At 50.6% G+C, this 57,671-nt stretch carries 55 protein-coding genes (1 of these 55 running past the window's edge); 24 read left to right on the top strand and 31 right to left on the bottom strand.

The window, feature by feature from the left end:
* The 10 genes from PYL13_RS16480 to PYL13_RS16525 form a co-directional block, all read left to right on the top strand.
* Positions 1-544: HD-GYP domain-containing protein (locus PYL13_RS16480; RefSeq protein ID WP_303299117.1), on the top strand; the 544-nt coding region annotated here is incomplete at its 5' end.
* On the top strand, positions 534-857 hold the full coding sequence (locus PYL13_RS16485; protein ID WP_250985203.1) for a hypothetical protein: 324 nt from the start codon (positions 534-536) through the stop codon (positions 855-857). The genes PYL13_RS16480 and PYL13_RS16485, both read left to right, overlap by 11 nt.
* Positions 857-1,225: a response regulator gene (locus PYL13_RS16490; RefSeq protein WP_250985202.1), complete on the top strand. Its 369-nt coding sequence runs from the start codon at positions 857-859 to the stop codon at positions 1,223-1,225. Before PYL13_RS16485 ends, PYL13_RS16490 begins: the two co-directional genes overlap by 1 nt.
* Positions 1,222-3,216, top strand: coding sequence for a chemotaxis protein CheA (locus PYL13_RS16495; RefSeq protein WP_275642357.1), 1,995 nt, complete (start codon positions 1,222-1,224; stop codon positions 3,214-3,216). Before PYL13_RS16490 ends, PYL13_RS16495 begins: the two co-directional genes overlap by 4 nt.
* On the top strand, positions 3,213-3,728 hold the full coding sequence (locus PYL13_RS16500; protein WP_192489260.1) for a chemotaxis protein CheW: 516 nt from the start codon (positions 3,213-3,215) through the stop codon (positions 3,726-3,728). Before PYL13_RS16495 ends, PYL13_RS16500 begins: the two co-directional genes overlap by 4 nt.
* A 25-nt stretch (positions 3,729-3,753) precedes the next feature.
* Positions 3,754-5,448: a methyl-accepting chemotaxis protein gene (locus PYL13_RS16505; RefSeq protein ID WP_192489261.1), complete on the top strand. Its 1,695-nt coding sequence runs from the start codon at positions 3,754-3,756 to the stop codon at positions 5,446-5,448.
* Positions 5,449-5,624: 176 nt separating this feature from the next.
* Positions 5,625-7,439 carry a methyl-accepting chemotaxis protein gene (locus tag PYL13_RS16510; protein ID WP_259146785.1) on the top strand — a complete coding sequence of 605 codons (1,815 nt, stop codon included), beginning with the start codon at positions 5,625-5,627 and terminating at the stop codon, positions 7,437-7,439.
* Between the two features lie 3 nt (positions 7,440-7,442).
* Positions 7,443-7,937 carry a chemotaxis protein CheW gene (locus PYL13_RS16515; RefSeq protein WP_192489263.1) on the top strand — a complete coding sequence of 165 codons (495 nt, stop codon included), beginning with the start codon at positions 7,443-7,445 and terminating at the stop codon, positions 7,935-7,937.
* Positions 7,938-7,950: 13 nt separating this feature from the next.
* On the top strand, positions 7,951-8,799 hold the full coding sequence (locus tag PYL13_RS16520; RefSeq protein ID WP_259146782.1) for a CheR family methyltransferase: 849 nt from the start codon (positions 7,951-7,953) through the stop codon (positions 8,797-8,799).
* Between the two features lie 8 nt (positions 8,800-8,807).
* Positions 8,808-9,899, top strand: a complete 1,092-nt coding sequence (locus tag PYL13_RS16525; protein ID WP_275642358.1) for a protein-glutamate methylesterase/protein-glutamine glutaminase — start codon at positions 8,808-8,810, stop codon at positions 9,897-9,899.
* 408 nt (positions 9,900-10,307) lie between these two features.
* Here the strand turns inward: PYL13_RS16525 and PYL13_RS16530 are convergent, their stop codons facing one another.
* On the bottom strand, positions 10,308-11,408 hold the full coding sequence (locus PYL13_RS16530; RefSeq protein ID WP_275642359.1) for an acyltransferase family protein: 1,101 nt from the start codon (positions 11,406-11,408) through the stop codon (positions 10,308-10,310).
* A gap of 353 nt (positions 11,409-11,761) precedes the next feature.
* Between PYL13_RS16530 and PYL13_RS16535 the strand changes: the two genes are divergently transcribed.
* Positions 11,762-12,193 (top strand): hypothetical protein, encoded by a 432-nt coding sequence (locus PYL13_RS16535; protein WP_275642360.1) that lies wholly within the window; start codon positions 11,762-11,764, stop codon positions 12,191-12,193.
* A 261-nt stretch (positions 12,194-12,454) separates the two neighbouring features.
* Complete coding sequence (locus PYL13_RS16540) at positions 12,455-13,156, top strand: ParA family protein (protein WP_275642361.1); 702 nt, start codon at positions 12,455-12,457, stop codon at positions 13,154-13,156.
* 25 nt (positions 13,157-13,181) lie between these two features.
* Here PYL13_RS16540 and PYL13_RS16545 read toward each other — a convergent pair whose 3' ends face one another.
* The 28 genes from PYL13_RS16545 to PYL13_RS16680 all read right to left on the bottom strand — a co-directional run bounded on the left by PYL13_RS16545 (position 13,182) and on the right by PYL13_RS16680 (position 42,476).
* Positions 13,182-14,921, bottom strand: coding sequence for a chemotaxis protein (locus PYL13_RS16545; RefSeq protein WP_275642362.1), 1,740 nt, complete (start codon positions 14,919-14,921; stop codon positions 13,182-13,184).
* Positions 14,922-15,137: 216 nt separating this feature from the next.
* A complete protein-coding gene (locus PYL13_RS16550) occupies positions 15,138-15,743 on the bottom strand; it encodes a TetR/AcrR family transcriptional regulator (protein WP_275642363.1) in 606 nt (201 codons plus the stop codon).
* 93 nt (positions 15,744-15,836) lie between these two features.
* The gene (locus tag PYL13_RS16555) at positions 15,837-16,397 is read right to left on the bottom strand and encodes a sugar transferase (protein ID WP_275642364.1); all 561 of its coding nucleotides are present in this window, start codon (positions 16,395-16,397) and stop codon (positions 15,837-15,839) included.
* Positions 16,398-16,572: 175 nt separating this feature from the next.
* A complete protein-coding gene (locus PYL13_RS16560) occupies positions 16,573-17,517 on the bottom strand; it encodes a glycosyltransferase family 2 protein (RefSeq protein WP_368077690.1) in 945 nt (314 codons plus the stop codon).
* Entirely contained in the window at positions 17,486-17,899 is a 414-nt protein-coding gene (locus PYL13_RS16565; RefSeq protein WP_275642366.1) for a GtrA family protein, read from the bottom strand. The genes PYL13_RS16560 and PYL13_RS16565 overlap by 32 nt, the downstream gene beginning before the upstream one ends.
* Before the next feature lie 11 nt (positions 17,900-17,910).
* Positions 17,911-18,822, bottom strand: coding sequence for a transketolase family protein (locus tag PYL13_RS16570; protein ID WP_275642367.1), 912 nt, complete (start codon positions 18,820-18,822; stop codon positions 17,911-17,913).
* Positions 18,822-19,634 carry a transketolase gene (locus PYL13_RS16575; protein ID WP_275642368.1) on the bottom strand — a complete coding sequence of 271 codons (813 nt, stop codon included), beginning with the start codon at positions 19,632-19,634 and terminating at the stop codon, positions 18,822-18,824. Before PYL13_RS16575 ends, PYL13_RS16570 begins: the two co-directional genes overlap by 1 nt.
* The gene (locus tag PYL13_RS16580) at positions 19,631-20,677 is read right to left on the bottom strand and encodes an NAD-dependent epimerase/dehydratase family protein (RefSeq protein ID WP_275642564.1); all 1,047 of its coding nucleotides are present in this window, start codon (positions 20,675-20,677) and stop codon (positions 19,631-19,633) included. Before PYL13_RS16580 ends, PYL13_RS16575 begins: the two co-directional genes overlap by 4 nt.
* Before the next feature lies 1 nt (position 20,678).
* A complete protein-coding gene (locus tag PYL13_RS16585) occupies positions 20,679-21,530 on the bottom strand; it encodes a phosphotransferase family protein (RefSeq protein WP_275642369.1) in 852 nt (283 codons plus the stop codon).
* Positions 21,523-22,473: a sulfotransferase family protein gene (locus PYL13_RS16590; RefSeq protein ID WP_275642370.1), complete on the bottom strand. Its 951-nt coding sequence runs from the start codon at positions 22,471-22,473 to the stop codon at positions 21,523-21,525. The genes PYL13_RS16585 and PYL13_RS16590 overlap by 8 nt, the downstream gene beginning before the upstream one ends.
* The gene (locus tag PYL13_RS16595) at positions 22,470-23,549 is read right to left on the bottom strand and encodes an acyltransferase family protein (protein WP_275642371.1); all 1,080 of its coding nucleotides are present in this window, start codon (positions 23,547-23,549) and stop codon (positions 22,470-22,472) included. Before PYL13_RS16595 ends, PYL13_RS16590 begins: the two co-directional genes overlap by 4 nt.
* 2 nt (positions 23,550-23,551) lie before the next feature.
* The gene (gene rfbG, locus PYL13_RS16600) at positions 23,552-24,628 is read right to left on the bottom strand and encodes a CDP-glucose 4,6-dehydratase (protein WP_275642372.1); all 1,077 of its coding nucleotides are present in this window, start codon (positions 24,626-24,628) and stop codon (positions 23,552-23,554) included.
* A 1-nt stretch (position 24,629) separates the two neighbouring features.
* A complete protein-coding gene (rfbF, locus tag PYL13_RS16605; protein ID WP_275642373.1) occupies positions 24,630-25,403 on the bottom strand; it encodes a glucose-1-phosphate cytidylyltransferase in 774 nt (257 codons plus the stop codon).
* Positions 25,404-25,415: 12 nt separating this feature from the next.
* Complete coding sequence (locus PYL13_RS16610) at positions 25,416-27,311, bottom strand: hypothetical protein (RefSeq protein ID WP_275642374.1); 1,896 nt, start codon at positions 27,309-27,311, stop codon at positions 25,416-25,418.
* Positions 27,312-27,685: 374 nt separating this feature from the next.
* Positions 27,686-28,603 carry an NAD-dependent epimerase/dehydratase family protein gene (locus PYL13_RS16615; RefSeq protein WP_275642375.1) on the bottom strand — a complete coding sequence of 306 codons (918 nt, stop codon included), beginning with the start codon at positions 28,601-28,603 and terminating at the stop codon, positions 27,686-27,688.
* Position 28,604: 1 nt separating this feature from the next.
* The gene (locus PYL13_RS16620) at positions 28,605-29,855 is read right to left on the bottom strand and encodes a glycosyltransferase family 4 protein (protein ID WP_275642376.1); all 1,251 of its coding nucleotides are present in this window, start codon (positions 29,853-29,855) and stop codon (positions 28,605-28,607) included.
* On the bottom strand, positions 29,836-30,975 hold the full coding sequence (locus PYL13_RS16625; protein ID WP_275642377.1) for a glycosyltransferase: 1,140 nt from the start codon (positions 30,973-30,975) through the stop codon (positions 29,836-29,838). Before PYL13_RS16625 ends, PYL13_RS16620 begins: the two co-directional genes overlap by 20 nt.
* Before the next feature lie 4 nt (positions 30,976-30,979).
* Entirely contained in the window at positions 30,980-32,119 is a 1,140-nt protein-coding gene (locus tag PYL13_RS16630; protein WP_275642378.1) for an N-acetyl sugar amidotransferase, read from the bottom strand.
* Complete coding sequence (locus tag PYL13_RS16635) at positions 32,116-33,348, bottom strand: hypothetical protein (protein ID WP_275642379.1); 1,233 nt, start codon at positions 33,346-33,348, stop codon at positions 32,116-32,118. Before PYL13_RS16635 ends, PYL13_RS16630 begins: the two co-directional genes overlap by 4 nt.
* On the bottom strand, positions 33,345-34,469 hold the full coding sequence (locus PYL13_RS16640) for an N-acetyl sugar amidotransferase (protein ID WP_275642380.1): 1,125 nt from the start codon (positions 34,467-34,469) through the stop codon (positions 33,345-33,347). Before PYL13_RS16640 ends, PYL13_RS16635 begins: the two co-directional genes overlap by 4 nt.
* Entirely contained in the window at positions 34,466-35,239 is a 774-nt protein-coding gene (locus PYL13_RS16645; protein WP_275642381.1) for an AglZ/HisF2 family acetamidino modification protein, read from the bottom strand. The genes PYL13_RS16640 and PYL13_RS16645 overlap by 4 nt, the downstream gene beginning before the upstream one ends.
* Positions 35,233-35,859: an imidazole glycerol phosphate synthase subunit HisH gene (gene hisH, locus PYL13_RS16650; protein WP_275642382.1), complete on the bottom strand. Its 627-nt coding sequence runs from the start codon at positions 35,857-35,859 to the stop codon at positions 35,233-35,235. The genes PYL13_RS16645 and hisH overlap by 7 nt, the downstream gene beginning before the upstream one ends.
* The gene (locus tag PYL13_RS16655) at positions 35,856-37,292 is read right to left on the bottom strand and encodes an oligosaccharide flippase family protein (protein ID WP_275642383.1); all 1,437 of its coding nucleotides are present in this window, start codon (positions 37,290-37,292) and stop codon (positions 35,856-35,858) included. Before PYL13_RS16655 ends, hisH begins: the two co-directional genes overlap by 4 nt.
* Positions 37,289-38,371, bottom strand: coding sequence for a non-hydrolyzing UDP-N-acetylglucosamine 2-epimerase (wecB, locus tag PYL13_RS16660; RefSeq protein ID WP_275642384.1), 1,083 nt, complete (start codon positions 38,369-38,371; stop codon positions 37,289-37,291). The genes PYL13_RS16655 and wecB overlap by 4 nt, the downstream gene beginning before the upstream one ends.
* A gap of 63 nt (positions 38,372-38,434) precedes the next feature.
* Complete coding sequence (locus PYL13_RS16665) at positions 38,435-39,535, bottom strand: DegT/DnrJ/EryC1/StrS family aminotransferase (RefSeq protein WP_275642385.1); 1,101 nt, start codon at positions 39,533-39,535, stop codon at positions 38,435-38,437.
* The gene (locus PYL13_RS16670; protein ID WP_275642386.1) at positions 39,532-40,089 is read right to left on the bottom strand and encodes an acyltransferase; all 558 of its coding nucleotides are present in this window, start codon (positions 40,087-40,089) and stop codon (positions 39,532-39,534) included. The genes PYL13_RS16665 and PYL13_RS16670 overlap by 4 nt, the downstream gene beginning before the upstream one ends.
* Positions 40,089-41,150, bottom strand: a complete 1,062-nt coding sequence (locus tag PYL13_RS16675) for a Gfo/Idh/MocA family protein (protein ID WP_275642387.1) — start codon at positions 41,148-41,150, stop codon at positions 40,089-40,091. The genes PYL13_RS16670 and PYL13_RS16675 overlap by 1 nt, the downstream gene beginning before the upstream one ends.
* A gap of 3 nt (positions 41,151-41,153) precedes the next feature.
* Positions 41,154-42,476: a nucleotide sugar dehydrogenase gene (locus tag PYL13_RS16680; protein ID WP_275642388.1), complete on the bottom strand. Its 1,323-nt coding sequence runs from the start codon at positions 42,474-42,476 to the stop codon at positions 41,154-41,156.
* A gap of 490 nt (positions 42,477-42,966) precedes the next feature.
* Here PYL13_RS16680 and PYL13_RS16685 point away from each other — a divergent pair, with 490 nt between their 5' ends.
* The 11 genes from PYL13_RS16685 (at position 42,967) to PYL13_RS16735 (ending at position 54,968) form a co-directional block, all read left to right on the top strand.
* A complete protein-coding gene (locus PYL13_RS16685; RefSeq protein ID WP_275642389.1) occupies positions 42,967-44,892 on the top strand; it encodes a polysaccharide biosynthesis protein in 1,926 nt (641 codons plus the stop codon).
* A gap of 462 nt (positions 44,893-45,354) precedes the next feature.
* Positions 45,355-45,744, top strand: coding sequence for a hypothetical protein (locus PYL13_RS16690; protein ID WP_275642390.1), 390 nt, complete (start codon positions 45,355-45,357; stop codon positions 45,742-45,744).
* A 77-nt stretch (positions 45,745-45,821) separates the two neighbouring features.
* Positions 45,822-46,862 (top strand): ABC transporter substrate-binding protein, encoded by a 1,041-nt coding sequence (locus tag PYL13_RS16695; RefSeq protein WP_275642565.1) that lies wholly within the window; start codon positions 45,822-45,824, stop codon positions 46,860-46,862.
* A 9-nt stretch (positions 46,863-46,871) separates the two neighbouring features.
* Positions 46,872-47,756 (top strand): ABC transporter permease, encoded by an 885-nt coding sequence (locus PYL13_RS16700; RefSeq protein ID WP_275642391.1) that lies wholly within the window; start codon positions 46,872-46,874, stop codon positions 47,754-47,756.
* 9 nt (positions 47,757-47,765) lie between these two features.
* Positions 47,766-48,569, top strand: coding sequence for an ABC transporter permease (locus PYL13_RS16705; protein WP_275642392.1), 804 nt, complete (start codon positions 47,766-47,768; stop codon positions 48,567-48,569).
* Positions 48,566-49,645 carry an ABC transporter ATP-binding protein gene (locus PYL13_RS16710; RefSeq protein WP_275642393.1) on the top strand — a complete coding sequence of 360 codons (1,080 nt, stop codon included), beginning with the start codon at positions 48,566-48,568 and terminating at the stop codon, positions 49,643-49,645. Before PYL13_RS16705 ends, PYL13_RS16710 begins: the two co-directional genes overlap by 4 nt.
* A 111-nt stretch (positions 49,646-49,756) precedes the next feature.
* Positions 49,757-50,623 carry a TauD/TfdA dioxygenase family protein gene (locus tag PYL13_RS16715; protein WP_275642394.1) on the top strand — a complete coding sequence of 289 codons (867 nt, stop codon included), beginning with the start codon at positions 49,757-49,759 and terminating at the stop codon, positions 50,621-50,623.
* Positions 50,624-50,655: 32 nt separating this feature from the next.
* The gene (locus PYL13_RS16720) at positions 50,656-51,306 is read left to right on the top strand and encodes an RraA family protein (RefSeq protein ID WP_275642395.1); all 651 of its coding nucleotides are present in this window, start codon (positions 50,656-50,658) and stop codon (positions 51,304-51,306) included.
* The gene (locus PYL13_RS16725; protein ID WP_275642396.1) at positions 51,303-52,259 is read left to right on the top strand and encodes a carbon-nitrogen hydrolase family protein; all 957 of its coding nucleotides are present in this window, start codon (positions 51,303-51,305) and stop codon (positions 52,257-52,259) included. Before PYL13_RS16720 ends, PYL13_RS16725 begins: the two co-directional genes overlap by 4 nt.
* A gap of 253 nt (positions 52,260-52,512) precedes the next feature.
* Entirely contained in the window at positions 52,513-53,598 is a 1,086-nt protein-coding gene (locus PYL13_RS16730) for an ornithine cyclodeaminase (protein WP_275642397.1), read from the top strand.
* A gap of 23 nt (positions 53,599-53,621) precedes the next feature.
* On the top strand, positions 53,622-54,968 hold the full coding sequence (locus PYL13_RS16735) for an MmgE/PrpD family protein (RefSeq protein WP_275642398.1): 1,347 nt from the start codon (positions 53,622-53,624) through the stop codon (positions 54,966-54,968).
* A gap of 2 nt (positions 54,969-54,970) precedes the next feature.
* On the opposite strand, the gene PYL13_RS16740 is transcribed toward PYL13_RS16735, so the two are convergent.
* A complete protein-coding gene (locus PYL13_RS16740; RefSeq protein ID WP_275642399.1) occupies positions 54,971-56,368 on the bottom strand; it encodes an amidohydrolase family protein in 1,398 nt (465 codons plus the stop codon).
* Positions 56,358-57,134 (bottom strand): winged helix-turn-helix transcriptional regulator, encoded by a 777-nt coding sequence (locus PYL13_RS16745; RefSeq protein ID WP_275642400.1) that lies wholly within the window; start codon positions 57,132-57,134, stop codon positions 56,358-56,360. The genes PYL13_RS16740 and PYL13_RS16745 overlap by 11 nt, the downstream gene beginning before the upstream one ends.
* Positions 57,135-57,350: 216 nt before the next feature.
* On the opposite strand from PYL13_RS16745, the gene PYL13_RS16750 reads away from it, so the two are divergent.
* Positions 57,351-57,671 carry the 5' portion of a hypothetical protein gene (locus PYL13_RS16750; RefSeq protein WP_275642401.1) on the top strand. It continues 234 nt past the right edge of the window, so only the first 321 of its 555 coding nucleotides appear in the window; its start codon is at positions 57,351-57,353; its stop codon lies beyond the right edge, outside the window.

Genomic DNA, 57,671 nt, shown 5'->3' on the forward strand with positions numbered 1-57,671 from the left:
TGCCCCCTTGCACGACGTTGGCAAAATCGGAATCTCCGATAGCGTGTTGCTCAAACCCGGCCGCTTGACGCCGGAGGAAATTACAGAGATGCGCAGACACGTCGAAATTGGCGTGCAGATACTGGAAAAAGGAACCTCCGATCTGGTTAGGATTGCCGAGGCGGTTGCCGGTGGCCATCATGAAAAATGGGACGGCACCGGCTATCCAAAGGGCATTACCGGCGAAAACATTCCGATCGAAGCCCGCATCGTCGCAATCGCAGATGTTTTTGAAGCCCTGTGTTCAGAACGGCCTTACAAACGCGCTTGGCCCATTGAAGAGGCCCGCGACCACATCATCGCGCAAAGCGGCCTCCATTTCGACCCAGCCTGTGTGACGGCCTTTGAAAACCAATGGTCACGCATCGCCAGCCTCATGGCGCAGGATCTGCCAAAAACGATCGTTGATGTTCCCAGCTTGGAAACACCCGACGAACCGGCTGGCCCGAACCAAACCGTCTCTGAAAAACCCGCACCAATACGAGAAACATCCAATGTCAAGTAACGCAACCGCTGAAACGCTGGTGTTCCCTCCCTCGCTTTCCATCAGGCAGATATCCGGCGCACACGAACTGCTTTTAAAGCAGCTCGAGAAAGAAGACGCCCTGCTTCTGGACATTGCAGACGACGCCGACACTGACCTCAGCTTCATTCAACTGATCGAGGCCTCCCGCCTCTACGCCAAAAAACACGGAAAAACAGTCAGCCTGAAACACCCTGCCAGTGAAAACCTCCAGCAGACACTCCGCAGAAGCGGCTTCCTGTCACGTATGGACAAAGAGTCACGTCAGTTTTGGCTGCATGGAAAGGACATCTAATGAGCGCCAATATTCTTACAGTCGACGACTCTGCCAGCATCCGCATGACCACAAAGATCGCGTTGACCAACGCCGGTTATCAGGTCACCGAAGCGGTTGATGGCCAAGACGGCCTTGCCAAGGCAAAGGGTGCGACGTTCGACCTGATCATCACAGATCTGAACATGCCCAACATGAACGGTCTGGAAATGATCGAGGCATTGCGGCAGTCGCCAGCACATACCGGTATTCCGATCATCTTCCTCACCACTGAGTCCGATGCCGACATGAAGGCACGTGCGAAAGCGGCCGGCGCAACTGGCTGGCTGACAAAACCCTTCGACGCTGAAAACCTCGTCAAGATTGCCAAAAAGGTACTCGGAAAATGACCACGCTTGACCCGATTCAGGTTTTCAGGACGGAAGCGGCTGAGCTGTTCGAGCAGATCGAAAGCGGCCTGCTTGATCTGCTTCACGACCTTTCCGATCAAGATCAGATCGACGCCGTGTTTCGCGGCCTGCATACCCTGAAAGGGTCCGGCGCAATGTTCGGGTTTGAGGCACTTGCCGCCTTTACCCATCATTGCGAAACGGCATTTGACCGGGTGCGCAAGGGCGAAGTGCCCGCCACAAGCGAACTCATCGCAGCTGTTCTGGCCGCGCAGGACCACATGCGCGCCCTCGTAGAGAACCCACTCGGTGTTCCAGGCGATATCGGCGACAAATTGCTGGCCAAACTGCATGACGCCGTTGGCGAGGGTAACCGCGGATCGGTAACCCACGTACCAGCCGCAGTCAAAGCGGCACAACCGGCACCAAAGCCGAAAGCGACGACATGGAACGTCAGCTTCCGCCTTCCAATCAACGCCATGGCAAACGGAACCAATCCGCTTGGGCTTTTGGATGAGCTGGATGAACTGGGTGAATGCGAAATCGTCGCGGACCTTTCAAAGGTCCCATCGCTCGATGTTCTCAATCCGAGCGATCTGCATGTCGGTTGGTCGGTAACGCTTACGACGGAACAACCAAAGTCCGCCATCGAAGATGTTTTCATTTTCGTTATGGATGACATGGAAATCAACATTCGCCAGCTTGAAGACACTGCCGAAATCGAAGAGACCCCTGTTGTAGAAGAGGTCCTTCAGACGCCAGCGAAAGTCGCGCCAGCAGCAGCCCCGGTACAGAACGACGCCAAGAACGCCAAGGCCAACGAGAACGTCCGCGTTCCCGCAGAGCGGCTTGATGAGCTGATGGACCGCGTCGGTGAATTGGTTATTGCCCAGTCGCGCCTGTCGCAGTTGGCCGGTGGTAGCGCTGATATTCTGCTTCGCTCGGTTTCCGAGGATGTCGAACGCCTTTCCGGTGAGTTGCGCGATACCATGATGGTTTTGCGCATGGTGCCGATTGCCCAGCTTTTTGGCCGATTCCGCCGTTTGATCCATGACCTTGCCCGGGAAACCGGCAAACACATCGAACTGGTCACTGAAGGCGAAAGCACCGAGGTCGACAAGGGTGTTATTGAGCGTCTAGCAGATCCACTGGTACATCTTGTGCGCAATTCCTGTGACCATGGATTGGAAACGCCGGAAGAACGAATTGCTGCAGGCAAGCCTGCAATTGGTACGATTACTCTGGTTGCGCGCCAATCCGGTGGCGATGTCACGATCAGCATTCGCGACGATGGTCGGGGCATTAACCGCGACCGTGTACGCGCCAAGGCTGAGTCTTCAGGGATTATCGCAGCGAACGCGGTTCTTGCCGATCAGGAACTCCTGCAACTGATCTTCCAACCCGGTTTTTCGACAGCCGCCCAGGTCACCAACCTGTCGGGCAGAGGTGTCGGAATGGATGTGGTCAAGCGCAGCGTCGAAGCGCTTCGCGGCACGATCAACGTCACCAGCACCACTGGCGTAGGATCCGAGATATCTCTGGCAATCCCGCTCACCCTCGCCATCATCGATGGACTGCTCGTACGGGTCGGCACAGGATGCTACGTCATTCCATTGTCCGCTGTTGAAGAATGCCTTGAGCTTTCTCCCGAAGAAGACCTGCGTTCTCGCGGTCGGTCGTTCATCTCGCTGCGCGAAAGTCTCGTGCCATTCATCCGGTTGCGTGACCTCTTCAGGACAGGAACACCTCCGGACCAATTCCAAAAAGTCGTCGTCGTATCGACGGGCTCGGAACGTGTGGGCTTGGTTGTTGACCAGATTATCGGCGATCACCAGACCGTCATCAAGGCGATGTCGAAACTGCATCATGACGTATCCACCTTCTCAGGGGCGACAATTCTCGGCGACGGCAGCGTCGCTCTGATCCTCGACGTCGGCCACCTCGTGGCAGCGGGACAACACCAGGAGGCGCAGTTGCGCGCAGCAGGATGAACCAGCACATTACAATCAATGCCGGTACCATTTGGAGCAAGGACGACGACGTAGAGGTTCTTACCTTCAGTCTCGCCGGAGAAACCTTCGCGATTGAAGCAGTCAAGGTCCAGGAAATCCTTGATCTTCTGCCCGAAACCTCGGTTCCAGGAAGCTTGCCTTTCGTTGGGAGTGTCATCAATTTTCGTGGCAAAGTCATTCCGCTGGCGGACATCCGACTGGCCTTCGGAATGGAGGCAGGAGAAAAGACGATCGACAGCCGGATTGTGGTGATTGAGTTGCCACTTGGTGATGAACGCACGCTTATCGGAATTCGTACCGATAGAGTTTTTGAGGTCACCACCTTTTCAAAAAGCGCCAGTGAAGCCCCACCCAGCGTCGGAATGCGTTGGCGCGCAGATTACATCGATTGCCTGATCAAGCGGGAAAACCAGTTTGTTATCCTGCCGAACCTGGCGGCAATTTTCTCAAATCACAATTCACAATCGGCGGCTGGACCCTCGCACGGTTAAACTGAGCCAGAAATGGAGAACTAACATGCGTGCTTCGATCAAGTTGAAACTTGGACTAGCCTTCGGCTTCATCATCGTCATGCTCGTTGCGACCGCGAGCTACGGAATTCTGAGCCTTGGTAACCTCAACAATACGCTGGGAAGTGTTCTGCAGGGACCTGCTCTACGCCTCAAGCTGGCCCAAAATCTGAGCAACGAGCAGCTTCAGCAGCTACGGCAGCAAAAGAACTTGCTCCTGGCACCAGGTGCAGCAGAGATGCAGAACTACATTACGCTCTCGGACAATGCGCGCCGTGCCTTCGATGAAAATTTCAACCAAGTGAATGCCCGGGCAACCGAACAGGGTAAGGCCATCTGGGCAAAATTGGCTGATTTTACGGCAGAATTCCGCCGTCAGGACGACCGCATTCGCTCGTTGATGCTACAGGGCAACACTCCCGCAGCACTGCAGGTCTCTACAAACGAAGCACGCAAAGTCACAAACGAAATTGACGCGCTGCTCAGCGAAGTTGTTTCATTGGAAGAGACCCGCCTGGACGAAGCTGAAACGGCTGCCAATGCAACCTACATCGACACCAGAACAATCATGATTTCCGTCGCTGCATTTGCGTTGGTCATCGCTGTTATCGCTGCATTCTGGATTGCACTTTCGATCAATAAGGGCTTGCGCAATGCGGTTCGTGCCGTACAGAGCGTCGCTGAAGGAGATCTGACTGAGTTCGCCGCTATTTCGAGCAAAGATGAAATCGGCGAAATGCTCAGCTACCTGAATGGTATGATTGAAAGACTGCGCGGCGTTGTGGGCGATGCACTCTCCGCATCAGACAACGTATCGTCGGGTAGCCAGGAACTGTCTGCAAGCTCTGAACAGCTGAGTCAGGGCGCAACGGAACAGGCATCTTCCGCCGAAGAAGCCTCTGCTTCCATGGAAGAAATGGCAGCCAACATCAAGCAGAATGCTGACAACGCCGCACAGACTGAAAAGATTGCACGTCAGTCTTCGAAGGACGCTGAAGTAAGCGGTGAGGCTGTTGCCCGCGCCGTCAGCGCGATGCGCACGATCGCCGAAAAGATTTCCATCGTTCAGGAAATCGCCCGTCAGACCGACCTGCTCGCGCTTAATGCTGCGGTTGAGGCTGCCCGTGCGGGTGAACACGGCAAAGGCTTTGCGGTTGTTGCTTCTGAAGTGCGCAAGTTGGCTGAACGCAGCCAGGCAGCGGCATCCGAGATCAGCTCCCTGTCCGGCGAAACTGTGCAGGTGGCCACAGAGGCAGGCGAAATGCTGAACCGTCTGGTTCCGGATATCCGCAAGACTGCTGAACTGGTGGCTGAAATTTCCGCGGCGTGCCGCGAGCAGGATATCGGTGCATCGCAGATCAATGAGGCGATCCAGCAGCTCGACAAGGTAACGCAGCAGAACTCCGGTGCATCCGAAGAAATGTCGGCGACCTCAGAAGAGCTTGCTGCACAGGCTGAAGAACTTCAAAGCAGCATCGCCTTCTTCAAGGTTGACCGCGCCGCCACCTCGCAGTCCGCGCCAGTGCGCAAGGCCGTTGGAAAGCCACAATCAACTGCACGTCAGGTGGCGAAGCCTTCTTCCTTCAAACCGGCTCCGAGCGGTTCGGTCAAGGCTCAGCAGGCCAGAGCAAAGGGTTTCGCCCTTGACATGTCGATGGGTGGACCGGATGCACACGACGCTGACTTCAAGGAAAGCGCCTGAAACAAGACAATCTGATGCCGGTTAATCCGGCATCACACCACCGCGTGTATGCGGTGGCCCAAAGGGTCGCACGGACCTGCAGACAGGTGGATGTCTCGCCCCACTGCATTCTCAAAGCTTTTCTTCCGTGAAGTATGAAGAGCCAACTTCGCACATTACCGTCATCGGGGACATACATGCGTCTGACTATCAAACTGAAACTGGCAATGGCCTTCGGTCTTGTTATTACACTGCTCGCCATCACCGCGGGCTACGGCATTTATAGCCTGGCAAATCTGAATCAGGCCGTGACGGACATCATCGCAGGTCCGGCGCATCGTCTCGAAAGCGCCCAGAACCTAAGCAACATTCAGCTTCGGATCACCCGCTCTCAGATGAACATGGCGACGGCAACCAATAGTGCGGATGTTGCAAAATACATCGAAGCTAGCACCACAAACCGTCAGCGCTTTGATGAACAGGTCAATGAACTCGAGCAGGCATCCACAACCGAAGACGGCAAGCGTGGTTGGAGAGAAGTTCGTGCTGCGAGTGCTCGCCTCTTCGCGATTGACGATCAGATCCGGGAATTTGCACGCGTCAACAACGCGACAGAGGCAGTCCGTCTTGCCACTGGCCAGGGACGGCTTATCGTGGATGAAATCGAGGCTTTGATCACAGCCCGTGTCGAGGCGAACAAGGCCTCAATGGTCCAGGCAGACCAGGACACAAATGAGCAGTACACGGCCACTCGCGACTATATCATAGGACTGACGGTCATTGCACTTGTGCTCGCGATTAGTGCAGCGTTGTGGATTGCTCTTGGCATCAACCGAGGCTTGAAAAAAATCATGGTTGTCGCTGAAGCTGTTGCGCTTGGCGATCTCAATCAGGATGTCGACATCAAGACGAATGATGAAATCAAGGATCTCGTTAACCGCATCAATGTGATGACGGGCAACCTGCGCAACACCGCTTCTATCGCCGACCAGATTGCCGACGGTGATCTGACTGTGACGCCAACACCGCTGTCCGACAAGGACACGCTCGGATTGGCACTGGAACGTATGGTTGAGCGTCTTCGCGGCGTTGTTGCAGATGCACTGTCTGCCTCAGACAATGTCTCTTCCGGTAGCCAGGAATTGTCTGCAAGCTCTGAGCAGCTTTCTCAGGGTGCAACCGAACAGGCATCATCCGCCGAAGAAGCCTCTGCTTCAATGGAAGAGATGGCTGCCAATATCAAACAAAACGCCGACAACGCAGCGCAGACAGAAAAGATTGCTCGCCAGTCCTCTAAGGATGCCGAAGCAAGTGGCGAGGCTGTGGGTCGTGCGGTCAGTGCAATGCGTACCATCGCCGAAAAAATCTCGATCGTTCAGGAGATCGCACGTCAGACAGACCTTCTCGCTCTCAATGCCGCTGTAGAAGCAGCCCGTGCGGGTGAACATGGCAAGGGTTTTGCGGTCGTCGCTTCCGAAGTCCGCAAGCTCGCCGAACGCAGCCAGGCAGCTGCATCGGAAATCAGCTCACTCTCCGGTGAGACCGTTCAGGTCGCGACGGAAGCGGGCGAAATGCTCAACCGTCTCGTACCTGACATTCGCAAGACAGCTGAACTTGTTTCCGAAATTTCGGCCGCTTGCCGCGAACAGGATATCGGTGCGAGCCAGATCAACGAAGCGATTCAGCAGCTGGACAAGGTCACGCAGCAGAACTCCGGTGCCTCCGAAGAAATGTCTGCAACATCCGAAGAGCTTGCCGCACAGGCAGAAGAGCTGCAGAGCAGCATTGCTTTCTTCCGCGTTGATCGTACCGTGGTTCCGCAAGCCGCTGCGGTTCGCAAACCCGCCGCAAAGCCTGTAATTGCTGCACGACCTGTCGCCAAGGCACCAGCATCGAGATCCGCAACAGCGAACTCGGTCGCGTCTCAGCAAGCTCGGGCAAAAGGCTTTGCGCTCGACATGTCCATGGGCGGACCGGACGCAGGCGATGCAGATTTTAGAGAAAGTGCCTGATCTATGACCAATGTATCCTCCGAAGGTCAGTTTGTTACATTCAGCCTGGGTGACGAAGTCTTTGCGGTACCTGTTGAGGTGGTTCGTGAAATCCTCGATCATGAGGATGCATTCAAGATCCCACACGGACCGGATTATCTTCTTGGCTTGCGCGATGTGCGTGGACAAGGCGTTCCGGTCATTGACCTCAGACTTCGCTTAGGCATGAGCGGGACGGTCAAGACACCCCACACCAGGATGTTAGTTCTCGATATTCCAATGACCGAGCGCGTACTTGCGCTCGGCTTGGTGGCCGACAAGGTGTTTGAGGTCACGCCTTTCAGGGGTGACCAGATCGAAACAGCGCCTGACATTGGGGTAAACTGGAGTTCGGACTACATAGCCGGGGTGGTGAGGCGTGAAAGTGACTTCGTGGTCATCATAGACCTCGCACGCCTTTTCTCCGATGCCGCTGGCGTGCTTTCGCGCCCATCCAGCCGCTCTGGCCAAGCCGCATAAAGGAGCTTTTGTCTTGAATGCGACTGCAAGAAACACCTTTGATGACAGCCTTAGCCAACGAGACTTTCGTCAACTCGCGGCTTACATCTATGATTATTGCGGCATCAAGATGCCCGATACAAAACGATCAATGCTGGAAGGTCGCCTTCGCAAGAGATTGCGGGCGACAGGCTGTGGGACATTCAGCGCCTACTGTAACTATCTGTTTCGAGAAGGTGGCATGGATGCAGAGTCCATTCACCTGATCGATGTCGTTACGACCAACAAGACAGACTTTTTCCGTGAACCGAACCATTTCGAGTATATGGAACAGGTCGCTCTTCCGACACTTGCGAGAGATGGTCATCGTCGTATTCGCACCTGGAGCTCGGCATGCTCAACAGGTGCCGAACCCTACACTATGGCCATGGTACTGGCAGAAGCTGTCGAGAGAAATGTGATCCAGGACTACAGTATCCTGGCAACGGACCTTTCAACGGATGTCCTGAAAAAAGCGCATTGCGGTGTATACGCACGTGATCTGCTAGAGCCTGTTCCTGCTCCACTCGCAAAAAAATACGTCATGCAACCGGTAGACAAACACAGGAATGACGTCCGCATCTCTCCTGCACTGAGGTCAAAAGTAGGGTTTGCCCGTCTTAATCTGATGGATGCTAAGTACCAGATCGGCGAACCTGTTCAGATGATTTTCTGCCGGAATGTCCTCATTTATTTTGACAAGAAAACGCAGGTGCACGTGTTGTCGCGCCTTTGTGAAAACCTTGTCTCAGGTGGATATTTGTTTATCGGTCATTCTGAAACCGTCACGGGGATCGATCTTCCGATACGACAAGTTGCCAACACCGTGTTCAAGAAGAACTAACCAGCGTTATGTCCAAGAAGATCCGCGTCCTCATCGTTGACGATTCTGCGAGTGTCCGACAGACGCTCACAGCGGTCCTGCAGTCCGACCCGCAGATCGAAGTGATCGGCGCAGCCGCCGATCCCTTCATCGCCGCCAAGCGAATACAAGAAGAGATCCCCGACGTCATCACACTTGACGTCGAGATGCCGCGTATGGACGGGATCACCTTTCTCCGCAAATTGATGTCACAACATCCGATCCCAGTGGTGATGTGTTCCTCATTGACGGAATCCGGCTCGGAAACCCTGCTGCAGGCTCTCGAGGCCGGCGCTGTCGATATTATCCTCAAGCCCAAAATTGGCGCAGCGGACCATCTTGCAGAGTCTGCCATGAGGATATGCGAAGTCGTGAAGAGTGCTGCACAGGCAAGGCTAGGACGTCGTAAGATTATGTCCGCCCGCCAGTCGGAACTCAGTGGGCCAACTGCCAAGCTAACGGCTGATGCAGTCCTACCGCCCCCCTCGGGCAAGGCGATGGCTCGCACCACGGAAATGGTCGTCTGCGTGGGTGCATCGACCGGTGGCACAGAAGCACTGCGCGAAATGCTGGAGAAACTTCCTGCCAATGCCCCAGGCATCGTCATTGTCCAGCATATGCCGGAAAAATTCACCGCAGCTTTTGCCAAACGTCTCAACAGCCTGTGCGAGATGGAAATCAAAGAAGCGGCCGACGGTGACCCTGTCTTGCGGGGTCACGTGCTGATTGCGCCCGGTGACAAACACATGTTGCTGGAGCGCCAGGGCGCCCGTTATCATGTGTCCGTGCGCACCGGACCGTTGGTGTCACGTCACCGCCCGTCTGTTGACGTGCTTTTCCGTTCGGCAGCGCGCGCCGCCGGCGCCAATGCCATGGGTGTCATCATGACCGGCATGGGTGACGACGGCGCACGTGGCATGCTGGAAATGCATCAGGCTGGTGCTTTTACCGTCTCTCAGGATGAAGCAAGTTCTGTCGTTTTCGGCATGCCGAAAGAAGCAATCGCCCATGGCGGTGTCGACAAGATCCTGCCACTCGACCGCATAGCCGCAGAGATATTGGCTGAAGATCGCCGCCGCTAGGGTGGTGGAGTTGAAATACGCCTCATCGAAAGCCTGGGCTTGAAGCGTGTTCCAAATCCATAAACCACAATTCTCCTAGTCATTCGTTTGAATCTGAAGTTCGCTGTGAGTGTGACTAAGGTCGGAAAATGCTTCAACGCACGATAACATCGCGTCCTGCTCTGCCGCAAACATCGCAAACGCTCGTCCAATTCCACGCCTGCGCCGTTTTGATCGCCCTCGCCTAAGATCAAGCATGTCTATGCCAACGATGTGTTGCTTAAGGCCGCGGCTGGCAACAGATAAATTCTCAAGGCTACTTCCGCAGCCGCTCGTACAAAGATGTTCGAAAACAGTTAAATCGCTACGACTGGAATTACTGCTAGTATATGGCCAAACTAGTTGATTTGGGTACGGTTCATCCTCACCTCATTGTCGTGAAAGAAAGCGAATTCTCAATCTGGAGATAGGTTTCTCAAAGAAATGAAACGACAACGCCGCTACTGGGACGGTCAGTATCGCTCCAATCCACGGCTCTGGGGGCCAGCTCGGATGAGATCGGTAGGATCCATTTCCCGTAAGTAGGCCTTGGTACATGTAGAGGCCGTAGCTGATCATGCCGAGGTATCCTATCGGTCCCCAATCAAGGTTCTCAACGGTTGGCCTATGTTGATTTAGGTATATCCATCCAACCAGAAGCGTGAGGCCGGCAGCCCCGAGCATTTCCACGACCGGGGACTCCCGCATGTGAATAAGAGGTAACATGATGAGGAGCGTAGCGAAGCAAAGCGTCGCTCCGTTTGCAACTAGCGATCGTGCCGCAACCCTTATTTTCTCCTGCTCAAATATTACAGCGAGCATCGCGCCCATTGCGATCGGATACACTGCGGGTATTGTCCACCGGTTCGGGAAATGTGTGGCGGTTACAGGCCCGTAGTCGCTTGTCATGCGCCAGTAGCAGACAAATATTACTGCCAGACAGATCGATATTAACCAGCCTCTACGCAGAACGAAGACGGAGAACACCAGCGGCCAAATGATGTAAAACTGCTCTTCAACGCCAAGGCTCCACAGGTGGCTAAGGTAGTGAACGTTGAGCTCATTCGGGATGAAGTTGTAGACAAAGAACAAGCCGTACATCGCGGCTTCTACAGCTTCCCTAACTCGCCCAAAGTATAAAAGTGGCGCAAGAGATAAAAGCGTAACGAAATAGACCGGCAATATTCGGAACGCTCGCCGCGTCATAAAATCTACGATGTCAACTTTCCCTGTCTCGCCAAAACGGCGCAGTAGCAGGGTGGTGATCAAAAAACCGGACAGAACAAAAAACGCCCTCACACCAAAGCTTGCGTTGAATACGCTGAAAAAACGAACCAGAAGTGGGTTCGTTGCTGCTTCGACGATGCCTATGTGAGACAAAATTACGAGGCCGACTGACACAGCCCGAATGGCATCAAAACCCTTGATGTGTTGCATTTTATCCCCGCCAATCATTGCGGAATTAATAAGCAACCCAATAATATTTTTCAAGCATGCCAAGTCATTCGCAACGTCACCCCAAACGCCACCCACTCACCTCGGCCTGACGCGACCTTGAATCGCTTCGTATTAAGGACTGAGTGTCTCTACGGCATTAAGTTTTGTTTTGTCCCGTCCTCGTACGAGACTATCTCGAAACAAACAGCAGCATCAATATCTTGATGGGCGAACTTTTGTGAGGTGTTCAAGGCCAGCATACTTTTGACTTGTGTCGTGGCCTGTCCAGGAGAGAGAATCGTATCGGGATCAATTTCAATTTGCCGCTGCTCTCAACGAGAGCATTGTTAAACCACGCTGCCCCTTTGATCATCATGATTGCCTTTGACCGCGAATTGGTCAGATCCATGATTACTTTCGTTGTCATCTCGTTTTCGGCAATCCAATTCGAAACCGTAATGATATCACATCACCCTTGGCTCCCATACTCTTTTGCAAATGTAAGTGCCGCAATAAGTAAAAACACAAGGCCTTTGAAAATTCATTTCTCCTCCGCAACTTTGCCGAAGGTTAAGTCACCGCGTCGTGTTCAGTCCATTTCTTCCGAACGCTTACCAAGACTTGAGAATAAACTCTGTTATTTGATTGGCGAAGATAATTGGAGAGATGCTATGGCGAGTACCAGTACATCCAGTGAGATGACTAGTGATGACGGGAATTCTCAAGTAAAAGCGAATCGTCAAATGCGAGAGATAACCGATCGTATCATTCTCCTGTCGGCTGGCGAACCGACTGCCCAGATCGCGCTGCGTGCTACTGTTCGAAATTATGAGGTTTGAAAAGACGTGGGGGGCCTCTGCGTTCTTCAACACGAAGTGACGACGGCTGGCAGCATGGATCGAGTGGGCATGTCTGACCGTCCGAACCCGATATGCACCGATTCACCGGCTGGGATCGCTCTCGTAGCAATACCACTGCAGATTTAAAGCTCGCGCTTTACCGTTCATTAACCATGTTGCCGAATGATGGACGCACCACCATGCGACCCGGTGCGTCCTGTGAGGCATGAACGTCTCTGTCAAAATTTCGGATCTGCGGCCATGTCAGTCATCACGTTTGCAAACACCAAGGGCGGCGCGGGCAAAACAACCGCAGTCCTGTTGCTGGCGACTGAACTTGCCCGTCGGGGCCTCCGCGTATGTGTGATTGATACCGATCCACAGCGCTGGATCTCCAGGTGGCGCGATGCCGCCGATTATCGGGTCAGCTTTACAGTCATCACTTACGTCACCGCATCCAACTTGCAGCAGCATGTGCTGGACAGCCGCAAGGCCTTTGATCACGTCATCATCGACCTGCCAGGCGCACAATCACCTTTGCTGGCCACAGCAATCGGTCTGTCAGATCACGTCATGATCCCCGTGCAAGGTAGCACGATGGACGCGCAAGGTGGTGCCCAGGTGCTGGAACTGCTGCGTTATCTCTATGAGAAGGCCAATATCAGCATTCCGCATTCTGTTGTGCTGACCCGCGTCAATTCACTGGTCACGACACGTGCCTTGCAGGCTGCACGTCAACTTCTGGCTTCGCGTAATGTGCATGTTCTGGATACACCGATCATCGAACGCTCTGCATTCCGCGACATGTTCGAATTCAACGGTTATCTGCACATGATGAACCCGGCGCGGGTGAGCAACCTGGACAAGGCCATTCACAACGCCGGGTGTTTCGCGGATGAAATTCTGCGTCTGCTTCCGGCCTCAACAGCCAAGCGCAAGTCTGACATGATGCGCGCCGCCTGAACAAGTTCAGGCAGCACTCACCGGTTTAAAACAAAGCGTCAGCGAACAGGTCGTCATCGTCGTCTACGGATGACGAGGTAACCTTCTCCTTTGCGGGAGCCAGATCAACCGGGAAATACTGGGCGTGAATGTCGCGTTCCTGAGCCATGGTGTAAAGCTTGTAAATCCGGTTCGAGAAGGGCTGGATTTTTTCGCCGATTGACGCAACATCAATCGAACCACCGTTCAGAACGCTGGCGGACAGTCCGCAGCACTCATCCAAGACGTTGCCAAGCTCGTTTTCGAAATCGAGTTTAACAACAGCGGAACTGATACGGCTGAACACGGCCTGACCTTCGCGCGCCAGATCCTCCATGCCAGATTCCATTTCAGTTTTGGCACCGGTGACGGCAGCAAGTGCGTCGCGCAGAGGCTGGCTGAGGTCATTGGAGGCATTGGTTTCATTGAGACCAAGTTTGCCGATGGCTGTTTCGATCTGCTGCAGGTCGGACACGATCGCATCTGCAGGACTTTCCAGCTTCTCCGCGAATACCCGCAATTCAGCGCTCACCACATTAACAGAACGTCCTTCATCACCCAGTTTGGAGCAACGCAGGTTGGAGTTCAAAGCCATGTAGTGAATTTCTGTCTTGATGGAGCGCAGTACCTCCATGCCTCGGAGTAGGTCGTCAGCAGTTTGTGTAACCGTGCTCACAACAGTATCGGCATCCGTACTGCTACCCTGTACACGTTCTGCCAGCTGACACGCCTTGGAAATATCACGCTCCATAAGTTGCAAGGCACCGCCACCGGCCTGGCGCGTGTTCTCGACGAGGTTGTCACGCAGGGAAAGAATACGTGCAGCGTCATCGGCGAAGCTGGAAATACCTGCGAAAATCTTGCGGCAGTCCCGCTGCAGATCTGTCGTGGTTTCCTCCAACTGTGCATTCACGAGAACCGCAACAGCTTCTTTCAATGTATCGGCTTCATCCTGAGAGAGCTCCCTGCCCTCATCCGAATTCAGGTATTCATCCAGCATCTGCATCGTCGACTGGACATGCTCAATGCGCTGGCGTGTGATGTCGCCGATCTGCAAAGATGACAGTGCGGAGGCAATCTTGCTCTGAACGCCCTGCGCAATGGATTTGACCTGCGCAGCCATTTGCTTCATTTCGCGGTGCTGTTCACCCACCAGTGCTGAATTGCGCTTCAAACCGTCAATGATTTCCGGGATCGTTGCCTGAAAATCTTTCAGGATCGTCGCCGAGAAATTGCGCGCCTTGCCAAGCTGCTGGCGCATGGTTTCAAGATAGGTGCCAAACTTGCCAACTTCATCAGCACCAAACTGAATGCGCTCACGGATTTCGTCGGCAAAGGAAGAAAATTCGGCAATACCCGCGCCGGTAATCTTCACGGTGATGGCAAATGTCTTGAGATAGCGGATTGTCTCTCTGATATCATCGAGATGATTGTCCGTGGATTTGCAGAATTCAGCCATGGCTTCAAACGCGACCTGCCGTTGCTGCTCAGTATCAGGCAGACGGGCAAGGTCTTCAATCGTCTTGCGCATGCCGGCAATCGCCGCATCGGCAGTGCCGCCATCCATCGTACCGGCCATGCGGTCGAGAATTGCAATCAGATCATTGAGAATTTCCATTACGGAGACAAGCACCGAGCCGCCATCAAGAAATGTCTTTTCAATGCGCGCATGCGCAACCGACAAGCCTGCCGACAGGTCCGCCCGATGATCAATTAAATTGGTTGTGAGTTTACGTTTTGCGTTCACTATTCTTTTCCCAACCGCCCTGTTTGAAGGCAAGCTAGGTGGAATATGGAAATGACAGGTAAATTCAGTGACCTGTTCTGAAACAGAACAATTTGAGGGTTAATGAACTGCGTCACATACCACTAAAATAGCAATGGATCTGTCACAATTGTCTATGCATTCTGGCTTAGGTCGACTACGCCGCAGAATTCCCAAACCAATCCAGTTACTTGATGCTTACTTCGCCGGATGATGGAATATCGCTACGATTTGTCTCGCTATATCCTCAGGTGACAGCCGACCTACCCGATACCAGCCAGCAACCTTGTTCAGCAGCGTCAGCAACAAAAGGCGATAAACGCTGCGATCAAGTGCTGGATCGAGTGGAAGCGCGTTGACAAGTTCTGTAAACAACGCCTCAAATGCATCACGCTTCAGGATCAGTTTTTCACGCACCGCAAGTGGCACTGACTGAAAATCATTCATCAGGGGCAAGGTCAGCGAATTCGGATCAAGCTGGGTATCCAACATGGTGATGCATGCGACTTCCAGCCGCTTCCACGGATCTTCAACGCCTTCGATGGCGGCGCGAATACGATCTTCACCTATTTGCAAAGCCATATCATGGACTTTAACAAACAAGGCTTCCTTGGACTTGATGTAGTGATAAAGCGACCCGCCTAGCAGCCCTACTTTTTCACCGATGTCGCGGATCGACGTCGCCGCAAATCCACGCTCGGCAAACAGCGCACCGGCGGCTTCCAGCACCTCAAGGTGGCGATTTGTTAGCTTGGACAAAGATTGGCTGTTTTGAATACATTCCTCACCAAAATCGCGTTTCATAGAACCGCTCAATTCCATGCCAAGAGCTCTGAACATTGATCACTGTAAATTTGACGCCAACCTCGAAACATGAAAGCAAGGCAACCTCTCTCGTTAAGGCAACTTTGACGCGGCGTCCCCAGTACCGCCACCAAGAACCGTCCTTGCAAGTATTGCTAAGTCACCCAAAATGCTTTGGTTATCAATATACGCCCTGTCCGCGACAGCCAACCGATCCGGTTCGGACATGTCTATCCCAGCCAACTGTGCGATGCCTGTAATACCAGGCCTGACATCAAAAACGGCAAGTTTCCGGCGTTCCGAAATCACCTCAGATTGTTGGGGAAGGCAAGGTCTAGGACCAACAAGGCTCATATCACCCTTCAAGACGTTGATGAGCTGCGGAAGCTCATCCAATTTATACAACCTTAACCGCTTACCTAAAGGGGTTATCCACGCAGTCGCGGCATCATGTGACGCCACATCGGGCGTGCCAAATGCCATCGTTCTAAACTTCAAGCACTTAAAGGGCTTTTCATGAAGCCCAACACGCGTCTGGACAAAAAAAGCGGGGCCAAAGGACGTCCGACGGATAACAATTGCAATGACCATCATAACAGGGAACGCAATTATCAGGCCAAGTATCGCAGCTAAAAAATCCGTTAAACGCTTCATTAATCGCCCCCTATATGTATCTTTTTTGTCTTAATGTTTCTAGGCAACAACACCAACGAAACCTCGAACTCGATCACACCCAACACCCATACAACGTTAAAGTTTTCTCATAAGGATGGTTACTGCGAGTGCCTTCAAATCACAAAAAAGAAAGAATGAAATCACGGTAAAAGCGTCAAAAATTAATGCGCTCTGCCTCAACGACTAAGGGTAGTTTCCTTACTTGCGTTTGGATTGCACCGATGTACTCCCCAAGCAACCCAAGAAAGATCATTTGGACAGCACCAAAGAAAAACAAACCAATCAACAGCGGTGCGGTCCCGATCTCAAATGACTGCCAAAAAAGTAATTTGGCAACAAAATAGCAACAAGCGATAACTAAACTTACAAAAGCTAAACCAAAGCCCATTATGGTCATCAGTCTCAACGGAACTTTGGAATGTTTTGTAATTCCGAGCATAGCAGTGTCGTACAAAGAGTAGAAATTTTGACTCGTTACACCACGCACACGTCGAGGCTGTTTGAATGGAACAGTCGCAATTGGAAACCCGATCTCACACACCAGCCCACGGAAGTAAGGATAAGGATCATCTAACTGGCCCAAGATATCGATAACGGCTCGATCAAAAAGGCCAGAACCGGTCGCATTCTGCACCAAGGGGACTTCCGAAATTTTGGTTATCATACGGTAATATAACTTCCGTAGTCGAAACATTATGAGCGATTCATCGCTCATCGGTTTAACCGCCATCACAGTCTTGAACCCGGCCTCCCACTTCTCAACAAATTCTCTGATTATTTCCGGCGGATCTTGTAAATCAGAGGCTATCAGTACAGCAGCATCTCCGGTTGCCTGCAACAGACCATGGTACGACGAACGTATATATCCGAAGTTTCGGGTATTTACGATTATGCGCAAAGATGGATCAGTTGATGCTCGGCTCCGAAGCATCTCTACGGTCCGGTCTGTCGAGCAGTTATCGATGCAAAGATGTTCGTACTCGTACGGAAGCGTTTGCATAACCGCGGCAACGCGGTCGCACAACTCGGTGACGTTCTCTTGCTCGTTGTAAAGTGGTGTAACTATGCTAAGGCGTCTGATCATTTGTGTCGAAGACATATAGCGTGTTGAGGCAATAAGCAAGAAGTGCCAAAGGTAGAATTAGCACGATCGCGCCCGCGTAAGCCTCGATGCCGAGGCGCAACAGCAAGGCAAGTCCGATAACATTCACACAATAGATAATTACATAAACAAGTACGAAACGCACAATTCTCCGATCGTCGTTGCATCCAAAAACCAGTTTGCCTGTACTCTTAAAATTGAATGCCACGCCGAGCACAGTGGCAACAGCAGAAGCAACGCTGTAGTGCAGACCAAGCCAAATCATGAGACAAAAAACGCTGTAGCCAACCAGTGTGTTTAATAACCCGACTAGCAAAAACCGCAACAGGCGTACCTCGCCTGCGAACACGGCACTAACCCATCGCATCGCTTGCTCCACAATGGCTTCCTCTAAGCGGGCTCTGAGCCAATTGTAAGGCCAGCCACCTTGCGTAAATATTCCTGCGTCCCCGAAACCCCAATGAATCTGTCAGCGATACCGACCCGCTTGATGCGTGGCATACGGGTTAGTAATCCCTTTGCATAAAGGTCACTAAACTCTTCTACCAGCGAACTACCGAAACCACCGCTCAGTTGATGCTCCTCCAAAGTGATAATACTCTCGTATTGCTCTGCAAGCATTCGCAACACGTCCGTCTCGTATTTGCCAATAAAAGGTGCACTATAGACGGACCAATCATCGCCTGATTTATCCAATTCGGACAGAGCGTCTCCAACGATCGCTCCTGTTGCCAACACTGCAGTACCGTTTCCTTTGCGTAACTGCCGGAACCGTCCGGGCCGCAACTTAAGCGACTGTTCAATAGGACGTAACGGTGGTTCTCCAGCCTTGTTAAGCCGAACGTAGCCAGGGCCACGATGATTAGCCATAAACCGCGCGGCAGCTTGAGCCTCTGCGGGGTCTGCAGGTGAGCACACAAGCATATTTGGGAGACTACGCAGCATCGCGATATCCTCCGTCGTATGATGTGAAACACCTTGTGGTCCGTAAGCATATCCTGCACCGACCGACACTATTTTCACATTGGCTTCATGGTAGCATACGTCATAACGAATTTGCTCCATGCAACGTAGGGTCGGAAAATTGCCTATAGAATATGTGAATACGTTGTATCCTTCGCGAGAAAGGCCCGCAGCTACTTGCGTCATGTTTTGTTCCGCAATACCGGCATTTAGATAACGATCAGGGAAGCTTTCTGCAAATGTCTCTAAGACAGAATACCCAAGGTCGCCACAAATGAGAAAGATATCATCATGTTTTGCCGCGAGTTCACATAAACTTTTAACGAAGTTAGTGCGCATCAAACGACTCCAAGCTCAATTCGGGCTGCTTCATAATCGTTATCGCGCGGGGACTGATAATGCCATGCAAGCTGATGCTCCATGAAGCTTACACCTTTACCTTTTACCGTATGTGCGATCACGCAATGGGGTTTTCCCATTCGGGTCGCCTTTGCGGTGCGAAAGCTTTGCTCGAGCAATGGGAGCGAATGACCGTCTACTTCGGTTACTTCCCAGTTGAACGCTCGAAATTTATCAGCAAGCGGCTCAAGTGCCATTACTTCAGCAACTGTACCGAAGCTCTGAATTTTATTGTAATCTACCACAAGTACTAGGTTGTCCAGCCCGTGATGTGAGGCGAATAGGATGGCTTCCCAATTCGATCCTTCATCCAGTTCACCATCACTGACAATCGTAAAGACTGAGTAATCCACGGAGCGGCGCTTGCCGGCGATTGCCGAGCCGCAGGCGACACCCAACGCGTGCCCCAAACTACCGGTAGAAAGCTCGACGCCTGCCAACTTATGATTCACGTGTGAGGTGAAGTAACTGCCGTTTTCGGTGAACTCCGTCAGCAAATCAAGTTCAGGAAAAAAGCCTCGCAACTCTAATGCTGCGTAGAGCGCCGAGCATGCGTGACCCTTGCTGTAAAACAGTCTGTCCCTTGTCACACTTGTTGTTGTGTCCGGTGCAATATCGAGTACGCCGTTGTAGAGTACTGCCAGTACGTCAGCCACCGAAAATGCACCGCCTATATGCGACGTACGCTTGCGGTAACACAACTCCAGTACTCTCAGTCTTATATTATTTGCAAAATGCGCGGTGTCCATCATGCAGGCGGCCTTGTTAATAAAGGATAGTACCAAGCAATAGTTCGGCGAAGAGCCTCACTAAACGGGATAGTAATTGCTAGATCGAGCTCATTTTGCGCACGTGTAATATCCGGCACATAGTATTCTGTGGTAGAATCTTGGAAACGCGTGCCTTGAATTCGGATATCAGGTCGCGCGATGTCCGCGACATGGGCAACTGCCGCGGCGAGCGCGGCAATCGAAATTGCTTCATCTGATCCTACGTTGTAAGCACGATTAGACGCGCCACGCAGCAAAATTCTGAGCAACCAGATAACTAGATCTGAACCGTACATGTATGATCGGTGCGGAGTACCATCTCCCTTAATTAAGAAAGGCTCTCCACGTATCGCATTTGCTATAAAGTTCCCTGCGGCAAACTGTTTGTCGAGTGCAAGGTAAGGACCAACCTGTGCAAAAACTCGTGCAGAGCTGCACTGTAATCCACTTTCAGCCGCATAAGCAGTTCCTAGCCATTCGGTGGCAAGTTTTCCGAGGCCGTAAGCAGTATTCAACGCATCTGGGCGAAGTGCACTAACAAAATCCTCTGGTACATTTTTTATTGAGGGCTGGATACTGCCATAAACTGCACCAGAGCTCAGCAGCAGGATGCGACTAACCGAACGCTGCCGACAGAATTCCAACAGACGGCGAGTGCCGATCACAGTTACATCAAATGTTTCTAGAGGCGTACTGTTGGCGACAACATCAGTTGCAGCATGAATGGCGTGGGTAAAGTCTCCCTTCGGAAAAACAAAATCACGGATATCCCCCTCGATCAGCGACACGGCTTTATCGCCACCTAGATGAGGATATCCTTGCAAGAAGCGTCCGGGTTGGCGGGAGAGCACAGTGACCGACATTCCCAATTCCATACTACGGTTGGCGTGGCACAATGCCTCGAGCAACCAGCGTCCGATGTAGCCCGTGCCGCCAGTGAGCAGCAAGCGCGCTCCCGCAAGCGAGCGCAAGTCCCCTTCAGCATATACCATCACGTGATCAAGGTCAGCACTCGGCAAGCGCACTTCAGGCAAGGTCTAGTATCTCCATCAGTCGCTGATCAAAGGTTAGTTTGTCGTTTACATACGTACCTTTGTGAAACGACAACCTGCATTTTATTAACAAAACCATCAAAAGGATAGCAATATCAACGTCTTTGCCCCATGGCGTATAACCGAATATGTTCGAATTAAGATGTGGGCGATTTCCAAAAAAGGTTAGCCAGTAGAGGTAGTCATATCCTTCGATTCCCCAGAACGCGTCTTCCCAGTCGACAGCAAATATACTCGTGCCGTCGAACATCAGATTGCAGGGCCCAAGATCGCCATGGCAAAGGCAGAAATGCATCTGCGATTTCATCCGGACCAGAATGTCAAAGTAGTGTGGAATTGCGCGGCGTAAGTCGGGACCAATCTGTCCACGTGCACAAAGGGTGACGAATGCCTGCTCGCTCTCTAACAATAGGCGGGAGAAATTGTCTTCCGATCGCACCCTCAGTCGCTCTGGATACGTAGCAAGTTTCTCCATATACATACCGGTTAATCGTCGGATATCTGTTGGCGACACCGGATCGGCGGGTAATAAGGCATCCATCGCAAGCCATAGGCGACCATCTTCCGTTGAGAAGCTCTCAGTATGCAAGGCAAGCCCGTAGAGATACGTTAATACGTCGATTTCCTTTTCGAGGTTTTCACGCGCCTCTAGCGATTGCCCGTGAGTTTTCAAGAACCGACGAGTACTGTCTAGTGTGGCAATGTAACAGATGCCATGTGTCCCGCCAGTAACAGGCTCTAGTGCCGTATATTTCCCGGGTAAGCTGTCTACCGAGGGTAAAGATATCTCGGTAGACGGACCACGAGCATATAGTTTGCTAAACATTATAATAGCGGCTCAAGTAATCGACCTTGTCATAGCCCAAGTGGCGCGCAACTGCAGCGGTACCGCTAGCGATCTGCAGTTTTTCTGCCGCACTCAGCTCATCTATTACGGCCTCATTGTAGTCCTTGGTACTTTTAAGCACTGTTCCCCAAGGTGCGATATCGCCCTTAATTTCAACCGCATTCCAGCTCGGATAAAGCATAGATGCTTCGAAATCGACCCCGATAAACTCCGCCACACCTCGCATAAAAGATCCCTTGTCTTCCATAAGGTCTTCATAGCGGAATATTTGTACATTCTTCGGGTACATTTTAGCATACATCTCCACAGTCGAATGGTAGATGTTCCAAGTAATAAGGTATTTACTCAAAGGTTGCGGAAAGGGGCGACGCTTTGTGTCCCGGTAAGCAGAGAACGGATTGCGCACGATATGCATGATCCTGACATCTGGGAAATCACGAACTATACGTTCGGCATCGATACCAATTGCTGGCGAATAGCCAACATATCTCATGTCATCATTTGGCTGTGCATAATAATTTTTCCAAGCGACAAAAGTCGAACGGAAGAAGGCCTCAATTACCCGGCGGCGGGTATAGGGTGCACTACCAAGAAGTCTCTCGAATTCGGCAATGCGGTCAGCTTCGGCAAGTTGGCAATCGGCATCCCTAAATTTCGAACCGTTCTTTTTCCGCAGAAAGGTTTTCATTTCCTCATCGATCATCTGCTCGTACAACTCGATAGCGGTCAGACCTTCAGGAAATTCAGGATAACGGTACTGCACACGTTCTACCGACGCGAGGAAATCGTTAAAGTTACGATTTCCGAGCTGAGATTCGAACGGATAAACTAACAACTGCGAGTGTCCATCCAAATGGCGATGAGTGACATTACCGCCATGCTCAAACCCGGCGGAAATCATGACTAACTTGAATTGGCTCATACAGATGCTCCTTGAGAATATTGAGGGCGTTCTGACGTATTTGATACAATTTGTGAAGGCGCTTTATTTCGGATGTATCGGTATCGGTACCTATCGATGTATTTTTGCAAGTAGCGCTCGATCAAAAAGCTAAGTGAAAAACTCGCAGATATAGTAGCCAGCAGGAGGATTTCACCTTGCAAACCAACACTTTTAAAGATGCTCAAAAGCAAGAAGTGATTTAGGTAAATCCCGTATGAAAGGTTCCCCAGCAAGCTCCCGACTGGGTGGGACGTACGTTCGAATAGCAGCACAACCGCTAGCGAGAATAAGCCGATAAGGAAAAAATGGGTTACAACCCCACCCAACTCGAAACTCGATTCTCCATTGAGCAGCAGTAGGCATAGCAACAAGCCTAGAATGACCGATCTCTTGTGTGACAGATGTTGCTTCAAGCGGTCCACAAGGGGATGCGCGGACAGAAAGTAAAGTCCGCACCCCAGTAAAAAATAACCGTAATTGCCAAGGGGGAAAAAATATGAGAGGCGATCACTGTTTGTATAAATAAGCGCTAGATATTTAACGCCCATAAGAATTACAAAACCTAGAAAATATAGTATCGGGCGAGGCCTACGAAGAATCAACGGCACAGTGAGATAGAACAACAACTCGCTACCGATTGACCAACTCTGTCGCACTGGCAGCAGATAATGAAGAGGTTCGTTGACTGAAACGATATCCTGGCCAAACAGGAAAATCGTAAGTGCCCCCATCCATATACCGTACTCACCACTATCGGAAAATAAATTGAAGATTAGCTCATCATTACCAATATATGAGCCAGCAACCAACCAAACGCTTGCGGTCATGACTAGCAAAAGCAAATAAGTTGGCCACAATCTCAGAGCGCGATTTAAATAGAAAATTCGAGCGCCGTGCACGGCCTGATGATATTTGGTCGTATATACCGCCGCCATATATAGGCCTGAAAGCACAAAAAAAACCTGTACGCTAGCACGAGCTCCGATACTATGAGTCCAAAACCCTGCATGGCTAGCCAGCACGACCAAGGCCAGAGTAAACCGAACGAGCCCCATCCTCAGCCTTTCATCTTGCGGGTATAGTCTTCAATATCATCCAGGGTATAAGACTTCATGTCAGCACCGGCAAGAAATGCCTGCTGCCAAGCGAGAATGCGTTTTAAAGCTTCCTCCAAAGACCAGCGAGGTTGCCAACCAAGGCATTGGCGAGCCTTGGAGGAATCAAGCTTGAGGTAGTGGGCTTCATGTGGCTGGGGAGCCGAGTCAACGGTCCATTGGGCCGATTGACTCCAACCTTTAGTAAGAAAATTGGTGATCCATGAGACCGAGCGGGTATCTTTATCATCTGGACCGAAGTTCCATGCCTCAGCAAACGATATCCCGTCTTCATAGAGCTTCTCAGCGAGCAAGACATATCCAGCTAATGGCTCTAAAACATGCTGCCACGGACGTATTGCATGCGGTGAACGGATGTTTACTGTTTCACCAGCTACTATCGCGCGCAGAATATCGGGCACAAGCCTATCCTCAGCCCAGTCCCCCCCGCCAATGACGTTGCCAGCCCGCGCTGATGCAATTGCCACCCCATGCGCCTCGTATAACGCTACTGGAAAATATGATGCGCGGAATGCTTCCGTAACTAGTTCAACGCAGCCTTTGCTATTACTATAGGGATCGTGGCCACCCATAGGATCCCGCTCTCGGTAACCCCAAACCCATTCACGATTGTCATAGCATTTGTCGCTAGTAACGTTCACCACCGCCCTTATGCCAGGCGTTTGCCGTATGGCTTCCAATAAGTGTACTGTACCCATCACGTTAGTTTGGTACGTCTCCACTGGATGCTTATAGGAATATCGCACCAGCGATTGCGCCGCGAGATGTAGTATTATTTCGGGAGCGGCGTCCTTGACCACTCGCTCGACAAGAGCAAGATCACGGATGTCACCAAGAATAGAAGTAATACCTTCTCCCACTCGTGCTATTTCGAATAGGCTTGGGCTAGTCGTGGCAGGCAGAGCGAAACCGGTGACATCAGCGCCCATTTGACGCAGCAACAGCGTCAACCAAGAGCCCTTGAAACCAGTGTGCCCCGTGATTAGAACACGCTTATTCTTCCAAAAACTTGCGTTCAACTTACCATACCTTCCAAGGCGCTTTGCCCTGCTCCCATAATTGCTCCAACAGTGTGCGATCACGCAATGTGTCCATAGGCTGCCAAAAGCCATGATGTTGATATGCCGACAGTTGGCCTCGCAAAGCAAGCTCTTCAAGCGGTTCACGCTCCCAGACCGTACTGTCGCCCTCAAGCAAGTCTAAGACCTTAGGAGATAAAACGAAAAAACCACCATTTATCATCCCACCATCACCTTTAGGTTTCTCCGCGAAAGTTATGACCCTATTGTCGGAGTGTATATCGAGTGCACCAAAGCGCCCCGGAGGATAAGCGGCAGTTAGCGTCGCCAACCCTCCTTGAGCATTATGAAAAGCAATCAAATCATGAATATTAACGTCACTTACGCCGTCGCCATAGGTGAAGCAGAACGCCTCCTCATCACTCAAATAGCCAGCGACTCTCTTCAGCCGGCCGCCCGTCATTGTTTCTTCGCCGGTATCTACCAAGGTTACTTTCCAAGGTTCGGCATGACGCTGGTGTACCTCCATACGATTTTGTGCCATATCAAAGGTCACATCCGACATGTGCAAAAAGTAATTCGCGAAATACTCCTTGATAAGATAGCCCTTATAACCGCAGCAAATAACGAAGTCGTGGATACCATAGTGTGAGTAAATCTTCATGATATGCCACATTATTGGCTTACCACCGATTTCAATCATTGGCTTGGGTTTCAAATGGGTCTCTTCGGAAATGCGGGTACCTAGTCCACCGGCAAGAATCACAGCTTTCATAACACTCTCCTGTTAGGGCGCTTCTTGATGCACTGACGGCCTCGCACGCTCACAGGCTTCTATCGCTTCCTGCGCAACCCGTGATGGCTTTAGGATTCGCTGACTGTAGCGTTCAGCATACCCGCCTGCTCCGGCTGCTGTTTTGAAGGATCCCGCAAGAACATAATCGGAGACGAGATTTGCGCCGAAGCTTTGGGTGACTTCGCTTTCATCCAGGCTACGAGGCCCACCCGGCTCAACCAAAAGCCAGGCATTGGCAAGGGTAGCGCAAGATTCACCGTTCAAAGTGGCAATAGCTAACGCGTCGCTGCCCGAATACGACCCCACAAACCACGGCTGCCCAGGACTGCGCGCCTTAAGATCATACAACAGGCCAGGCGAACGGCCAGTGAGATCGATCATTGGATTTCCAGCCGCAAAACCTGCTTGTTCCACAACACTCCGAACCTCAGCCAGATAATCCCTAAACCCATTGCTCACCAGAACATTGCCTTGGTCGCGTAGGTTCCAGTCAACATAATTATCGCTAAAAAAAGACTCTTGCCGATATGGTGCTTTGACTGCCTGTACCAGTAACGGAGCACAAACTCCTTGCAGGAGAACAACAAGTGCACAAAGCAAGGAAACATCACTAGATTGGCGAAGCAGTGGAGTTAGGAAAACCAACCCCGAAGCTACCCAGAAAAACCCTGCTGCGCTCCCATGCGACCAATAATTCCCATTGGTGCCAAACGCATAGATATGAGGAGCCACAAGCAATAAAAGAGCGAGTGGGATCATAGGGCGCAACGATTTTAATTCTCGCCATTCGAACAATGCAATGAACAAAATAGCTCCAGCAGGCACCGAAAATAACACAACCCCACGGAAACCGAGAGCTGGAGCATTGGGCCAAAGCAAGTAAGCGACCACTATCGGCGCCAAAAAAAATCCGCTGACGGTAAAAACCTGAGACAACATAAACCAGCGTCTCAGTGCCAATGCACCTACAATGATCATCAGAATGATAAGAATCATTATCATCTGCTCGCGCGAGCTGAGGTTCATGTTATCAATTCGGAAAATCTTATTAAATTCTTGCCCGCTCCCCAGGAGATCCAACATACCAATACTGTTGAGAACCCGATTGAAGAAACCTCGTATTGAGCCGTCAATTGCGATGGCGCAGGCTAGCGTTAGACTCGCAGCTAGAGACGCAGAACCGCATATCGCTAGATAGTTCCGCCGACCGGACGCCATTAGACAGGCCAAGACAGCCGGCGCCAACAGCGCCGCCGTGCTTGGCTTAGCAAGAAAGACAAGCCAGCCTCCGACACCAATACACACCCACCCAAGTAAGCGTTGCCACGAGTAGTAATTAATCGCAATGGCCAAACCTGTGAAGGTCAGCATCATACCCTGCAGCGTTAGTGAATTGTAACTGGGGGTAACGAGCCACCAGAGCGCAAAATAAGTTAGCGAAGTTGTAGCGATCCCAGCTGTCATTGCAGCGAAACTTATGGATTTCGTATTACTATGCGGCAATAATTGTCGCATAAGCACGACACTCAGAAGCCACGTGACACCAAAAGTAACCAACACATTTACGCGCCGTAATGCAACAGCATCTCCGCCTAAGAAATTGTAAATGGGATGATATACAAAGCCGAAGAATGACACGGGTATATGAATGCTATATGCGGCAGGCTCTGCTAACCAAAGAAAATAAAATCCCTCGTCAGTGAGATCAAATCCATAGCTGGAATAAACTATGGTAAACGCTAGCATTGCACCACTTGTAACAAGTGAAAAAACGGGAAGCAACCTTGCCACAACATTTGAGAAGCAGTCTAAACGCTGCCTAGAGCCGGTACCCAAAATTGACAATACAAAGCTCTCCCACTCAACCGCGACGTTGATATTCGCCAATTATTTGCATGAAAGTCCGCGACTTCACGCTGTCACGAAAATATCAAATCGCGACGCGTTGGTACCGGCTCTGCAATGCTTGGTCAAGGTAGCCCTGGCGCCAAGTCCAACACTCAGTGATGTATTGGGGATGGATATTGGCTTACTCGGTCAATTCAAAGTGTAAGCAGGAACACTTACCATTCAACGATCGAAGATTCGTCCGGTCCCGCCTCTCTGCAGATTCAGGAATACGAAACACTGAAGAGCGTCGACGAGTACGAAGCTAGATATATATAGATTTGGATTCGTTAGAAACCAAGCACGTGAAGACATGGCGCGAGAAGAACACTTAAGAAGAGAGACCAGTCATGTGTTGCCGTCACTCGACAAGATTATCTGTTCATCACCGCCTCGGTCATGCAGCTTTCAGGAGTATACGGTGGGGACCATTTACATTCATTCCACGCGTGTTCCCATTCAATCGTCATAGGCTTTGAAAGGCTTTCATATTCCCTTTTTCGCCCGGCAAATTCACTCGCTCTACTGAAAACGAAAGAGGGAATTGAAAACAAACGTAGACGGAGGTTTTTGAAATTTGCTATTTTTGTAACTAATTCTAATGTCGACCAATCCGAACCATCGCCAAAAACAAACGTCGAAATTTCAGGTAACTCAGCCTGTGTACACGCAATCAAAAAGGACGATAGGTTCTGAACAGATGTGAATGATCTTTTGGAAGTCATAGATTTAAAGGGAAGCGGCATTCCAAACTCGACGAGTTTTAATAAGCGTGCGAAATTTCCCGGACTTTGATAACCATAAACCATTGCTGGTCGAACAATGCACAACTCCATATTTAACGAGAAACACAACTCCCGTAGTGCTTGCTCCCCCGCCCATTTCGACCGAGCGTATGGTGTGTCCAATCGTAGTTCCGAATCCGCTCGAATTGGATTGATAGACCAGTTACCATGCACAGCCATCGTACTGACAAAAACGAACCGTTTCACACCGGAATTGTATGCAGCCAATGCACAGTCGACAGCCAGTTGGCGATTGGCAGCGTCAAAATCCTTCTCTCCAGAAACGCCCCCCTGCGCGTGAGCAAGACCAGCCAAATGAATAACGCTGTCACAGCCTTCAAAGAGGCTTGGGGTAGGCTGATTAACTGACATTGATCGCCAAACCGCATTAGCCGGCAGAACGTCACATGTTTCTGCGCGACCTATAGCAAACACAGGGCCTGTTTCCGACAGTGTCCTTACTACTGCTGATCCAATGTAACCGCTCGCACCTGTGACGCCGATCATTCTACTTAACACCCATCAGCTTGATATAATTCTCAGCAAGGACATCATAACTATGGTTCCTGATGACCCAATCCTTACCACGTGCTCCTAATTTTTGACGTTCTTCTATCGAAAGGTTCGCCAGACTATCGATTGCACGGGATATATCTTCTGGATCCCGAGGATCAGCTGTTGAACCACAACCCGCTTCGGAAACGGGGTCGTTACCAGATGTCACAGCAAAAACGACCGGTAGTTCTAATAGCATGTAGTCGAAAAGTTTGTTCGGGCTAATCCCAAACCGGAATATCGGTTCAGGTCGCAAAGAGATAAAACCTGCGTCTACGTCATTTAGAAGACAAATTACTTCTTTTTTCGGGATTTGGTCGAAAACTGCAACTCGGTGTGCAAGGTTCCTATTCTCTATGAGCGAGATGATGTCGGCCTTTAGGTCACCTCTCCCAACGATGACTGCGTATACGTTGCTATCTTTACGAGCTTGAATAGCCAGCGCAGCGATCAATGACTGAACGTGGTTTGGCCGTCCCAGCGCGCCCGTGTACGCCAAAACAAATTTACCCTCTTCACGCCACTGACGAACGAGTCTGATTGCAGCGTTGTCGACAATTGAATTCTCAGAATCAAGATTCAAAATCCCGTTGGGTATGTAATGCCAGCGCTTTTCACTTAAGCCTCTTTCGAGCATATGGGGTTTTGTACACGGCAACAGTGACACTACTTGATCCGCAGTGCGATAAGCACGCCTTTCAAGCCAGTCAGTGAACCGGACAAGCGGATGGGAAGGGGAAACTCCAGCCAATTCGACCAAGCTCAGCGGCCATAAATCGCGCACCTCGAAAATTAATTTTGCGGAAAATCGCTTCCTCAAATATTCCCCCGCAAGATATGCATAAGGGTGGGGAGAAGATATAATTATTCTGCTTGGGCGACCATAACGTCGCGCCAAAGAACCGGATCTCAGGATAATTGCTGCGGTGAAAGCAGCCATATTTAATAGACGTCGTACTCCGTTTCCTTGATATTCAAAGCTCTTTAAAAACTCGTACAAAACGCCCTGAATTACAGTCGGACCGGGATGGCACCGCTGATCAAGCAAATGGTGATCGGAGCACGTGATCACAACACATTTCTCACCCCTCTCCTGCCAACACTTGGCGAGATGGTATGGGCGATCATACCGGCCAACTCCAGGTCCACCAGCATAGGGATGAATAATCCAAATGGAGCCAGGATTAGACAAGACGAGACTCATTATATGCGCCTAAAAGACGACGGACTTCATTACTCCATTGCAATTCGCCTGCTGCATGTTGAACATTTTTTCGTTTATTTGCGATATCACTAGAATCCAACTTTGCCACAGAACTAGAGAATTCGTGCTGATCGTCAGACCCAATCCAACCACAGTTGAACCGATTGATCAAACTAATGTGCTCTAGGAGAGGGCTAGCTATAATAGGAATACCAGCATGAATATATTCAAATATCTTGTTCGGTAGAGAATAGTAATATGAAAGACAAACATTATCAGTCATACAGATGCCGACATCTGCGAGACGCGTAAAATTCAGTACATCGTTTGGAGCGACAGGTGGAAGATAGTGTATATTATTGAAATTTGATGCGGCGTGCTCTACTAGGTCAACCAGTGGCCCACTACCCATACAAACAAGATCACGATCAGGTAGCTTTGAAAAGACCTCTAATAGACGCTCAATACCACGACCATGCATAAGACCACCTTGGTAAATGAATAATAGTCTTTCATTTTCCAAGCCGATATCATTTCGTTGAACGTAACGGTGGTCACCGTTAGTTATTATAGATTGAGGAATGTTACGTACCACAGTTGGTCGGATGACATCGTAGGTTTCCGCATACCAATCCGCGATGGAATCGCTAACCACAAATACCAAATCGCACTTTTTAATTAATACACGTTCAACAACTCGGCCAATTTTCTGACGTATGCCTTTGTATCCCACTGTTTCAGTCTCTAGTTCATGAGTGTCATAAACAAGTTTCGCTTTGGAAAAATGTGCCAGCAGAACACAGAGCGGTAAGACCGCAAGACTGTGAGCGTTGACGCACGAAATTTCACGCTTTCTCAAATAAATGAGTACGTTTATCGACCATACGAGCGTGATAATGACCTTTGAAAGGAATGCGCCAAACGCACTGATTTCCGGCCTTTTTAGGCGCACTAACGTTCTTTTATCATCAAGTTTTTCACGTTCAGGCAGACCTTTACGTGCGACACCGATCACTTCAACCTGGTCGAAAATATCGGCTCCAACCAAAGCTTCCGTTATTCGCAGTATGCGACTTTCATGCGTGAGATTGGAAGGATAAACATGAACATTCAGGGTCACAATATCATACCTGTTTTGCACGGTTTCTTATATAATTCCGCAGAGATGAAGACCCCTCGATAAAACGATTACTATTTGAGTACTCAAGGTGAGACTTGTTGGGAGCATCGATGATATTTTGCAGGGTCTCTTGAGTTATGCCGAATTTCTTAATGACAAAATCAGTATCCTGAGCCAAATTGTTGTCGGCATAAGGATCGCGTTCGAGTTCCGACAAGCCCTCATCACGTGTTATTTGTCCTGCACACACCAAAGCAGAAAGATGAGCTCGCCGTTTATCAAAGCCGAATTTCTTAGGTAAGTAATATCCTTGATACCATCGCGTATAGATCGACTCGTAATGTTTGCCGCCGTAATATTGCCAGCCCAACTCAGATTTCATTTTTTCAATCGCCTCAGATTTATTATAATCAAGGAAATTCAAAAGATTGACCATCCGATAACGCCCGGTCAAAATATGGGCAGTAAAAGAAAATAAGGAAATCGTTGGAAAGCTCTTCAAAGGAACGGTTCCAAATTGGTTATGCAAGGCCCTTATATGTCTTAAGTCATGGCTGTAATAAACCCAGGAAATCGGCAGAATTCCCTCAGTCACCACGTTGCTACCATTTATAACATATGGCGTCCCAACTTCACGGGCGGTCTTGATTAGAGTGGCCGTAATAGCGTGATCGGTAGGAATCTCACAATTCGGAACAGAAGCTTTTAGAAAAGACATCTGAAGATCTTTAAACTCTTCCCAATCAACAACATAGGTTTGCAGATCGATTTTCAACCGGTCTAGCGCATTTTTGATATTCGCTACCGCAAGCTCTGAATTCCAACCGTTATCAAAATGGATTGCCAACGGCCGTAGGCCGAGTTCCTTAAGTTTGTAAATTACATAAGTACTGTCTACCCCGCCACTTACGCCAGCAACGCAATCGTACTCTCGATTTTTTCCGTCATCCTTAATCCTGTTTACAACGGCACTAAGAGCCCGTGCTCGTTCTTCAGGAAGCCGGATTTCAGATCTAACGCGTAAAAAATATCTGTTGCAATGGTTGCAGTTACCATATTCGTCAAAAATGATCTCTGGATCAGACGTATCCATAAGGCATCGATTACATTGGACGTATGATAGGTGGGAGGGTTGGCGTATCATTTATACCTCAGCCTGAAAAACAAAAAGAAGATTGCAGTCATCACCAACCAACCAGATCCAGAATTAATTGCTGTGAAAAAATTGCTCTCCATTAACACTAAAATAAGAGGGAGGTTAAACGGCAAAGCTAATAGATGGTCGCCATATATAAAATACGACATGCTAAACAGTAGGCCACACAAAACTGCAGCAATTGCAAATCCAGCCAACCCAAAGTTCGCATAGTCGGTCATAAAGGCAGCAGCGTTAAGGCTTCCATGCATGCCCTGCTTCACGTTTTCTGGATAATAGCTGGAGTAAAGTTTTGTGGGAACATGAACGTACTCACAACCGACAATCAAAGCTACGGGGCGATATCCGCATCCAGCTTCGAATACTCCTTCGCGCTCATAATAATTAAACCACTGTCCTATGACTTGTCCGGGAACAAGTATTGCCCGTTCAATTAATGAAGAAACTACTGCGTGTTTTTTCCAGTACTCAGAAACTAATCTTTCTTCAATGTGATAGCCGGGTTGATCTACATTAACGGATTCCCCTCTAAAGCTAATTGAAGCTACCGTAGTGACGGCGAATACCAATATGGCCATCAAAGACAACGTGGAGCTGAAATGGAGCCACTTTCGTTGAGTAAACTGCAATGCCAGCGTTGGCAAAAAGAGGAGAATAGGAAACACCCTCGCAAAAAGGCTGAGACAATAAAACCCACCTGCGATCAAGACAATAAAAAACAAATAAGATCTGTAGTAATAAGCAATGACAAGAAGCGCCGGCCCCAAAGCCTTCAGGGAGTAATCACTCGCGTAGCGTAGATATGAAGGCAAGTCAAAATAGGATTGTTGCCGGACTATACTGATTGAAATGTCATTTTTTTCTTTCAGAGCCTCTAATACAGGCAACCTGCCAATGTAAAGAAAATGTGCTGCAATTACGGCCACATATAACGCCAATAAGATGTAAAAGAGATATATCCGGCTACCTTCTAACCTCCCCCTTGGTGATTTTTCAGACGCTGAATATAATAAGTTTTGCTTAGGGAAAACCCTCATAAATCCGAAATACACAAACGTGACAACCGAAAAAAAACAAACAATTACGACGCTAGTTATTTCATTTTTACCGCTTACCAGTGCATAGGATAATGCAGCAAAAGCAAGCCATGCTACTGAGCCCAAGTATGCAATAAATACTCTATGTTTAAATGCAAATCTCGAAATTTTTTCTTTCATAAACGAACCAACAAACGTTTTAACTTGACTCCTAGCTCAATTAATTTGGCATCAGAGGCGTATTGGGAGTAATCCTTGTTTGGAAGTTGGAACAACCTCTCCAATTCTTCAACGTTTACACCCAATTTTTTAGCCACAAACTCCTTGTCACTCTCTTGCAACTGGCGATCATACGTTGGCGAGCCAAGCTCCTCAACTGCCGCCTCTCTCGTCATTTGTCCGGCATTTATTAGGGACGATAAATGGGCGAGCCTTTTATCGTAACCGAATTTGACAGGGAGATAATAGCCTTGAAAGAAACGGGTGAACACCGATTCATAATGTTTGCCGCCATAGTCCCGCCAACCGAGCTCATTAGCAATGAGCTTTTTGGCTTCGGCTTTATTATAAGGAATAAAATTAAGCGGCTTTACAGTTTTGATTCCGCGTACATATGGATACCATAAATATTGTGCCAAGAACCCGATGGTAGGATAGTTTCTAAGCTTGATATTCCCATGTTTTTTGTGAACATCCCTCAGATGCTTCGCGTCTCCGGACTGATGGCCCCAAGCTGACGGCAAAATAAACTCTGTGGCGTAATTACTACCAGAGAGTATGTATTTTATTCCGTGCTTTGCTGCCTCGCGGTACAATATTGCGGGAAACGCATGATCTGTTGGAATATCGCAATTAGCAACCGAGGCTTTGAAAAACGCCAATTGTAGATCCCGCATTTCCTCCCAGTCGACCACATGGGTATGCAAATCGATCGATAGCTTTTTTACAATGTTTTCAATATTGTTTACTGCCAGTTCCGAATTCCAACCGCTATCAAAGTGAACGGCAAGAGGACGCAAGCCAAGTTGCTTTGCCATATATGCGACGTAAGAACTATCGACCCCACCACTTACGCCCATAATGCAGTCGTACTCGTTATTGCGTCCGCGTTCTTTGATTCGATTGACAATGCTTTCAAGTTCGGCGCGGCGTTCGCCGTTATCAGCCTTTTTTACGATATCTCTTACCATGCTGTCGTACCGCTGACAGTGGTTACACAAACCATCTTCGTTGAAAGTAATTTGCGGATCTGTTGTGTCCATAACACAACGAATACATGCTTGATATGTACGGGCATTCATTGCCGAGTGCTCTCCAATTGAATTTCCTCAAGCTGCGTGCCGCTTGGATAATTTATCAAGACCGCCTTATGTTTTCCGTGGAAAACAAACATACTTCCGGCAGCCACCGCGTTAACACCGCACGATATTCCTTCGTGAAGGTGCGTGAGATTTCCTGCTCCGCCACAGGCAATCACGGGAGTATCAACCGCACCAACGATGCTTTTCAGAAGATTTGTGTCCAATCCTCCCATCGTCCCATCGCGATCAATGCTGTTAACGAGAATCTCACCTACACCCAGGCGCGCCAATTGTTCGGCGTAACGGATCGGATCTTCTTTGGTATTGGTTTTACCAGCGTTGATCCAAACCTCATATTTTCCAAAGAAGCTTTTCTTGACATCAATCGCTGCAACTATGCTTGACGTACCAAATGTCAAACATGCGTCTTTTACTAAGTCTCGATTATGGAATGCAGCAGAGTTGAGACTAACCTTTTCAACACCAACTCTTTGCAAACGTCTTATCTGCTCAAGAGACGAAACCCCGCCGCCATAAGCAAGCGGCATAAAGCACTCACCTGCAATATCGCCAATCAGTTCGAAATTGGGTTCACGCTTTTCGGCGGTTGCCGTGATATCCAGGACCAGAAGTTCATCAACTTCTTTCTCATTGAATATTTTCACTGCATTGACGGGATCGCCCACGTATTTAGGATCCGAAAACTTCACTGTTTTATAGAGACCTCGCCCCTTCAGCAGCAAACAAGGAATTATCCGCGCCTTCAGCATGCTTCAAACCTCTCAACGAAGTTTCGATAAACCTGCAAACCGTATTTATGACTTTTCTCGGGGTGAAATTGCATCGAAAGGATATTTTTCTGCGCCATAGCGCTGGTGAACTCCGAACCGTAGGTGCTACGCGCCAAAATGATGCTCGGATCATTGGCAACCATATAGTAGGAATGCACAAAGTAAAATCTCATGGGCCGTGTGACGTCATCAAAAATTCCACCACCTTCTGACTGAGGCTCGACCATATTCCAACCCATATGGGGCACCCGCAAACTAAGGCCTTCGGCGGGACGAAAGCGAACGAGTTTTGCATCGAGCCAACCCAGACCCGGCTTATTGCCTTCTTCACTTTCTCGAGCCATCAGCTGGGCGCCTAAACATACACCAAGAACAGGCTTGTGCTGATCGACGACCAGATCATTCAAAATCTCTATCAAGCCAAACTTTTCCAAATTGCCCATAGCCTCATCAAAGGCCCCGACACCCGGTAACACAAGCTTGTCAGCCTGCCGCAAAATTGTCGGATCGCGCGTGATGACAGGTGTGCCTCCGGCTTTCCTTATCATATTGAAAACAGAGCCTACGTTTCCAGTGTCATAATCAACAATTGCTATCAAAGGCTGTCTCCCAAGCTCTCGCGCGTTTGGTTGGCTTTACGGTAGCTGTATAAACCGATCAGGCTAGCGGCAAAACCAGCTACAAGCCCAGCAAGCATCAAAGAGATCAGACTTTCCCCAAGAAGCTGCCTCTGCAGTCCCAGTCCTGCCCATAGTGCTAGATAAAGCAACCACGCCTTTAAAAGACACTTCGCAAGGCTTAGGACAGAGAACGCTGAAATTTTGAACAACGCGTAGAGATAAATGTGGTGATAAGCAATATTGCAAATTGTATATGCGATGACGGCCCAAAGCGGATTTTTGGAAGCCCAAAGCACTGAAGCCACTGCTATCGCTGTTATAACATCACAACTAATTTGCACAACAAAGGATACTCCTTGGCGCATATGAACCTCGAACAGGCGCTCTGGCCAGCCAGTTTGCAACGCCAACCAAGCTGCCGGCGCTAAAGCCGCGGCCATCATTCCCGCGGTTCCCCAAGAAACACCAAACACCCTGATGAATAACGGCTCGCCAAATACGCCAGCAAATGCGAAAAGAGGTGCGCTCGCGAAAATCCCAGCACTGAGGATGGATAACGTCAGTTTTTCGAGTCGAATATCACTCTTTTTAGCCACTGCTTCTTTGAAGAAAACCTGACTTAGAGAGTTTGAAACGAGGAGTGTCGGAGCCAATAGCATCGAGCGTGCCAACGCATAGGCCCCTGCAGCTGCTATATTTGAGAAAGCAGTAAACAAAAATATTGGCGCATCACGGGCAATAGTCCCAACCAGACTGTAGGGGGTGTTAAAGACGAAAAATTGATAGTATCTCGCGATCAGCTGGCGAAAGGTGGGTACGTTCCACTCACCCGTCGTATGGATGGGAAGTAAACAATTACGAAGGACCGAGGTCGCCGCCAAAACTTGACCGACAAACTTCCCAAAAACTAGTCCGGCCGTGGACGTAGTTACGATCCCGATGCCCGAACTTATCAAAAGAAAACCAGTCTGATTTATAACACCGCTGCCCGCAATGGTGCGAAATGACCGGGTGCGTGTTGCAAATGCGACACCCACTTGCATCGCAGTAATGGCGACTACCATGAGGGGCAATACTAAAACCCAGACAATGCCATTGCTTTGAAAAAGACCAAAAAATAGAAAAGCGACGAGGCCGAAACAAAACGTCAATGTAGAAACTGCGCCTGCGATCATGCAGACTAGAGACGCGATCTGTTTCGCCTCAGCCTCATCGTCAGGCAAAACGATGGCCAAATCTAACCTGCATGTCGCGACCACGGCCAAGGATGCTGCTATGCCCATAAAAAGCGTCTGCAGGCCATAAGCTTCGGGTCCGTACAACCTTGTCAGCAAAGGTGACGCAAGAATGGGCAAAGCTTGAGCTAAAGCAGTACCCGTAAACATCGCAACGAAGTTGGTGCGAAAGCTCACGGCGCCCTCAACATCTCTTCTAGAATTGCTTCGCTGGCGTTCCCATTTCCATAAGGCTGGGGGAGCTTGCCATCAGAGCGTTTCCGGGAAAGGGATTTCGCAATTAAATTTCTGTCCGCCCCGACCAGAACGTTCAGACCAAGCTCGACCGTCTCAGTCCATTCTGTTTCATCACGCATGGTGACACACGGAACTTCATAAAAGAACGCCTCTTTTTGTACGCCTCCGGAATCTGTTACGATGACGCGTGCGGACTGCTCAAGTCTGATCATATCAAGGAATGGCAAAGGCTCCACAACCGTAATATTTGAAAGGTCGGTAATAAGATTGAGGTCCTCAATTTTTTTTCTAGTGCGTGGATGAAGTGGTAAGACGACCGGTATCTGCGACGCGAGATCAGCCAATCCCTGCACAACGGACGTTAACCTCCGCACCGAATCGGTGTTTTCTGCGCGATGACACGTTGCGAGCACATAGTGGCCATCTTCGAGGCCAAGACGCTCTAAGGCATTGCTTTTGTGTCGTGCGATATCTCTGTAATACAGCGACACATCATACATCACGTCTCCCACCAGGTGAACGCCGCTTCTAATCCCTTCATTATAAAGATTTTCCACGGCTGATTGCGTGGGGCAGAAGGTCTTGCGCGAAAGTCTGTCCGCAACAATACGATTAACCTCCTCAGGCATGTTCATATTGAAAGACCGTAACCCCGCTTCAACATGAGCAATAGGAATATGCAGCTTTGCCGCGGCCAAAGCGGCAGCTAAAGTTGAGTTCGTATCACCATAGATAAGAACCCAATCTGGCTTTTCGGCCAGCAAGACGTTTTCAATACTTTCAAGCATTTTGCCCGTCATGGCGCCATGCGTGCCACCTGATATTTCGAGATTGTAATCGGGAGCTGGAATGTCAAGCTCCTCAAAAAAAACGCTCGACATATTTGGATCGTAATGTTGCCCGGTATGAACCAAAACTTCCGTGATCTTATCGGAGTATTTTGATCGAATTGCGCGCGAAATCGCAGCAGCTTTTATAAATTGGGGACGAGCGCCAATTACTGTAACAATTTTGATCATCTGGCAAGCGCTCGCAAAGGTTGTTGCATATTCGTGTTACAAGTATTATGTTCTGACTTTAAATCACTGACTAAACGCTGCGATGATGAACTCCTGCTCGGATGTACCCAAGTATGGATGCATAGGCAGGCTTAAAACCTGATGAGCCACTTTTTCGGTCTGTGTCAGGTTACCAACAATACGACACGAGTTCACGTAAGCTGGCTGGATATGTAGAGGGATTGGATAGTGGACAGCAGTTGGAACACCAACTCTGTTGAGCTTCTCCAAAATGGCCTCCCTGTCTTCACATAACAACGTAAACTGCCCCCATACACAGGTTCTGTCGTCGCGTACGCCCAGCGTCCGAACCCCCTCGATATTTCCTAGTGCATTCACATACCGCGAACCGATCTTTATACGTTGGTCGATCTCCCAGTCTAAATTCTCAAGCTTGGCCAGCACAACGGCGCATTGAATGGTATCCATACGCCCGCCAACACCAATTCGTGTGTGGTAATACCGACGCTCCTGACCATGTACGCGGATTTCCCGCATTATTTTTGCTAAGTCACTGTTATCCGTAAAGATTGCGCCACCATCGCCGTAGCATCCAAGTGGTTTACTCGGGAAGAAACTCGTGCAGGCGATTGTGGAAACATTACATGAGCGCTTTCCGCGATAGCTTGCACCAAAGCTCTGCGCAGCGTCTTCAATAACTGCAATGCCATGACGTGACGCAATTTCGTTGATTTCATCCATATCCGCAACTTGCCCATACAGCGACACAGGGATGATAGCGCGCGTCTTCGACGTTATCGCGCCTTCAATTTTGCTCACATCGATATTGCAGGTATCAGGTTCAACATCTACGAAAACGGGGATTGCCCCTAGAAGCGCAATAACTTCAGCAGTCGCAACGAACGTAAAAGCCGTTGTGATAATCTCATCGCTGGGCTTTACGCCTAGAGCCATAAGCGAAATAAGAAGTGCCTCAGTGCCGGAACTCACCGTAATACAGTGTTTTGCGGATGTATATTCCTCAAGCTTCTGTTCAAGCTCGCGAACTTCCGGACCCATGATGAATTGTCCGTGTTCAAGCACTTGACTAATGCGCTCATCCACTTTTTCTTTTAGGTGTCTGTATTGCGCCTTCAGATCAATGAACTCGATTTTTTTTGTCATTCGCGTATACAGCTCTCGTCTTTGATTTGATAAACTTCACCACACTCACATGCGACTTTACCCGTTCCATGCAACTGGGTCCCACAAAGGCACATCCAACCTATTCTTCTCGCCGGCACGCCTACCATTAAAGCGTATGCAGGCACATCTTTGTTGATCACAGCCCCAGCTCCAACAAAAGCATGTTCTTCAATCGTGACGCCACATACGATGGTGCAGTTGGCACCCAATGTTGCGCCCCGTCGCACAACAGTCTGTCGATACTCTGCTTTGCGGTTCACTGCGGAGCGCGGGTTGTAAACATTGGTAAAAACCATGCTTGGACCACAAAACACATCGTCTTCTAGTCTCACCGCATCATACACAGAGACATTGTTCTGGATTTTTACATTATTACCGATAGCGACGTCATTACCGACAAAGACATTTTGCCCAAAGGAACATCCTGTTCCTATTTGAGCACCACCGCAAATGTGAACCCAGTGCCAAATCCGAGATCCATCGCCGATAGTAGCTCCGTCATCGACAATTGCTGTAGGGTGAATCGTGATCATCAGAAATCCAGCGGTAAATTCACGCGGCGTCCATCGCGAGCGGACTTGTATATAGCGATCAAGGTTTCAAGACTTTTCAAACCTTCACGGCCGTCTGTTTCAGGCTCACTTTCGCCGCGCAGAACACGGATAACGTTGTCGTAGTAAAGTGGATGCCCAAAGCCATAGACAGAGGTAGTCTCGTAGCTGGCACTGGCAACCTTAGCATCATCTTCATGTTGTTCAGCAAATTCCCAGTGTTGGATTTCATTCACAGCCACTCCACCGATGCGCACGGTCCCTTTTTCACCGATGATCGTGATGCTGCCCTCCAGATTTTTTGGATAAGTAAGCATCGTTACATTCATCGAACCCATAGCACCCGAGCGCCATTTAACGCTTACGACGCCTGTATCTTCAACTTGGATATTGCGCGCGAGGGTGCCGGTGTAGGCATGTAGGCTCTCAATTGGACCAATAAGCCAGTCCAATAGATCCACATAATGGCTGGCTTGGTTCATGAAAGCGCCGCCATCAAATTCCCAGGTGCCGCGCCAATCAGATGAATCGTAATAGTCCTGTGGACGCGTCCAAAAAACATTTATGTTGACCATATATATTCGGCCAAATCGCTTCTGTTCTACTGCACGTTTTAACAGTTGCAGCGTCGCATTGCGACGGTTCTGCTTGACGACGAAAAGACGCACATTGGCATCATCACAAGCCTTCACCATATCGAGACCATCTTGCCAGCGGGTCGACATGGGCTTTTCAGTGATAACGCTGCGTCCAGACGCAGCAATCTGCTGTGCTTGCATGCTGTGAATCCCACTTGGCGTGGTCAACACAACAACATCAGCTGTTGTATTTTTGAGTAATTCCTCAAGGCTGCTATATCCGTTTGCGCCGGTCTTTTCGACAGCCTTTGCCAAAGCTTCCGGATCAATATCGCATACATCAACCAATTCGGCACGATTGCCATGCTGAGCAATCGCCGCGAAGTGGTTCTGAGCGATACGCCCAGCACCCACGAGTGCAATTCTAACGTTACGATTGGTAATAGGAGCTGGGAAATGACGCATTGATTAAGACCTTACAACATTGCTGGCAGGCTCAAGATACCGCCCACGCGTGTCAACGATGAGCTGAGCATTTTTCAGGATGCAAGAATAATTGTACTCATCGTGGTCAGTGGCCAACAGCACACAATCATAACTCTGCAGGTTTTCGGCGGTCAAATCGACACTAGACAGATCAAAATGAGCATGATCACGAAGTTTAGGAAACACAGGAACGTAGGGATCGTTATAGTTTACGTCTGCGCCAAGCGCTTGGAGTTTTTCCATAAGTATGACGGACGGCGATTCACGCATGTCGTCGACATTTTTCTTGTAAGCAATTCCCAAAACCAAAATGGACGAACCATTGACAGCCTTTTTCCGGCGATTAAGAGCGTCCGTTACCTTGGCGATCACATAATCAGGCATGTCAGAATTAACTTCGCCAGCCAATTCGATGAAACGTGTCGCGACACCGTATTCGCGCGCCTTCCACGTCAAATAGAATGGATCAATCGGAATACAATGGCCACCAAGGCCGGGGCCTGGGTAATAAGGAACAAAACCAAAGGGCTTGGTGGCAGCAGCCCGGATCACCTCATGGATATCTATACCCATACGGTCAGCCACGATCTTCATCTCGTTGACCAGGCCAATATTCACAGCACGGTGGATATTCTCCAACAGCTTGGTCATCTCAGCAGCACGCGTGGATGTTACCGGCACTAGCTTGTCGATAACCTTCCCATAGAGTGCTAAACCAACCTCAAGACAGGCCGCTGAATAGCCACCACAAACCTTGGGGATGGTGTTCGTCGTAAAATTGGCATTGCCCGGATCTTCCCGCTCAGGCGAGTACACCAAGAAATAGTTCTCCCCAACCTTGAAGCCGCGCGTCTCGATGCGGGGTAACAACTCTTCATCAGTCGTGCCGGGGTATGTGGTACTTTCGAGAGACATCACTTGATTTTCACGCAAATACGGCGTCAAAGAATCAACAGTATCAATAACAAAGCTCAGGTCTGGTTCGCGATGTTTGTCTAATGGTGTCGGGACACATAGAATCAGCGCATCGACCTCACCAGCACGCCGGAAGTCAGTCGTAGGTTCAAAACCTGACGTTTTTGCAGTAGCAAGCCGACTAGCCTCAATATGCTTAATGTACGTTACACCAGCATTCAATTTGTCGACCTTCTCTTGATCAACATCGAATCCTATTACCTTGTAACCCATCTCGACATAACGAAGGACCAGCGGTAGACCGACATAACCTAATCCAACAATGCCAATTTTGGCCGTTTTGTTGTCAAACCGTTGTATCAGTGCTGAATTTGAAGTTTTGACCGACATGCCGTTTCCCGAAACTACCTCATTGTAAAAAATGCGCTACCCAAGCAGCGCTTGTCGCTCAATAACACTCATGTTTTATTGCGACCAGCCCCCCACTGGTTTGTTTTCCGGACAGGAACAATCCAGCACCGTTGTAGTTCTCATGAATTCGAACCACCGACTCAACGCCGCCCCGCAAGTCTGTATTTGTTTCGCCAGACACCTTCTGGAAGAATCAATATTTTTCAAACAGTTAACCGAACAGCATTGATGCAGCACTTGGTTGGAATACCAAGAATGCGGCTAAAGGCGCCAGCGCAAAAAGTTGCAACCTAAAAAATACACACGTAGCAGTGGATAAGGTTCCAAATGAAGTTTCTTGGCACAAAGTACGACTACTCCCTACATTTACATCGTAAAATTTTGAAGTCCCAAGCAAAACACATTGATCTAACCTGTAGCCGTCCGCTAAACGAGAACCCAGCGGGGATTCATTGACGGGCGCTAATTAATGGCATGGGAATACATAATTTCAGCGGTGTTGGCTCTACCGAGGTGGGTAAAGCGTCTATCGGCGCTGGCTGTCGACAGCGCGCTTTGCGTGCTGACGCTTTGGCTCGCCTTTTCGTTGCGCCTGGACACATGGGAGTTTTTGTCAGGCATTCAGCTTCTAACAATTCCCGTATCGCTCGCCGTTGCCCTGCCCCTTTTCGTTGTGAATGGACTATACAGGGCCATCTTCCGTTATATCGGCTGGGCGGCGTTTTTAGCAATTATTCGTGCCGTTGCAATGTATGGCCTAATATTCATGCTGGCTTTCACCTTCATAAGTGTGCCCGGCATACCTAGAACTGTCGGAATAATGCAGCCTCTGCTGCTGTTGTTGGCGGTCAGCATTTCAAGACTGGTAACCCGCCAACTATTGGGCGCACCCTATCGACGCGAGCTCAACAAAAACGCCCAACGTAACGTGCTGATTTATGGCGCGGGCACGATTGGACGACAGCTCACCAGTGCATTGCTGAACGGTGGCCAGCTCTCAGTGCGCGGCTACCTTGATGATGATAAGAACCTCCATGGATCGCTCATCAATGGTGTTCGTGTTTACGCCCCCAATGAACTCAAAGACATCGTCACACTATTAAATGTCAAAACGGTTCTACTTGCTGTGCCAAATATCAGCGCAGAACGCCGGATGACCATTATAGAAAGCCTTCGGGGCGTTGGGGTCGCCGTCAGGCTAGTCCCGAATGTCAGCGAGATTGCCCAAGGCCGTGTGTATATGGCGGACTTCCAGGAATTGGCAATCGACGACCTTTTGGGCCGCCCACCTGTTGCACCGTACGAAGACCTGCTGACGCGCAACATCAAAGGCAAGGTGGTCATGGTGACCGGCGCTGGAGGCTCTATCGGCAGCGAACTGTGTCGCCAGATTTTGCAAGTCGGCCCGGAACGGCTGATCCTTTTTGAACAGAACGAATTCACGCTTTATTCCATTCACGCAGAACTGGTCCGCAATGACCCATTGAAAGAGGATCTCGTTGTCGCGCTTTTAGGATCGGTCCGTGATCCCAAGCGCATGGCCGACATTATGGAGAGCTTCAAGCCGCACACGGTTTATCACGCAGCGGCCTACAAGCATGTGCCAATCGTTGAACAGAATCCTGTTGAAGGTATTTCCAACAATGTCTTTGGCACGCTCGAAACAGCGCGTGTCGCTATTGAAAAAGGTGTGAAATCTTTCGTGCTAGTTAGCACGGACAAAGCCGTTCGGCCCACCAACATTATGGGTGCGTCAAAGCGGGTGGCCGAGCTGGTTTTACAGGCTCTCGCCGCCAAAAACCCTGACATCACCTTCTCCATGGTACGTTTTGGTAATGTGCTGGGATCTTCGGGCTCGGTGGTTCCACTTTTCCGGCAGCAGATTGCAAATGGTGGACCAATAACGCTCACCGATCCTGAGATGACCCGCTATTTCATGACAATTCCGGAGGCGTCACAGCTGGTCATTCAGGCCGGCGCAATGGGAAAAGGCGGAGATGTTTTCGTTCTCGACATGGGTGAACCAGTGAAAATTATTGATCTCGCCCGCCGTATGGTCGAGCTCTCCGGTATGACAATCAAAGATGACACGAACACAGATGGCGACATTGAGTTTATCATGACCGGGCAACGACCGGGTGAAAAACTCTACGAAGAATTGCTGATTGGTAACAATCCGGCATCGACCATCCATCCACGTATCATGACAGCGCAAGAGGAGTTTTTCCCGTGGCCTGAGCTCCAAGCCATGCTGGAAAAACTGAAAATCGCAATGGATGCAAATGACCTCGTTGAAGTGCGCAGGCTGATGGGCGTCATGGTGTCAGGCTTTCGTCCGAGTGCCGATATTGTAGACCTTCTTGTGATAAGACAGCGTGAGGATAGAATTTCTTAAATCCGCGTCCCACAGCATAATTTTAGTGAACAAACGCTTTGGTGAGCTGCTGAGCCGCTGACAGAGAATCGAAAGGGATAGGCGTCATCACCTGTCCTTTAGTCGAGTGATCGTACACTTATTGGGCTTCAGAAAAAGCTGCCTGATCGCATACATCTTCTTTTCCGTCCTCCTGCATCAACAGTGTTTCGAGACTTCAACTGCCGGACCTCTGGGTATCGATCGTTTAAATTCCTGCACGCCTTCAAAAAACTTCCGGCCAACCCTGAAAATTCACGTTAGTCGCTTGCGACCGATCACTTTCTCTTGTCCAAAAAGATATTGAGCTTCATCCTTGTCACGAATTGCTCTATGCTACGACGACATGACAAGTGGTGTGCATCCGGACGGCGAGAGTCGCCAAGGCAGTGTCCGGCCACAACTCAATTATTAGCTCGGCCGGGCTCTCATTGGAGAGTCGTCATGTCGGAAAAATCTTCTGCAATACTACCTTTGCCGTTGGTGCCCGTTGAGGTATACGACGGAATACCTACTGGTATCGCCCTTGAGGTGATGCGTAATCTTTATGGACTTCATGCCGCGACAGCAGCAGCGTGGTGCGCCATAGAAGCGCGTAGCGATGGTATCGATGACCAATACCGTTTCTGGTTCGGTCTTTTTTGCGAACTTCGCAAGACTTCCCCCGTCTTTTCTCTCCTTCCCCACCCGATAGTGAAAATTGATCGGTCGATGGTCGAAGGTGACTATGCTCAAAAAGACGACACCATTCACGATAATCTTAATCGCTTTTTTTGTTCCCAAAACCTTCGCCATTTAATTGTTCGTCAAATCCGATCAATAGTCGGAAATTAATATTGGAACTCACCAACAAAATACCGGCAATATCTCGCGGAAATCCTAAACAATCAGCAAAATCAAAAGGGCGAACGATGAAACGCGGATTTTTGTTTATTACATTTATAGCAGCAACCAGCGTGGGCAGTGCTGCTGTTGCAGAGCAACTGATCGTCAACAGCTATGGCGGACCATACGAGGATATCATCCGCAGTCGGATCATCGAACCCTTCGAAAAAGAGTTCAATACAAAGGTCATTTACGATGCGGTGGGATCCGCGTCGCAAGACTACGCTAAAATCAAGGCCACACGCGGTCGGCCAGGTTTCGATGTCGTCGTCATGACTGCTTCACAGTCGCTCGATGGATGCAGGGACGGCCTTCTCGAAAAATTTTCACTGGAAAGTGTTCCGAACATTGCAAAACTCAATCCGGAAATAAGCAGGATCGCGGGCGCTTGCGGGGCGGTCCACGAAGTTCAGTATCTCTCTCTTCTGTGGCGCAAAGACAAACTTCCATTCGCGCCTGCCTCTTGGTCCGCCTTATTTCGCGAGGAACTGAAAGGGAAGGTCATCCTCCCCACGTTCCAGAACATCATGGCGGCTTATCTCATGCAGATCATGTCCGTCACCAATGGTGGCGATCTCATCGACAACGTTGATCCCGGTTTCGAAGCGATGGGAAACCTTGCCAAGCAATCAATCGGTTTCGAACAATCGTCTTCGATCATGGAGAACTATTTAAAAGAAGGACAAGTCTGGGCCATGCCTTTCTGGAACGGGCGCGCGCAGTTGCTTGTCGATAGCGGTTTGCCAGTCGATTACGTGAGACCCGAAGAAGGGACTATCCCACTTGTCGCAACCTTGAACGTGCCAATTGGAGCGCGCAACAAGGAAATGGCGCATAAGTTCGTTAATTTTTTTCTCGAAAAATCCAGCCAGGAAGCCTGGGTCACTGGGTACAATGTCGGTAGCGCCCGTGTTGATATAGATGTCCCTGACGACGTTCGCGCACGCCAGATCACCACCGAAGCCGATTTGAAGACCCTTCTCATCCCCGACCTCTCCTCCGTCGCAGCTAAGCTACCGGAATGGGGAGCGCGTTGGGAGCGCGAAGTGATCGCAGCGGCGCGATAGGAGGGAATGATGACAACGATCGAAACCCTGTCGCCTCCTGAATCGTCACCTCACCGGTCCTTTACGTTCCGGCCTTATTTTTCGCTGATACCGCCGTCCACAGTCCTCCTGCTCTTCTTCGCGTTGCCGATGGGGATGATGATCGGATTAAGTTTTCAGGGAGCTGATGACGAAGCATGGACAATGGCCAACTATCAGCGTTTCTTTTCCGACGATCTTATGCTCGTTGGCCTCGGCCGTACAATGTTGATGTCGGGACTGGTCGCCATTTGCGTGACCGTCATGGCATATCCGCTCGCATACTATCTGGCGCGTGCGACGTCTCGCTGGCGCACAGTCGTATTTGCACTTGCTATCGCGCCAGAACTTGCCGGAGTGGTCCTGCGCACTTACGGTTGGTTGGTTATCCTAGAGGATCACGGCTTTGTAAACTCGGCATTATTATGGGCAGGTTTGATATCTGAACCTTTGCCGTTGTCGAAAAACATGTTCGGAGTTGTTGCCGGTCTGACGCACGTCATCCTCCCTTTCGGGGTTCTTTCCCTTTTGACGAGCCTGCAAGGTATCAATCCCAATCTTGAGAAAGCTGCACAGGTCCTGGGAGCTTCTCGCATAGCTGTACTCCGTCATATCGTTTTGCCACTTTCGATCCCGGGCATCGTCAGTTCACTGCTCATCGCTTTTACGATGGCCGCCAGTGCCTATGCCACTCCAGCACTCCTCGGTGGTGCGGGTTTCAAGGTACTGGCGACAATGGTCTACGAACAGGTCCTTTTCTACATCGACTGGCCGTTCGCGGCGGTGCTGGCAAATGTGTTGCTGCTTGCAATGCTTATCGCCGTCTTCGTGGGTTCGCGCATAGAAGCGCGTCTCCATAACAAACTGCACCTGTAGGAGATACCCATGAACAGGTTTTTGTCGATTACGTTTAAAGCTTCACTGGGCCTCATTCTCACGTTTATCACCCTGCCGCTATTGGTGGTTCTCGTAGCATCCGTCAGTCCAACGGCGAAGATCGTTTTCTCGCCAACGCTCTGGACGACGAAATGGTACGGCGAGCTCATGACCAGTCGCTGGATCGATCCATTTTTGTTGAGTGCAGAACTCGCGCTTATTGTCACGGTTCTCAGCGGAGTTTTCGGCCTCCTTGCAGCCTATGCGGTCGCCTACGAAAAATGCCCGGGTCATGCCGTGATCATGTCCTTTTTGTTGTCTCCTCTTTCCGTTCCGCAAATCGTCAAAGGGGTCGCGATTGTTCTCTTTCTTTCGTCGACCGGTTTTTATAGTCTTCTGGGGACGCCCGGCCTGATCATGGCCCACGTTATCCTCACGATGCCTTTCGTCGTGCGGATGATTGCGGGAGCAATGTTCAATTTTGACAAGCGACTCGACCTTGCGGCACGTGTCCTTGGCGCCACCAAGATGCAAAGAGTTCGCTACATCCTGCTTCCCTTGATCAAGCCTGGCCTGTTCTCAGGAATGACCTTCGCGTTCATTCTGTCTTTCAACAATATCCCTCTGTCAGTCTTTCTTGTCCGGCCGGGCGAAACGACACTTCCCATCACGGTGATCAATCACCTCGAATACAGCCTTGATCCGGTTCTGGCGGCAGTCAACGTAACCTCTCTTATCTTCATTCTCGCCGCTGTTTTCCTCTTCGAACGGATTGGCGGATTCTCGACACAGATACATGGTGGAAGCAAATGAGCACAATGGACGTAGAACTAATCGCGATTAGCAAAAATTATGGTGCCAATCGCGTTGTTGATAACATCGATCTTTCCATCCCAGCGGGTAAATTCGTTAGCATTTTAGGTCCTTCTGGCTGTGGCAAGACAACGACCCTGAACATGATCGCCGGCTTCTCCGATCCATCCAGTGGCGATATCCGTATCAGAGGGCGAAGCCAGCTGGGCGTTCCTCCAGAAAAGCGTGGGATTGGGCTGGTTTTTCAGAACTATGCATTGTTCCCTCACATGACGGTTGCTGAAAACGTTGCCTTTGGCCTGAGGATGAAGGGTTGCCCGCGCGCCAAAACCGAGACTGAAGTACGGTCCGCATTGAGACGCGTGCATCTTGAAGGCTTTGAACATCGATACCCCAAGGAATTATCCGGCGGCCAGCAACAGCGTACGGCGCTCGCCCGCGCTATCGCGCCGAAACCGTCACTTCTTCTTTTGGATGAGCCCCTATCCAACCTGGATCTCAAACTGCGCGAGGCAATGCGCATCGAGCTCAAGGAAATACAGGAAGAGCTCGGAATGACCTTCATCTATGTCACGCACGATCAGGATGAGGCGATGGCAATGTCGGATCGCATCGTTGTGATGCATGGCGGTTTTGTGGCGCAGGAAGGTAAGCCAAACGACATCTACGATAATCCGCGGTCGCGGTTTGTCGCGGACTTCATCGGAAAATCAAATCTGATTCGAGTTGTATCCTTGAGACGAGATGAAGGGTCGACGACCGCCGTTCTTGAAGGTGGTATTGAACTTATTGTCGAGCCACCGGAAAATCCAGACGCGGTCCGGTACTGTTGCTTGCGACCAGAAGCAATCCGCCTAGCGCCTGAGAAGACGGAGTTGCCCTCCACTGCCAATGCTTTGACTGGAACCCTGACGAGGATCGTCAACCTGGGTGCATATCGCGATTGCTATGTCACCCTCGCGAACGGCACCGTTCTCAAATCACTTGTGCGATCGACAAGACTGCCCGATCTGAGAGTCGGTTGCCCAGTCCACCTCTCAATTGATCCCAAGGTCGTGCAACTTCTTGAGGAGTAGTATTCATCGTATTTCCGTATCAATAAATTGAAATTGATATTGGATATGTAACGATCAGCAACGCTACTCTTCCCTTGCAGAGACAAAAACTTTCAAGGAAGGAACAGGAATATGCTCAACAGCCAAAGAATTTCGGCAGTGCAGGACGGGAGCAATGTCTGCGCCGACATCGTCGGGTTCGATTTCAACAACTATGATGAGAAGGACGTTGCGGAGGTCCGCAAATATTGGCTCCACTACGGCGTCCTTCGCTTCAGGAATGCCAACATCACTGACGAGCAGCAAGTCGCCTTCTCTCGTCATTTCGGCGAATTCGTCATCCATCCCAAACAATTGCAGGAGGGCGGACACCCTACCCATAAAGAAATCCTTGTCATCGCCAATACCATGAAAGATGGAAAGCCCTCAGGAGCAATGGGCAACAGCGAGGCGACCTGGCACACGGATACATGGTTTTATGAGCGGCCGCCGGCAGGTGCAATTCTGCGCGCGGTCGAGGTACCAGCCGAAGGAGGAGATACCTATTTTCTTTCTACCTATCGGGCCTATGACGCATTGCCGGAAGACATTCGCAATGCAATCGACGGACGACAGATATTCTTCCAGAATGTCTATGACAAAACCGGCAAGCTGCGGCTTGGTAAGGTGGCACCGACCAGCAAAGATTTTCGAGAATGGAACGGTATCGCCCACCCGTTGGTACGCACCCACGCAGAGACCGGTCGCAAGGCGCTTTATCTCGGGGGAACCGCAGAAGGCGCATGGATCGTCGGAATGCCGTTGGATGAAAGCAATGAACTGCTGAAGCGTCTGTGGGAGCACACAACCGATACAAGCGAGGTGTTTGTCCAGAAATGGACGAAAGGCGATATCATGATGTGGGACAATCGCTGCACCATGCATCGCCGGGATTCCTTTGATCCCAACTCGGTCCGGATCATGCACCGAACGACGACCTCTGGCGAACGTCCGATCTGATCTTATCAGACCTAACTAAAGCGACCTTAATCATGGAAAAGTATCGGATAGAAAAGGAAGGGGCTTCCCTTCCAGCGGACCTTTGTGCCCTGCTGCAGGGTGTTGAGACCGCAACGATCGGACATACTGAACACCTTGGCTTTCTCAGCACGGACATCCGTCCGGTCCTTTCTACGAAGGTCATCGGTCAGGCACTGACCGTCGCGGCACCGGGCCGCGACGGAGTGGTCATTTACAAGGCGATCGATCTTCTCCGTCCCGGAGATGTTCTCGTCATCGCAAGAATCGACGGTGACGATATCGCCTGTGTCGGCGGCGGCGTTGCGACCGCGGCAAGAGCCCGTGGTGCTGCCGCGATCATTGTGGATGGACCATGTACGGACGTGGAGGAAATTCTGGCATCAGGCCTGCCGGTCTGGTGCCGTGGAGTTTCTCCAAAGACGACAAGCCGTACATTCCAGATAGGCGGATCAATCAATGTACCTGTCGCGTGTGGGGGCATGGCTGTTCTGCCGGGTTTCGCAGTTCTCGCCGACGACTCCGGAATCTTTGTCGCTGATCGTGAGCGAATGCGCAGTCTTGGAGTGATGGCGTTGAAGCGCCAGCAACGATCGGTCCGAGTGCGCGAACATCTGGAAAGCGGACATTCAATCTTCGACTTTAAAGAAGGGCATTCCCAATGAAAATTTCCCTCATTCAAATGAACTCGCAGCCAGATCGTGAAGCCAATCTTCGCCAGGCGGAGGCACTTATGCTAAAAGCCGTGAGGGAGGACGCGCCGGACCTGATCGTCCTGCCGGAGCATTTCGACTGGTCTGGGGGTACCGTTGCGGAAAAGCTTGCGGCAGCGGATTTCGTTCCGGGTGGCTCTGCTTATCGGATGGTGCAGGAGTTCGCCTTACGGCATGGTCTGTGGCTTCATGCTGGAAGCATGCTTGAGCGCGTTGCTGGACAAGAGCGAATATATAACACCACCGTCGTGTTCGGCCCTGACGGTCGGGAAACAGGTCGCTATCGCAAAATTCATCTTTTCGATATCGTCGCACCTGACGGCAAAGCCTATCTTGAGTCCGCTACAGTCGCACCAGGGGCAGACCTGTTCATCTACGAGGCTAACGGTTTTCGGATCGGAGCCGCCATTTGCTACGATCTTCGTTTTTCGCGTCTGTTCGACCAACTTGCAGAGAACGAGGTCGACCTCGTCATCCTGCCGGCCGCCTTCACAATGCAAACCGGAAAGGATCATTGGGAAGTCCTGTGCCGTGCACGCGCCATTGAGTTCCAGGTCTACTTTGCCGCCTGTGGTCAATGGGGCGGCTATCTTGCAGCCGGCGGTGAGACCCGGCAATGTTTCGGGAACTCCCTTGTCTGCGATCCCTGGGGACAGGTCATCGCCCGCGCCTCCGACGGTACTGGTAGTGTTGCCGCAAGGCTCGACACCCAGCGTGTAAAAGACGTGCGCCAACTTATCCCGATGGCAAGGCACCGACGCCAGTTCAGCAGCGTAGTAACCCAGTCGTTTCCCTCCGCTAAGCCACTGCCATCCGTTGGTGATCTCGCATCAATAGCCCCCACCTGTGATGCTCTATGCTCAGAATGCCGGAACCAGAAGGCCCGATCGGTCGCGCACAGATAGTCGATTGACTTGACCGCACGGCGTTCAAGGGGCATCAGGAAACGAGGCGTATAACCTTGCGCCTTGCTTTCGCGACATAACTTGCCATCCCGTCGGATACGATCTCTCCGTAACACGGTCACATTGGTGATCTTTCATTATTCGCTATGTAAACGAAATGGGCGCTGTTGCGTAAAGTATAGCTAATATTGGCTTTTTTTCCTGCCGTTTCCTGCTGAAATCTTCCTGTCCAGAAAATTGGGAGGGAATGTGAATGGCTGGAGGATTCATAAACGCGGATCTATCAAAGGTGCCCTGTTATTCAGCGGCGGAGATTGCCGCCAACGGGGCATTGCTCGATGGCAGGATTATACATGACGTAGCAAAAAAGGCATGGGAGGACGTTGCGCTCGGCCACGCCTATGGCACAAAATCGGTACTGTCGATTCCTCCGGGAGAGCTTAGCGGGCATCCGCTGTTTTCAGACGCAATGTCATTGGAGGAGCGTCTCGGCTGGAAACTGTCCTGTCTTTCGAGTGTCAATGGTCGATATGGTGCCGTGAAGATCGTTGGTGCAAACGCGCTTAACCGCCAGCTTGGACTTGCGCGATCGCGCTCCACGATCACGCTCCTCGACAAATTTACTCTTGTTCCCCTCTGCCTTCTCGACGGGACTGAAATATCGGCCGTTCGAACAGCGAGTTATGCGACGGTTATTCTGGAGCGTTTCCTCGCGCCATGCCGTGATTTATCTGTGTTCCTGTTCGGAGCTGGCCCGATTGCCGAAAAGATCATCCTGGCGTTGGACAGATGTCACGGAGAAAAAATCGCACGAGTGTTCGTACGCAGCCGCACGAATGAGACCGCAACACGGCTTGCTGCTTCGACTGCGGAAAAGGTGGCGTTTGAAATCATGCCGGTTCTGGACAACCGCGATTTGCGTCAGTGTGGTTTCGTCATTACTGCATCGAACGCCAAAGCTCCTGTATTTGAAGCCGATGAGATCGCCAATGCAGTGGTTCTTCATCTGGGCGGTGACGAAACCCCTTCAGGTCACCTCGAACGGGCGCTGAGATGCGGAGCTGTTCTTTGCGATAATGTGGAGATGGTTTCGCGCCGTGGCTCACAAAGTCTTGCGCTCCACTTTGCGCGATGTGGAACGACGCTGGAGCAATTGGCGCCCCTGCTCGGCATCCGGCCAATCACAGCGGCTGGGGACTTTTCAGAAATCGCGAAGGAACAGCCAGTTCACATAACCTGCGTCGGTTTGCCTATGCTGGACCTTTATGTGGCGGCCCACGTCTATGAGGCCTTGGCAGGCGTCAAAATCGATCAGAGCGGTGGCGCGCTCACTGCATAGACGATCCTCTAGGGAGTTCCATCATGTATATGACGCGATTTCTTGCAGACTGTATAGCCGACCGTGTCTTTCACACCGCGCCCGCTGAGGTAAGGAATAAGGCGCTGTGTTGCCTGCTCGATGCGCTAACATCGGCGCTTGCGGCACAAGATGTAACGGGATCTGCCGGTGCGAGACTCGTGGCGATGAGTGTTTTTGGAGCAGGAAAGGCCCCTCTCTGGTTCTCTAACGACCGATCGACGAATGTGGGCGCCGCCTTCGCCAACTCTGCTTCGGTTTGCGCTCTTGATTTCGATGACGGTCACCGTGCGGCACGCGGCCATCCCGGCGCGGCGGTGATACCTGCCGTTCTAGCGGAAGTTGCGAACGGAGTAGTCGACCCGAACGATCTTGTGGCTGCAATCATTGCCGGCTACGAGATCGCCGTTCGGATCGCAGCCGCACAAAATCCAGAGAATATAAAAAGCCGCCAAAGCGGCCTTTGGGCCGGTTACGGTGCTGTCGTAGCAGCAAGCAGCATCCGTCAGACCGCTCCCGACATGCTTGCACATGCCATGGCGATCAATGGCGTCTGGGCTCCTAATCAGGCGGCGAATGGAAGCTCGGGTTACGCGACGCTCACTGGAAATCATGCAAAAGAAGGAATTCCATGGAGCGTCGCCACAGGGTTGACGGCGCTGGAATTGGCTGAGGCTGGCTATACGGGACCGGAAGATATTCTCGATCACCCATCTCATTTCGATGGGCAGCGCATCAAAGACGGGCTCGGTATTCGGTGGGAGATATTGGGGACCTACTTCAAACCCTATTCATGCTGCCGCTACATCCATCCTGCGATCGACGCAACCATAGACCTTATGCAAAGCCAGACCCTACGATCAAAAGACGTGCTGTCTGCAGAAGTCCGTACATTTCAATGGGCGCAGAGATTGCAAAATAAAATCAGACCGAAAAACCTGGTCGAAGCTCAGTACAGTTTGCCCTTCTGCTTGGCCGTGGCCATCCGCCACGGCGCGTCTGCCCTCGCCCCGCTCAATGAACAGCTCCTCTGTGATCACGAGGTCCATGCTCTCGCCCACTCCGTTACACTGGTCGTGGATGATACCATCGATCAGAAATTTCCAGCAGAAACTCTGGCACAGGTTAAATTGACGACTCCATCAGGTGATGTGACATCGGCCATCGTAAGGGCGCGCGGAGATATCAGCCGTCCGATGTTTTGGAACGAGCTCACGACAAAGTTCTGGCAGGTTTGCAACAACAGAATGAGCGCGGTGCGCAAGGATGCGTTCCGCGCAGCAATTGCGCAGCTCGAGTGCGGCGATCCTCTGCCGATCCTAAAAGAAATTGTGGGGGCAATAAATCCATAGTATCAGCCGACTTGCGTCGCCCCGGAACCATTCACACCGTTGCTGATGATGGTGCCGTTCCAAACAACGATCTTGCCACCAATCATAACATGGCGGACCCGACCGAAGTTGACGTGATCGACAATCACGAGATCTGCGCGCTTCCCCTTCTCAATCAAACCACGATCACCTGCCATTTGCGGAAAGGTGCGAGCGACATTTCCGGTCGCCAAAGCGATAGCTGCGACCGGAGACATCTGCTGCTTGCGAACAATGCGCTGTATTGCGACGAGGATGCTATCCCAGTGTCCGCCCGCATAATCAGTGGAAATTATTTCGACACAACCTTCCTCAATGAGAGCATCAAGATTGCCCGGGCTATTTCGCCAGCGCGTCTCGATACTGTCGAGTGTTGAAACATCGATAGTGACACCACGTTTTTGCAGTTCGCGCGCAAACGACACCGATTCCTCTGGAATGAACATGGGGTGGTTCGAATGACCCGCGATGATTTTTGCACGTGGATATTTTTCGGCAACGTCGATCAACCGTTGGACCGATGGGGTGGAGTTGTGAAAAATCGCGGGAAATCCAACGCGGGCGGCTTCCCTCGCTACTTCCTCAAAACCACGCAACGCAATGTCAACAGGCGGCATAACACTAGCGAGAATGATCTGACGGACCGTGCTTGCATCGCATACGTCGGATAGATGACACGCATCAAGTATCGCCTGTAATTCGCCATCGGAGACACCGTCTTCCGCTTTTAAATATCGTCCAACCACAGCATTGCGCAATTTGCGGGAGACAGTCGGCGAAATGTCCCGGCCGATCGCCCGTTTCATCGCATCGGGGATGAAACGATACTCCTGCGCCCCTCCGCCAAGCGTCTGGCCGCCCCCGACCTCGCCAAGGGCTTTGGCGCCCTGCGCCAAGGCGGAGTCAATGGATGCACTTCGATGCCTTTCAGACAGGCCGGCACCGTCAATCGCCAATGCCGCCGCGATATTGGAAGGGGTGTGAGACGTAGAAACATGAATATCGAGTGGATGAGCACCTCGCGGGGCGGCCTCGTCAGGCAATGCCAAACCGCACACATTCAGCAATGTCGTCGTGCCCTCAAGCAAATGCCTGTTTCTGTTCCACGCGACGGCATCCATATCGATTGGACATGATCCGCTGGGCATGGAAGGACCACCAATACAGCCGTGGGCATGTGCGTTGATGACGCCGGGTATGACAGTGTAATCGTTAGCTTCGATAACCTCGACCGCATCACAGCTTACGGGCACATGGCCTGGTTGAACGAATTCAATCTTGCCCGCTCGAACACCGATGGATGCACATTCAAGGAATGTGGAACCATCTCCTGTTATAACCGAGCAGCCGCGAATAATCGTATCTAATCCATCATACCTCATCCGATTTCTCCCTTAACCTTTCGGAAGCATCAATCGCAACGGATTGTAAACTGTAGCCAACTCCTCGAACGGTCCGGATGGGATTCGGCTGGCCTCCCTGACCGAGGCTTTTTCTCAATCGCCCCATGTGAACGTTGAGCGTTCGTTCCTCAACATGATGCCGACCGGGCCAAGACGCTCTAATGAGGTCCTCGCGCCGACAAATCTCGGTTGGCCGCCTCATCAGACAAGACAGAAGATTGAATTCGAGCGGTCCGAGATGAATGTTCCTGCCGTCTCGCCTGACCTCGTGATGCTCAAAGTCGATTTCGATACCGGCATAGGACATTTGTCCGGAAAGGGCCGCGAGTTGTATTCTATTGGATGCACGCTTGCGCAGGTGTTCCAGCAGCTTGATTGGTGCGAAAGGGCGTACGAAACATTCCTCAGCACCAGCGCGCTGCATGTCGACATATTGCCCTTCAGCTCCAGCACCAATAATTGCAAGCACGGGAACGCTGGCCGTCCGATGATTTCCCTTGATTCGAGCGCATGCCTCCACTGCGGGAAAAGGATCAGGTCTACAGTCGAGGAGAACAGCACGGACATTATGATCATCGACGAGATGCGATATCTCCTCAACGCCCTTGGCCATCCGGGTCTGATAGCCTTCAACTTCCAGGATATGGGAGAGAAGAAGAAAAAAGTCTGCGTCGACCGAGCCTATCAGGATCAACTCTTTCATAAAAATGCCCTCCGCATACAAAAGACCATTGATAATGGGCACTTTGACCTTTCCGCCGGTACAGTCAGATGGCAGGCACGATAGCATTTTTGCTGAATTGAGCCTTCTATGCGACTACTAGAAGTAGTAGTCGGAAAATATGATGATTTGCGCAAGGTTTCAAATTCGAGCTTTTGCCTCATTAGGAACCAGCGGAGGTTGGCGCAGACGAAGTCGGCTCAGCGCTGACATGAAGATCTTTACAAGCGGGACGGATAGTTGAATGGATTCAAGACAACAATGAGAATGGAAAATGCGGGAGCGGCTTCCGGTGCCATGCGTGTCGCTGGCATCATCCCCGTGGCAATATTTCTTTGTGTCTATAACACTCCGAAAGCACGGGCTATTTTTTTGAAATACCCAAAAGTGTCTCGCTTGGCCGGTCTCTTGCAATTGGAACCAACGCCAATGGGTACTGATTGCGATTTCTGTCAGCCGCAGAGGGCTCCTGTCCCACTTGGAACCGGCTGCCACTATCTTAATAATGCGCATGTTGCGACGGACCGTCGCGTCGTGGGTCAAGCAGCCAGTCTATCGGCA

The sequence above is a fragment of the Agrobacterium sp. Azo12 genome, from assembly GCF_029193765.2.
Taxonomy (GTDB): Bacteria; Pseudomonadota; Alphaproteobacteria; order Rhizobiales; family Rhizobiaceae; genus Agrobacterium.

Bases quoted from the DNA above. Each gene is read 5' to 3' on its own strand.
- PYL13_RS16500 (WP_192489260.1), top strand. From the start codon at position 3,213: ATGAACCAGCACATTACAATCAATGCCGGTACCATTTGGAGCAAGGAC.
- PYL13_RS16560 (WP_368077690.1), bottom strand. From the start codon at position 17,517: ATGTCTTCGACACAAATGATCAGACGCCTTAGCATAGTTACACCACTT.
- PYL13_RS16535 (WP_275642360.1), top strand. From the start codon at position 11,762: ATGATTACTTTCGTTGTCATCTCGTTTTCGGCAATCCAATTCGAAACC.
- wecB (WP_275642384.1), bottom strand. From the start codon at position 38,371: ATGATCAAAATTGTTACAGTAATTGGCGCTCGTCCCCAATTTATAAAA.
- PYL13_RS16550 (WP_275642363.1), bottom strand. From the start codon at position 15,743: ATGAAACGCGATTTTGGTGAGGAATGTATTCAAAACAGCCAATCTTTG.
- PYL13_RS16575 (WP_275642368.1), bottom strand. From the start codon at position 19,634: ATGATGGACACCGCGCATTTTGCAAATAATATAAGACTGAGAGTACTG.
- PYL13_RS16690 (WP_275642390.1), top strand. From the start codon at position 45,355: ATGTCGGAAAAATCTTCTGCAATACTACCTTTGCCGTTGGTGCCCGTT.
- PYL13_RS16505 (WP_192489261.1), top strand. From the start codon at position 3,754: ATGCGTGCTTCGATCAAGTTGAAACTTGGACTAGCCTTCGGCTTCATC.
- PYL13_RS16725 (WP_275642396.1), top strand. From the start codon at position 51,303: ATGAAAATTTCCCTCATTCAAATGAACTCGCAGCCAGATCGTGAAGCC.
- PYL13_RS16710 (WP_275642393.1), top strand. From the start codon at position 48,566: ATGAGCACAATGGACGTAGAACTAATCGCGATTAGCAAAAATTATGGT.
- PYL13_RS16590 (WP_275642370.1), bottom strand. From the start codon at position 22,473: ATGAGCCAATTCAAGTTAGTCATGATTTCCGCCGGGTTTGAGCATGGC.
- PYL13_RS16635 (WP_275642379.1), bottom strand. From the start codon at position 33,348: ATGAAAGAAAAAATTTCGAGATTTGCATTTAAACATAGAGTATTTATT.
- PYL13_RS16620 (WP_275642376.1), bottom strand. From the start codon at position 29,855: ATGAGTCTCGTCTTGTCTAATCCTGGCTCCATTTGGATTATTCATCCC.
- PYL13_RS16570 (WP_275642367.1), bottom strand. From the start codon at position 18,822: ATGCGCACTAACTTCGTTAAAAGTTTATGTGAACTCGCGGCAAAACAT.
- PYL13_RS16630 (WP_275642378.1), bottom strand. From the start codon at position 32,119: ATGATACGCCAACCCTCCCACCTATCATACGTCCAATGTAATCGATGC.
- PYL13_RS16510 (WP_259146785.1), top strand. From the start codon at position 5,625: ATGCGTCTGACTATCAAACTGAAACTGGCAATGGCCTTCGGTCTTGTT.
- PYL13_RS16495 (WP_275642357.1), top strand. From the start codon at position 1,222: ATGACCACGCTTGACCCGATTCAGGTTTTCAGGACGGAAGCGGCTGAG.
- PYL13_RS16685 (WP_275642389.1), top strand. From the start codon at position 42,967: ATGGCATGGGAATACATAATTTCAGCGGTGTTGGCTCTACCGAGGTGG.
- PYL13_RS16485 (WP_250985203.1), top strand. From the start codon at position 534: ATGTCAAGTAACGCAACCGCTGAAACGCTGGTGTTCCCTCCCTCGCTT.
- PYL13_RS16540 (WP_275642361.1), top strand. From the start codon at position 12,455: ATGTCAGTCATCACGTTTGCAAACACCAAGGGCGGCGCGGGCAAAACA.
- PYL13_RS16715 (WP_275642394.1), top strand. From the start codon at position 49,757: ATGCTCAACAGCCAAAGAATTTCGGCAGTGCAGGACGGGAGCAATGTC.
- PYL13_RS16585 (WP_275642369.1), bottom strand. From the start codon at position 21,530: ATGTTTAGCAAACTATATGCTCGTGGTCCGTCTACCGAGATATCTTTA.
- PYL13_RS16645 (WP_275642381.1), bottom strand. From the start codon at position 35,239: ATGCTGAAGGCGCGGATAATTCCTTGTTTGCTGCTGAAGGGGCGAGGT.
- PYL13_RS16615 (WP_275642375.1), bottom strand. From the start codon at position 28,603: ATGATCGGCGTCACAGGTGCGAGCGGTTACATTGGATCAGCAGTAGTA.
- PYL13_RS16680 (WP_275642388.1), bottom strand. From the start codon at position 42,476: ATGTCGGTCAAAACTTCAAATTCAGCACTGATACAACGGTTTGACAAC.
- PYL13_RS16700 (WP_275642391.1), top strand. From the start codon at position 46,872: ATGACAACGATCGAAACCCTGTCGCCTCCTGAATCGTCACCTCACCGG.
- PYL13_RS16595 (WP_275642371.1), bottom strand. From the start codon at position 23,549: ATGGGGCTCGTTCGGTTTACTCTGGCCTTGGTCGTGCTGGCTAGCCAT.
- PYL13_RS16515 (WP_192489263.1), top strand. From the start codon at position 7,443: ATGACCAATGTATCCTCCGAAGGTCAGTTTGTTACATTCAGCCTGGGT.
- PYL13_RS16555 (WP_275642364.1), bottom strand. From the start codon at position 16,397: ATGAAGCGTTTAACGGATTTTTTAGCTGCGATACTTGGCCTGATAATT.
- PYL13_RS16670 (WP_275642386.1), bottom strand. From the start codon at position 40,089: ATGATCACGATTCACCCTACAGCAATTGTCGATGACGGAGCTACTATC.
- PYL13_RS16740 (WP_275642399.1), bottom strand. From the start codon at position 56,368: ATGAGGTATGATGGATTAGATACGATTATTCGCGGCTGCTCGGTTATA.
- PYL13_RS16525 (WP_275642358.1), top strand. From the start codon at position 8,808: ATGTCCAAGAAGATCCGCGTCCTCATCGTTGACGATTCTGCGAGTGTC.
- PYL13_RS16665 (WP_275642385.1), bottom strand. From the start codon at position 39,535: ATGACAAAAAAAATCGAGTTCATTGATCTGAAGGCGCAATACAGACAC.
- PYL13_RS16490 (WP_250985202.1), top strand. From the start codon at position 857: ATGAGCGCCAATATTCTTACAGTCGACGACTCTGCCAGCATCCGCATG.
- PYL13_RS16675 (WP_275642387.1), bottom strand. From the start codon at position 41,150: ATGCGTCATTTCCCAGCTCCTATTACCAATCGTAACGTTAGAATTGCA.
- PYL13_RS16730 (WP_275642397.1), top strand. From the start codon at position 52,513: ATGGCTGGAGGATTCATAAACGCGGATCTATCAAAGGTGCCCTGTTAT.
- PYL13_RS16705 (WP_275642392.1), top strand. From the start codon at position 47,766: ATGAACAGGTTTTTGTCGATTACGTTTAAAGCTTCACTGGGCCTCATT.
- PYL13_RS16695 (WP_275642565.1), top strand. From the start codon at position 45,822: ATGAAACGCGGATTTTTGTTTATTACATTTATAGCAGCAACCAGCGTG.
- PYL13_RS16735 (WP_275642398.1), top strand. From the start codon at position 53,622: ATGTATATGACGCGATTTCTTGCAGACTGTATAGCCGACCGTGTCTTT.
- rfbF (WP_275642373.1), bottom strand. From the start codon at position 25,403: ATGAAAGCTGTGATTCTTGCCGGTGGACTAGGTACCCGCATTTCCGAA.
- PYL13_RS16640 (WP_275642380.1), bottom strand. From the start codon at position 34,469: ATGAATGCCCGTACATATCAAGCATGTATTCGTTGTGTTATGGACACA.
- PYL13_RS16720 (WP_275642395.1), top strand. From the start codon at position 50,656: ATGGAAAAGTATCGGATAGAAAAGGAAGGGGCTTCCCTTCCAGCGGAC.